Here is a 57671-nt window from a genome sequence, read left to right as displayed (position 1 = left end):
ACATCTTGGGATCGTAGCCGAAGGGCTTCAGGAAGCGCGCGCCGTCGACATCGGTGAACCAGGCGTCGGCCCCCTCGATCTCGAAGGCATCGGCGATCGCAGCGTTGACCCTTGGATCGACGAGGATCGTGCCGCTGTCCTTCTCGACGAAGACGGTGATCGGCACGCCCCAGGCGCGCTGGCGCGAGACAACCCAGTCGGGGCGGTTGGCGATCATGCCGGTGATGCGGTTCTCGCCGGCCGCGGGAACCCATTCGGTTTCCTTGATCGCCCTGAGCGCGCGGGTGCGCAGCGTATCGACGTTGCCGCCGGGCGTGGACGGCACATCGGGGCCGCCCGACGCGTCGCCGAGCGGCTTGTCCATGGCGATGAACCATTGCGGCGTGTTGCGGAAGATGACCGGCTTTTTCGAGCGCCAGCTATGCGGATACTGATGCTTCAACCGGCCGCGCGCGATGATGTTGCCGCTTGCCGCCAGCGCCTTGATCACAGCGTCGTTGGCGTCGCCCTTCTCGCCCTTGTCGGTGATGACCTGCCGGCCCTCGAAGCCCGGCGCGTCCTTGGTAAAGCGACCGTCGGCATCCACGGTGTAGGGGATAAGCGTATCGATTCCGCGCTCAGTGAGCTTGCGGCCACTCGCCATCCAGATATCGAAATCCTCGCGACCATGGCCGGGAGCGGTGTGGACGAAGCCCGTACCGGCATCGTCGGTGACATGGTCGCCGTCGAGCAACGGCACATCGAAGTCGTAGCCATGGCCGCGCAGCGGATGGGCGGCGGTCAGGCCATTCAGCTCGGAGGCATCGACATCGCGAACCAGTTCGAAGGCGTCGACCTTCGCCGCCTTGAACACGCTCTCGGCCAGGGCCTTCGCCAGCACATAGGTCGCGCCGACCTTCGCCCAGTTGCCCTCGGCCGCCGCGGTCACCCGATAGAGCCCATAGGCGATCTTGTGGTGGAAGGAGATCGCCCTGTTGCCGGGGATCGTCCAGGGTGTCGTCGTCCAGATCACGACCGAGGCGCCGGCCAGAGCCTCGGCCCCGGAGACGACGGGAAAGGCCACGAATACCGTATCGCTCGTGTGCTCCTCGTACTCGACCTCCGCCTCGGCCAGCGCGGTCTTCTCGACCACCGACCACATCACCGGCTTGGAGCCGCGATAGAGCTGGCCCGTTTCGGCGAACTTCATGATCTCGCGGGCGATCTGCGCCTCGGCCGGGAACGCCATGGTCAGGTAGGGATCGGCCCAGTCGCCCTCGACACCGAGGCGCTTGAACTCCTCGCGCTGAACATTGACCCAGTGCTCGGCAAAGGCACGGCATTCCTTGCGGAATTCAACGACCGGCACATCGTCCTTGTTCAGGCCCTTGGCCCGATATTGCTCCTCGATCTTCCACTCGATCGGCAGGCCATGGCAATCCCAGCCCGGGACATAGTTGGCGTCATGGCCGAGCATCTGCTGCGAGCGGACGACAAGGTCCTTCAGCACCTTGTTGAGCGCATGACCGATATGGAGATGGCCGTTCGCATAGGGCGGGCCATCGTGCAGGATGAAACGGTCGCGGCCCTTCGCGCTCTCGCGCAGCTTGCGATAGAGCTCGATCTTCTGCCAGCGGGCGAGCAGTTCCGGCTCGCGTTGCGGCAAGCCGGCGCGCATCGGAAATTCGGTCTGGGGCAGGAACAGCGTCTGCGAATAATCAACGCTTTTCGACGGGGCGGAATTGGACTGTTCGTTCATGATCCGGCTCGGGCAGCTGGACTGGCGGGCCATGCATGGCTGGCGCGTCACCGGTCCTTAAGGACAAGGGAAAGCGGCGGTCATCCCGGCTTGCGCGGACGCCTGCGATCAGCGCAGGGCAGCGTCAGCCGGGCCCGTAATTCGCCGGAGCAACTCTATGATCTGGGCGCAATGAGCGAGCATGAACGGCTTCTAACAGGGGCAGGTTAAGGAAGGAAGGGCGGTGTTTGCGCCAGAATGGCGCGGGCCCGGGCGCTGTCCTTGTCCATCTGCACGATCAGGGCTTCGAGCGAGTCGAATTTTTCCTCGCCCCGCAGCCAGGCGATCAGGGCGACATCCACAACCTTGCCATAAAGATCGCCTGCGAAATCGAAGAGGAAGGTCTCAAGCCGCGGCGCACCGTCATCGAAGGTCGGGCGACGGCCGAAACTCGCCACGCCGTCGCGCCAGACGCCGTCGACCTTCATCCTGACGGCATAGATGCCGAATTTCAGGCGGCAGTCATGGGCGAGATGCATGTTGGCGGTGGGGTAGCCGAGATCGCGCCCACGCTTGTCGCCATGGACGATCTCGCCGCGCACGAACCAGGGCCGCCCCAGGAACTCTGCTGCGCGGCCGACCTCTCCGGCTTCCAGCGCGGTGCGGATCAGGGTCGAGGAGACCGGCTCCCCCGCCCAGGAATAGGGCGGAACCACCGCGACCGGGACACCGCGTGCGCCCGCCCTCGCCTGCAGCATCTCGGGCGAGCCGGCGCGGCCCTTGCCGAAGTGGAAGTCGTAGCCGCAGACGAGCCCGCCGACGCCCAGCCGCTCGAGCAGCAGGTCGTCGACGAAACTCTCGGCGCTCACGGCCGCAATGGCGCGATCGAAGGGCAGCACGAAGCTTCGCTTCAGCCCGGCCTGGGCCAGCAGCTCCCCCTTGACGTCAGGTGGCGTCAGGCGAAAGACCGGGCGCTCGGGGCTGAAGACCGATCGCGGGTGCGGCTCGAAGGTGAAGGCGGCGGCCTCGCAGCCCTGCTTGGCCGCCATGGCGACCGCGACATGCGCGAGTTCGGCATGGCCGCGATGGACACCGTCGAAATTGCCCAGCGCCAGCACCGCCCCGCGCAAGCTGTCCGGAACCGGGCTGTCGCCATCGAGGACGAAAACATGAGGCCGGCCGGAAGACGGCGCGGCGGCAGGACGGGTCATGGCACGAAGGGTTCCGCCTCGGCGGGGCATGCCCGCGCGCGGCAGTCAATGGCGGTTCAGGCCAGCAGCGTCAAGGACACCGGATGCAAGCGCCCTGGTTCAGGCCTTTGGCTTTGCCGGCGGCAAGGCGACCCAGGCCTCTCCCTCGAGCACGGCCTTGCCGTCGACGACACAGTCACAGAACAGGCGCGCGCGCCGACGCTCGGCAACGAGTTCGACCACTTCGACCCGCGCCGTGACGACATCGCCGATCTTGACCGGCGCAAGGAAGGTGAGCGTTTGCGACAGGTAGACGGCGCCCGGCCCTGGCAATTTCGTGCCGAGCAGCGCGGATACGAGGCTCGCAGTCAGCATTCCGTGTGCGATGCGCTGGCCGAACTTCGTGCCCGCCGCATAACGCTCGCAAAGATGGATTGGATTGGCGTCCCCTGAGAGATCCGCGAAGAGCGAGACATCCCGCTCCATCACCGTGCGCATCAGACTTTCGCTTTGACCGATGGCGAGGTCTTCGAAAGCATGAACCTGATAGGAGACTGCGTTCATTGGTCCGGCTGCCGATGCAATTTTGATGCGCCGCCCTTGTTGCGGCGCAACATAGAATGACACAGCCCCGCCGCCTCGGCCATGCGACTTTGGTGCCGCGGCCGGAGAGATGCTTCCCCTGCGTCAGTTTTCATTCAAATTAACCGCTTCGAAACGCCGGTGCCCTATCACTCCCGGCATGGTCGCCACTCACTGAAGGCGGTCCGCGCGCGGGTATTGCCCCGCGCTGCCGTCGTTACGCTTGGAGCACCAGAATGGCTCTCGATCCGTCCATGCCCATCCTCGTGGTCGACGACTACCAGACGATGGTCCGGATCATTCGGAACCTGCTCAAGCAGCTCGGATTCGAGAATGTCGACGATGCGTCGGACGGCTCGACCGCCATCGCCAAGATGCGCGACAAGAAATACGGCCTCGTCATCTCCGACTGGAACATGGAGCCGATGACCGGCTTCGAGCTGCTCCAGCGCGTGCGCGAGGAAGATGCCCTCGCGACGACGCCGTTCATCATGGTCACGGCCGAATCGAAGACCGAGAACGTCATCGCCGCCAAGAAGGCCGGCGTGAACAACTATATCGTCAAGCCGTTCAACGCCCAGACCCTGAAGGTCAAGATGGAAGCGGTCTGCCACGCCTGAGCGTGGCGGGACGTCACCAGACGAGTTGCGGAATCGCGTAATCCGGGCGCTGATGCTGCACTGCGAACCAGCCGTGGCGCTCTTCCCACGATTTCTCGACAAGATCCTGGGCGTGGATGCCCGCCAGCACCATGACGCTCGCCGCGCCGAAGGCGTTCGCGCCGGCGATGTCGGTCCGAATCGCATCACCGATTGCGCAAATCCGGTCCGGCGGAACGGGCTTGCCGCGTCGCGCTTCGGCGATGCGCAGTGCCATTTCATAAATCGGGCGATGCGGCTTGCCGGCATAGATCACCGTGCCGCCGATCTCCTCATAGGCCAGCGCGAGCGAGCCGGCGCAAGGCACGATCTTGCCACCGCGATCGACCACCAGATCGGGATTGGCGCAGATCATCACGAGATCGCGGGCGACGAGATCGGCGAAGAGTCCGGCATAGGTCTCGGCCGTCTCGGTCTCGTCGTCGAATAATCCCGTGCAGAGCACGTAGCGCGCCTCCGCGGGTGAGACGCGCCGCGCATCCAGGCCGGCGATCAGGGGCAGGTCGCGGTCGGGGCCGAGCATGAAGACCGGCTCGCCGGACCGTTCCTCGATCAGCGCCCGGCAGACATCGCCCGAGGTCACGATCGCATCATAGGCAGCCTCCGGCACGGCAAAGCGTGCGAGCTGGACCTCGATTTCACGGCGGGGACGGGGAGCGTTGGTCACCAGCACGACGGAAACACCGCGTTCCCGCATCGCAACCAGCGCATCGCAGGCGTCCTGATGAGCCACCACACCGTTATGGACGACCCCCCAGATATCGCACAGGCAGAGATCGAACCGGTCGGTGATTTCGGAGAATCCGGTCAATGCGACGGTGGGCGCGGTCTTGGCAGGCTGCAAAGCGGTCAACTCCACTGAAACCAATTGGGCTATGCGGCGCGACGGCAGCGCAGCACGGTGCCGGTTTAGGCTGTCGGAACGGACAACGATAGGGTTTTGTCAGGCGCTGGCGCGGCGCAGCACGGCGCGGAACGGCAGGCGCTCGGGTGCCGGGCCCTTCTGCGCAGGCCCGCTCGGCGGTGCTGGCAGCGCTGCCGCGGGCGATGTGCCGGCAGTGGGATAGCCCAGAATCTCGGCCGAGATCCGTGCGGCGGACCGCTCCGGCTCGGGCGCCTGAGCGACGGGCTTCGCCGGCTCGGGATCGGCAAAGACCTCCGGCTTGACCGGTCGCGGCGGCGAAATCACCAGCCCCTGGGCATAGGTCACGCCAAGCTCGATCATGTCCGCGACAGTCGGATCATCCTCGATCTTCTCGGCGACGAGGATGATCGAAGCCCGCGCGAGCTGAGCCGCGAGATCGGCGGCCGCGATGTCGATCGACGAGCGTTCGGCTTCGGCCTGCAGCAGGGCGGCCGGCACTTTCACGAAGCGAATGCCACGATCATGCAGCGATGCCGGGTCGAAGCGAAGATCGCCGACATGGTCGAGCGCGAAGCGCACGCCATTGGCGGACATCGCCCCGAGCAGGCCAAGGCTGGTCGGTTCCAGGGCGCGGAAGACGCGCTGCGGCATCTCGATCACCAGATGGCCGGCGTGCTCGCGATACTTGTCGAGGATGCGGGAGAGGGTCACCAGAGCCTGCGACGAGGCCCAGGTCGCAGCGCTGAAATTGCAGGCCACGAACAGGCCGCCGTCCTTGGATCCCAGATGGCGCGCGATCGCCAGCGTGCGCGTTAGCACCAGTGCATCAAGCGTCGGACCGAAACCCCGCTCCTCGACGATCGCCAGGAATTCGGCGGGAAGCAGCAAGGTGCTCTCGTCGAGACGCAGACGGACGAGCGCCTCGTAGCCACGCGTCCGGCGCTGCGGCAACTGCACAATCGGCTGGAGATGGACCTCGACCTTGCCCTCGGCCAGCGCCGTGCTGATGATCGCGGCCCGTTCATCTGCAGCGCGCAACTGCTCGGCCTGAATGGCCTCAGCGCGCGCTGCAGCAAGCGCCTCTCGATGCGCAACGCGGGCAAGCTCGGGAGCAGGCGCCGGCGGCGGGGGAGCGGTTTCGGCGGTGCGCCGGGCCTGCGCCGCCGAGAGTTGCGTGTCGTGATCGGCCAGCGTCGTCGCGACTTGCTGCAGCAGGTCGCCGAGCAGTCCGACCTCGGCCGTCAGTTCATTGATCGCGGCGCGTGCCGGCGCGGCATCGGCCTCGCTCATCGGCAGTTGCTCGACACGCTGCGCCAAACCGTCAAGCCTGATCGCGTTGGTTGCCAGGCGAACCTTGACCTCGCCGATCGCCGCGAAGATCTGCTCGCGCTGCGCAAGGACACGTCGCTCGTAGAAGATGGCCGATGCCGCCAACCCTGCCCCGGCCAGCAGGAGGCCAGTGGCGTTGGCCAGCGCTCCTGGCAAGGCGAGAACCGCGATTGCGCCAGCCGCCACGCCGGTCACGGCACTGGCGAGAGGATGCAAGGCGGTAAGGCGGACAGGGGCCAAGGCGACGACCGCGCAAAAGAGGTTGCTGGGGAATGAAAGCGACGAATCACTCTGCCACCCGACATTAACCGTCTGTTCACGCGCATGCGAGGGCCATGGACGAAAAGCGGCGACGGCCGGGACTTCGCTTAGTGAGCGCCGCTGGCTTCGAGCCGACGTGGCCCGAGATCCGCCATGATCCGGTCGATGACGGCTTCGCTGAACCCCATCCGCGACAGGTAAAGCCTGGCATCGATCGCAAAGAGCGGAGCCGCCTGCGACAACCGTCGCAGGGCCGCTGAAACGCCCGGCTCATCATGCTTTCCGGCGAGGTGGAGAGCTCTGCCGAGCAAGCTGAGCGGACTGTCATCGGCCACGAAAATGGCGGCATGCGCATCCGCCAGCTTGTCATTGCCCATTAGATGCTCGGCCAGGAAGGCGTAGAAATCGTACCAAGCGGGACGGCCACTGCTGGATGCCACAGCCCGCTGCAGCAGCGGCAGGCCTTCTGAGGGCTGACCGATCTGAACATAGCGCGCACCGAGATCGGCCATAATATCGGGATCGTAGGGATTGCGGACAAGCGCGGCCCGGCCCGCCCTGAAGGCATCTTCATAGGCGCCACGCGCGAAGTACACGTCCATCATGGCCTGCTGCGCGCGTGCGCTGGACGGCGCCAGCCTGACCGCCGTCAACGCGGCGCTCAAGGCGCGATCGAGCGGCGAACCAGGCAGCGGATTGAGCCCGGCGGTGTATTCGTCGACCGTCAGCAAGGCGAGCTGCGACCAGGCGGGGTGAAAGGCCGGGTCGCGCTCCAGAACCCCCTCCAGGCAGTTGCGGGCGGCCAGGTGATCTTCGGCTCGCATGGTGCGGCGGATATTCAGCGCCTGGAAGACACAACGCATGGGCGACGCCGTCATCGTCTGGCGATAGTCGGCGTGAATGATGCCGAAGGGCTCGGCAAGCCTGACCGCGAGCCGCCGGGCGATCTCGCGCAATTCCGGAGCGTCCTCTCCCTTCGGCAGCGTCCGGATGGCGGACGTCGTCCAGACCACACGGCCGTCCTTGACGGAGCGCAGCCGGCCGAAGCCTTCCGTCGCCCCGCCTTGCCGCGTCGCATTCATCTCGAAGACGTAGTCAGCGCCGCTATAGAGGTCCGCACCGGCAGCCGGCGTACGGACGGTAACGAGATCGTCGAACCGAGCCAGGGCATCGACCAGGAGGCGGGTGAAGGCCTGCACTAGCCCGGCGAGCTCCGGGTCATCGGCCGCGCCGCTCAGCGATACGACGACCATCGGCAAATGAGCCGACGCGCTCGAGCCCGCGCGGCGCGCCGCCTCTTCGATCAGCTGGGCCTGGCGCACCAGCGGGTCGGGCTGCGGCGTCGTCTCGAGCGGCGGGAGGTAGTGCCAGGTGGCGAGAGGTACGATGAGGAGGACCAGCCCCAACACGGCGAGCCAGTGTCCGAGCCTGAAACCGTACCTGTTCGGCCGCTCCGGGATCGGCTGCTGGGCCGCCCTAGCGTCGCCGGGCGCCATGCGCTCCTGCGCCGGCTCGGCGAGCATACCGGCATCCCCAAGATGTTCAAAGACAGGGACGTAAGCGCCGACCGGCATGGAAATGCGGATCGTGTCGTCAGCGCCATCCCCCTGATAATACTGGCCTAACGCCCTGCGCAGACGGCCAGCCTCAACCCTGACGATGGGGTCGGACTGCGGGTCGAAATCCGCCGGCCGGCCGAAGGCCTCGACCGCAATGGTGTAACCCTTGAGCTCCGAGCTGCGCCCTTCGATGCGGCGCTCCACGATGAAGTTCAGAAATGCAGAGAGCTGCGGCGCACTGCGAAACGCATCCGATGTCAGGATGCGTTCAAGGGCCTCACGGACAGCGACAGCCTCCGGGTCTGCGAGCCGGTCGGTATCCTGACTGCTCTCGACCATTGGGGTTTGGTCCAGGTTGTTCCCCCCTTCGTTCAAACTACGCCAAAACCGACGTTACGTCATTCGCAACGTCGAAGCGACCGAGCGGCCGCGGCGCGCAGTGGTGCCCCGCCTCGCCCGCAATTTACAGCCCGCTTTATGCTGTTAGGTTGAGAGAAGCTTAATTGTACAGGATGCGGCTGAGAGCCTCCGTCCCGCAGCCGGGCGAAAACCCCGGTGATTTCGAAACATTCTGCCTGCCATTCGCCGTGTATCGGCCCTTCAAGCAGAGCCCGGGCGGGGTCCCGCGCCGAAGCATGCTTTACTAGAGGCGTGTAGGTAGACCGGCGCTGGGTGGCGCGGCCGGATGGCGGCGCTGCAATGCGAAGCCTGCAGGTTCCCCGATCATCTCGGCTATCAAGCCCCTCGCCGGCCAGCCTGACTACGCCCCTTCCGTTCCGTTCGCTCGCCTCAAGGTCTTTGCCGCAGAGCCCGACTCGCCGTACCGGCCCTGGGAGATCTCGACAATGTCTTCGTCGCTGACCAGCCTGCCGAAGCGGCAGACACCGTGATGAAGAGTGCGAGGGCCTGCCGGATCGTCTCCCGCGCGGGAGCTGAGACACGCCTGAGCAGCTGCAAGCACGGCGATCGCGGCACCGAATCTGGCGAGATTTCGGTCGACGGCATCGTCCGCAACCATCCATTTTTCGGTGGATTGCTCGCAGTTTCCGGCCCCCGCCGTCGCAGCCTCGATCGAGAAAAGCAGGCCTTCAGAAGGGCGAATCGGAATGCCGCGCACGTTTCGCGTGGTTGAGCGCATCGTCACGCGTCGGTCGCCGTGTGCGTTTCCGAGCCAATCGGGGGGCAGCCGACACCTCACCACCCGCAGGTTGCCTCAAGCGCCTGCGAAAGGCTGCGCCAGGCTTGGATCCTGCCATGGACCGGCGAGCGACAAGATCACGCCCGTCGCAGCTTGTTGTAGCGCGCGATCAACCTGTCGCGCTTCAGGCGTGACAGGCGATCGAGCCAGAAAATGCCGTTGAGCTGATCGATCTCGTGCTGGTGGCAAACGGAGAGCAAGCCGTCCGCCTCTTCGAACCGTTCCGCACCGTCCAGGTCCCGATAGCTGACATGGACTCGCGCGTGTCGCTCAACCTCGTCTGCGACGCCCGCCATCGAGACGCTGCCCTCGTTGTGGCGGATCATGTCAGGGGAAGCCCAGGCGATCGCCGGGTTTGCATAGGTCCGAACCTCACCCGGCGACAGCTCAAGCACGACCAGTCGCTGGAGGAGGCCGACATGCGGCGCGGTGATGCCGATGCCGGGCGCTGCCCGCATCGTTTCGAGCAAATCGGCCGCGAGCACGCGAAGCGCCGCATCGAAACGCGTCACCGGCTCGGCTGCCATGCGCAGCCGAGGATCGGGGAAGCCAATGATCGGCCGGATCGTCACGTCTTGGCCTCAGGGGCGGTTATGCGGCAGCCTTCTTCTCCGCACTGCCATAGTAGCTCTCGCCCGTCTTCGCCATGCGCTTGAGTTGCCGGTTCGGTTTGAAGCGCTCGCCATGTGTCCTGGCGAGCTTCTCGCAGAGTTTCACGAAGACGGCCGCGCCCATGTTGTCGATGTAGGACAGCGTGCCGCCCGAATAGGGAGCGAAACCGAAGCCGATGATCGAGCCGACATCCGCCTCGCGAGGATCGGTCACGACACCTTCCTCATAGGTGCGCGCAGCTTCCAGAGCCTGCGTGACGAGCAGGCGTTCCTTGAGCTCCTGCATGTCGATCAGCTCGGGATCGAGCCGGTTCTTCGTCAGCTCGGCAAGCCCCGGCCAGAGCCGCTTCGGGCCGGCTTCCGGATAGTCGTAGAAGCCCTTCTTGTTCTTGCGGCCAAGGCGGCCATGCGTCTCGACCATCTCGGTGAGCAGTCTTTCCTGCGCGGGGTCGACCGCGTTTTCGCCGAGCTGGGCCTTGGTTGCCTTCAGCACCTTGTAGGCGAGATCGACCGCCACCTCGTCATTGAGGGACAGCGGACCGACGGGCATGCCGGCCTGTTTGCCGGCAGCCTCGATCATCGCCGGGGGCACGCCCTCCATTAGCATCAGATGGCCTTCGCGGATGTAGTTGCCGACGCAGCGATTGGCATAGAAGCCGCGCGTGTCGTTGACGACGATCGGCGTCTTCCGGATGGCGCGGACGAAATCGAGCGCCATGGCGAGAGCCTTCTTGCCGGTCTTCTTGGCCATGATGATCTCGACCAGCAGCATCTTCTCGACCGGCGAGAAGAAATGCACGCCGATGAAATTCTTCGGGCGCTGCGAGTGCTCGGCGAGCCCGGTGATCGGAAGCGTCGATGTATTGGAGCCGAAGATCGTCCTTGGTCCGACCACGGCCTCGACCTTGGCGATGACCTCGGCCTTGACCTTCGGGTCCTCGAACACGGCTTCGATGACGAGATCGCAGCCCTTGAGATCGCCATAGTCGGCCGAGGCGGTGATCCGGCCGAGCAATGCGTCGCGATCGGCCGTCTTGGCGCGCCCCTTCATGATCTGGTCGGAAACCAGCTTATGCGAATAGGCCTTGCCCTTCTCGGCCGCCTCAATGTCGCGGTCGATCAGGATGACGTCCAGGCCTGCCTGGGCGGTGACATAGGCGATGCCCGCGCCCATGAAGCCTGCGCCGACAACACCGACCTTCTTCAGCCTGCTCGCCGGGACATCGGCCGGGCGGCGAGCCCCCTTGTTCAGCTCCTGCATCGAGACGAAGAGCGTGCGGATCATCGAGGCCGCCTCCTTCGTCCGGAGAATTTTTGCGAAATAGCGGCTCTCAACCCTCAGACCGAGATCGATCGGCAACTGCAGGCCCTCATAGACCGCGCTCAGGATGGCGCGTGCAGCCGGGTAGTTGTCATTGGTCTCACGGCGATAGATCGCGTTGGCCGGTGGCCAGATCTGCATGCCGGCGGGCGAATAGACCTTGTTGGAAGGCAGCTTGAACTTGGGATCGTCCCAGGGCGCCTTGGCCTGCGGATTGGCCTTCAGCCACTCCCGGGCGTTCTGAAGCATCTGATCACGCGGCACGGCGGCATGGACGAGGCCGCTGTTGCGGGCCGGCAGCGCCTTGATCTGCTCGCCCTTGAACATCATCTGCAGCGCGTCGCCGGTCTGCATCAGACGCGAGACACGCTGGGTGCCGCCGGCGCCGGGGAAGAGTCCGACCTTGATCTCGGGCAGACCGACGCGGGTCGAGGCATCGTCCGAGGCCACGCGGTACTGACAGGCGAGGGCAAGTTCGAAGGCGCCACCGAGGCAGACGCCATGGATGGCGGCTGCGAACGGCTTCCCGCAGGTTTCCAGCTTGCGATAGAGCAGCGAGAGCTTGCGGCTCTCGTCGAAGAAGGTCTGCATCGCAGCCGCTTCGCCCTTCTCCCTGGCAAGCCCGACATAGAGGTCGCGCAGCCCCTGGAGCATGGTCAGGTCGGCACCGCCCGAGAAGGCTTCCTTGCCCGAGGTAATGACGCAACCCTTGATCGCCTCGCTCGAGACGACATGGTCGATGACCTGGTTCAACTCGGCCATGACCTCGGGCGTGATGACGTTCATCGAACGGCCCGGCATGTCCCAGATCAGGGTCGCAATGCCGTCGGCGTCGGTCTCGAAGCGGAAATTAGTGAGGTTCATCGGTTCTCTCCCCTTCGTGCCGATCAGACGCGTTCGATGATGGTCGCGACGCCCATGCCGGCGGCGACGCATAGCGTGACGAGTGCGGTCTGTTTGTTCGTGCGCTCGAGTTCGTCGAGCACCGTGCCAAGGATCATCGCGCCCGTGGCGCCGAGCGGATGGCCCATCGCAATGGCGCCGCCATTGACGTTGAGGATGGCGTCGTCGATGTCGAAGGCCTGCTGATAGCGCAGCACCACCGAGGAAAAGGCCTCGTTCAGCTCGAAAAGGTCGATATCCCTGGTGGTCATGCCGGCCTTTTTCAGAACCAGCTCCGTGACGTCGACCGGCCCGGTCAGCATCAGCGCCAGATCGGAACCGACAGTGGCGAAGGCCCGGATGCGGGCGCGCGGCCTCAGGCCGGCCGCCTTGCCGCCCTTCTTCGAGCCGACGAGCACGGCAGCCGCACCATCGACGATGCCGGAGGAATTGCCGGCGTGATGCACGTGATTGACGAACTCCACATCGGGGTGAGCCGCCGTCGCGACGGCATCGAAACCACCCATCTCGCCCATCTGGACGAAGGATGCCTTGAGCGCGGCCAGGGCCTGCATGTCCGTATTCGGACGAATGGTCTCGTCGCGGTCGAGAAGGATCAGGCCGTTGACGTCGGTGACAGGGATGACCGAATTCCTGAAGCGGCCTTCGGCCCAGGCAGCGGCGGCCCTCTTGTGCGAGCGCACGGCGAAGGCGTCGACATCGTCACGCGAGAAGCCGTATTTCGTGGCGATCAGATCGGCCGAGACGCCTTGCGGCATGAAATAGGTGTCGATCGCGACGGATGGATCGACCGCGATGCCGAAGCCCGAGGCGCCCATGCCGACGCGGCTCATGCTCTCGACGCCGCCACCGATCACCATCTCCTTCTGACCGGCCATGACCTGCGCCGCAGCAAGGTTCACCGCGTCGAGGCCCGAGGCGCAGAAGCGGTTGATCTGCACGCCCGGGACTTCCTTGCCATACCCCGCCTTGAGCGCGACGGTCCGCGCGATATCAGCGCCAGCCTCGCCGACCGGATCGACGCAGCCAAAGACGACATCCTCGACCAGCTTGGGCTCGAGCTTGTTGCGGTCCTTGACCGCACGCAGCACCTGCGTGCCGAGTTCAATCGCCGTGACCTCGTGCAGGGAGCCGTCGGCCTTGCCCTTGCCGCGCGGTGTCCGAACGTGATCGTAGATGAATGCGTCAGCCATCAAGGCCTCCCGGGGCTCGCCGCAATGGCGGCTCGTTGTTGGGACTTCGCCATCATGGCCGGGCATGTCCCGGCCGTCGCGAAGCGAAGGCAATCTGCAAGCGATGCCCGGGTCAAGCCCGGGCATAACCTTTGGTCGGCTCAGAACTGCTCTGCCGAGAGCGCCATGGTGGAATCAGCGCCAGCCGTGATCCGTGCCAGATGCACGGCGGTCTCCGGCAGGGTGCGCTCCATGAAGAAGCGCGCGGTGACGAGCTTGGTATTCATCCGCTCGGTCGCGCCATTGGCGCCGGCCTTGAGCTTGTCCTGCGCAGCCTTGGCGATCCTCACCCACATATAGCCGAGCGAGACGAGGCCGAGCAGGTGCATGTAGTCGGTCGCGCCGGCGCCGGCATTGTCAGGCTTGGCGAGGGCATTGTTCATGAACCACATCGTCGCCTGCTGGAGATGACCGAGCGAAGCCAGCAGCGGAGCGAGCAACGGCTTCAGCCCCTCGTCCTCACCATGTTCCTTGATGAAGCCGCCGACCTCGTTGAAGAAGGCCATGATGGCGCGGCCGCCGTCTCGACCGAGCTTGCGGCCGATCAGGTCCATGGCCTGCACGCCATTGGCGCCCTCGTAGATCATGGCGATGCGCGCGTCGCGCACGAACTGCTCCATGCCCCATTCGGCGATGTAACCATGGCCGCCATACATCTGCTGGGCCTTCACCGCGTTGTCGAAACCGACATCGGTCAGGACACCCTTGAGCACGGGAGTCATCAGTCCGAGTTGATCGTCGGCGGCCTGGCGTTCGGCGGCATCGGCAGAACGATGGGCGACATCGGATTTCAGCGCGTTCCACAACACGAAAGCGCGCGCAGCCTCGTTGAAGGCCTTGATCGACATCAGCGTGCGGCGGACATCGGGATGGACGATGATCGGATCGGCAGCCTTGTCCGGGTACTTGGCACCGGTCAGCGCCCGCCCCTGGAGGCGGTCCTTGGCATAGGCAACGGCGTTCTGATAGGCGACCTCGGACTGGGCGAGCCCCTGGATCGCGACGCCGAGGCGGGCCTCGTTCATCATCACGAACATGGCGTTGAGGCCCTTGTTCTCGGTGCCGATGAGCCAGCCCCTGGCGCCATCATAGTTCATGACGCAGGTCGAATTGCCGTGGATGCCCATCTTGTGCTCGATCGAGCCGCAGGAGACGCCGTTGCGCTCGCCGACCACGCCATCGGCACCGACCACGTTGCGCGGCACCACGAAGAGCGAGATGCCCTTGACGCCCGCGGGAGCCCCCTCGATGCGGGCGAGCACGAGATGGATGATGTTCTCGGTGATGTCCTGCTCACCGGCCGAGATGAAGATCTTGGTGCCGGAGATCGCATAGGAACCATCGCCATTCGGCACCGCCTTGGTCTTGATCAGGCCGAGATCGGTGCCGCAATGCGGTTCGGTCAGGTTCATCGTGCCCGACCAGACGCCCTCGACCATCTTCGGGATATAGGTGCGCTTCTGGTCCTCGGTACCGTGTACATAGAGCGCAGCGATCGCGCCCATGGTCAGCCCGGGATACATCGAGAAAGCCATATTCGCCGCCGAGGCATATTCGTTCATCACGGCGCCGAGCGTATAGGGCAGGCCCTGGCCGCCATATTCGGGATCCATGGCAAGGCCGATCCAGCCGCCCTCGGCATAGGCCTTGTGCGCCTCCTTGAAGCCCTTTGGCGTCGTCACGGATCCGTCAGGGTTGCGCTTGCAGCCCTCCTGGTCGCCGGAATGATTCAAGGGCTGGAGCACTTCCTCGCAGAGCTTGGCGCCCTCGCCCAGCACCGCCTCGACCACATCCGGCGTCGCATCGGCGAAACCCGGCAGGTTGTTGTAGCGTTCGATGTTGAAGACGTCGTTGAGCAGGAACAGGGTGTCTTCGACGGGCGCCTTGTAGACCGGCATGGTGTCCTCCCTCTCGCGCAGCGCGACCGCCTGCCGAATGCGATCCGGGGCAGTCACTCATCAGATAGTTTATATATAAACAATCTATAGGCGACTTGTGAAGAGGGCTGGCCCATTTTGTTGCCGCGCCCTGTCGCGCTTCCCACGCACAGCGCATGACAAAACGGCCCCGGACGCAAGTCCGGAGCCGTCAATCCCGATCACATGATCGGTAATCCGTGCGGTGAGGCGCTCAGGCCTTGTCGAGGCCCGCAAGCGTCGCTTCGAGCTCGGCGATCGCGCCTTCGATCTCGACCTGCTGCGAGCGCAGCAATTCGAGCTGCTCGGCAATCTGGCCCCGCGTGAGCTGCAGCCCGCCGACCGAAGCCGACTTCTCTGCGCCGGCCTCGCCCTTCTTTTCCTCATTGGCGAGCATCGCGCGGATCTCGACCAGCGTGAAACCGAGCTGCTTGCCCTTGAGGATCAGCGCAAGCCGCGAGCGATCGCGGCCGGAATAGATGCGCGTCATGCCCGAACGGGCCGGAGCAAGGAGACCACGCGATTCATAGAAGCGAAGCGTGCGCAGGGTCACCGCGAAATCGCGGGCAAGGTCGCTGATGGTGAAACCACCAGCCGAGTCGGCTTCACTGGAAGTAGGCGTCGACGATGTGCGGCCGGTATCTGAAGAGCCGGCCGCCATAGCATTGCTGTGGCGCGACATGGAGTTCCTTAAAAAGTTTGGACGCAGGGAACCGCCGGCATCGGTGGCGACGAAGTTCCGTTGGGTAGGGGGAATAGCTCGCCCCATCTCCTAGCGTCAGGTAATATCGGCCAATTGGGGGTAAATTACGGTTACGAGGCCGCCATTCGTGCCGCCCCTTTCCGGGCGTTTGCAAAAAATTAACGGCCGGCCGCCGGATATTAACCGTCCGTTTACCGTGACGGCCAAAAGTCGGGGCTGCGAGCCAGGCCGTCCTCAGCGGCAACTGAATCTTCACGATCGCCTGTTTCGCGCGGGGAAGCTGCGGCGCCAGGGGGCTGCGCATCCCGACTGAAGACCGGTCCCCTTAGGCGAGCGAGATCATGGCCAATAGCTTGCCCTGGAGCGTCAAGGGCGTTGATCCGCGCACCCGCGATGCCGCAAAGGCGGCGGCGCGGCGCGCCGGAATGACCCTGGGTGAATGGCTGGACCACAAGATTCGCGTCGAGGCCGAGGAGAGCGGGCCGACAGCCGCCCCTCTGGAGCAGCTCGACATCGCAGCGCTGTCCGAGCGCCTCGCCAAGCTCTCCCAAGGGCAGATGGAAACCTCCTCGCAGGCCGCAGCAAGCGCTGCGGCGCCTCAGTCCACCCCCGAGATGTCGCGGGGCCAGATCGAGGCCGCGCTTTCGCAAGCCGCCCTCGCCGAGCGCATGACCCGGGAATCGAGCGTCAAGACGGCCGGCGCCCTGGATTCGATCGCGCGCTGGATCGAGAAGACCGAGAACCGTCTCGTCAGCGGCGAGCGCAGCAACGCCGAGCGTCAGGAACGCGCCACCACCGTCATAGCCGATGCGATCAAGACCATGGGCGAGCGCATCGCCGAGATCGAGCGCAAGGCGCTTGATGCCCAGAGCAAGGCTGCCGACGCCCGCCCGGCCCTGAATCGCGATGGCCTGGCCGCAGCGGTGACGGATATCCGCACGCGACAGCGCATGCTGGATACCGATCCCGAAGCCGCCGCCTCGGGCCGGACAGGCCTGAGCGAGAGCCGGGTCGCGGCCTTGCGGCAGGATCTCCGTTCCTTGGGCGAGAGGGTCGGTGCCAGGAGCGACCATCCCTCTCTCGCGTCCGAGCGCCTCTCTCCGGCTGCAACGCCACGCCATGTCGAAACGCCGGCACTGGAAAGGCTGATCGCCGATCTCGGCTCGAAGCTGGAGCGGCTGGACCGGAACGACCGTATCGAACCGATTCTGAGGCCGCTGGCACGGATCGAAACCGAAGTGGCGCGCCTCGCCCGCGAGAACTCCGGTGAGAGCTATGCCCGGTTCGAGCTGGAGATCGCGCATCTCGCCGCAAAGGTCGATGCCCTCGCGGCGCGCGGCAGCGACCGCGCTGCACTGACCCCGGTGCTTCGCGACATCGCGGAATTGCGCGAACTGCTCGCTACGACCACCGGCGACAATCGCCTCGGCGATCTTTCGCATCAGGTTTCGGCTCTGGCGGGCGAAGTCGCCCGGCTGCGCGACGGCCAGCCTGATGCACTCTCGATGCGCGGCCTGTCCCAGGCGATCGAGGACGTGCGCGACGCCCTGCTCACCGACCGCTTCGGCGATCCCGCGCCGCTGCTTTCACTGTCGCGGCAGGTCGAGGCGCTGGCTGACAAGGTCGATTCGCTGCCCGTGATGCGCCCCGAAGTGATCACGTCTCAGACCGAGCAACTCTTTGCACGGCTCAACGAGATCGGCGCTTCCGGCTCTCCGGCATCGAACGAGGTGTCGCGCCGGATCGAAGCCCTCATCATCAAGCTCGAGGATGTCTCCGATCGGCAGCCGAACCAGCTCGCGGACCGGATCGACAGCCTGCAGCAGCAGATCGAGACGCTGGCGGACCACGGTCCAGCAGCAGTCACGAAGCAGATCGAAGGCTTGGCTGCCCGGATCGAGAGTCTTGCAGCCTCCAGCAACCTGACCCAGATGGTCCATGACGGCGGCAACGTCCAGGTCGCGCGCGTCGACATGCGCCCGGTTGAGGACATGTTGCGCAGCCTCGCCGAGAAGATCGACGAGGCGGGACGCCCGGGCGCCGAATCCGATTCCTTCGATGCACTGGAACAGCAGATCGCCGGGCTCGCCAGCCGGCTCGACGAGGCCGTCGCGACGCGTTCGGCCGAGACCGGGATCGAGCGCACGCTGCAGGACCTTGTGCGTCACCTCCAGACCGTGCGCGAAGACACCGCAGCCGCGGCCGAGCGCGCCGCACGCACCGCCATGGCCGATATGGCGAGCAAGACCCCCGCTCAGACGGGAGGCTTTGCAGAGCTGAGCACCCTGGTTTCCGGACTGCGCGAGAGCAACGCCGCCTCCGGCCGAGAGACGCAGGACGCCATCGGCGCCGTCCATCAGACGCTCGAGACGATCATCTCGCGCCTCGCCAGCCTCGAAGCCGAGCTCGGCCTCGAGCGGAAGGAGGTCGCGCTCGCACCCGCCCCGGCGGCCGCGGCGCGCCCCTCGACCACGCCGTCGACGCGCGGCCTTGCGCTTCCTGCCAGCATGAGCGCTGCGATCGAGGATCGCTTTGGCGCCCGGCTGGAGACGACCCGGCCGGCCGAACGCGCAGCAGAAGCTCCTGCGGCCAGATCCCATGACCTACCGCTCGAACCGGGCTCGGGCCGGCCGCGCCAGGACACTCCGGCCCCGACGGCCCAGGATCCGCAATCGGTCCGCCAGAACCTGATCGCTGCGGCACGGCGTTCGGCAAAGGCTGCCTCTGAAGCCGCAGCCTCTGCTCCTGCGGCGGAAGCCGAGCGCGGCGGAGCCAGCGCCTCCAAGGGCGGCAAGCTCAAGGAGATCATGGAGAAGCGACGCCGTCCGCTCCTGCTCGGGCTGGCCGCCGTCGTTCTCGCCATGGGCACCGCCCATGTCGTCACCGGCGCACTGCAAAGCCCGAAGACGAAGGCCGCCGGCAACGAAACTGTTCAGGTTCCACCTTCCGCTCCCGCCCTCGCTGCGCCGGAACCTGCCGTCCCGGACGTTCCAGCTAAGCCCGCAAAGGACCAGAACTCGGTGCTTTCGCCGGTCGAGCTCGGCCCGGCAGCCGCCTTCGCGGGACCGGCTGCCCCGGCCCTGGCTTCGCCCGAAACCACCAGTTCGACCACCCAGCCGACGGCAACCGCCGCACTTCCGCCAGCCGCCGCCCCCGACCCGGTTCAAGCCGTCACCGGGCTCGGCGAGCTACCTGCCGGATTTGGAACACCGGGCCTTCGCAAGGCCGCTCAGGCGGGCGATGCCCGTGCCGTCTATGAGCTCGCCAGCCGCGCAGCCGATGGCAGCAACGCGACACGCGACCCGAAGCTGGCCCTGCGCCTGTTCGAACGCGCCGCGGTCGCCGGGCTGGCGCCAGCGCAGTTCCGACTGGCCAACATGTTCGAAAAGGGCGTGGGCACCCAGCGCGACATCGCACTCGCGCGCGTCTGGTACTCCCGTGCCGCCGAGCGCGGCAATGCCAAGGCCATGCACAATCTCGCCGTACTCTATGCCGAGGGCGTCGACGGCAAGGCGGACTATGCGACGGCGACGGAATGGTTCCGCCGCGCCGCGGACGCAGGCGTGCGCGACAGCCAGTACAATCTCGCCGTTCTGCTCGGCCGCGGCCTTGGCGTGCCGGCCGATCTCGGTCAGTCCTATCTCTGGTTCGCCATCGCCGCCAAGCAGGGCGACGACGATGCGGCCCGCAAGCGTGACGAGGTCGCCGGACGCCTCAACCCCAACGACCTGGCCGCGGCGAAGCTCGCTGTCGATTCCTGGAAGGCAAAGGTGCTCGAGCCTGGCGCCAATGAGGTTGCGGCACCGGCACAGGGTTGGGAAGACAACACTAGCGCAGCCGTCAGGAAGCCAGCCAAGCCGGCTCGCAGCTAATGCATGACAGGCAGGCCCTTGGCCTGCCTGTCATGGTTTCGACGCGTTACGCAGCCATCAGAGGTTGATCGCGACTTCAGCCGATCCGGCCGCAGCATCTTCTTCGTCCACGATAAGGATTTGCCTAACCGGATTGGTGCAATCTGGGACGAGCCGGCGCCGAATCTCATGCCGCGCCGGCACACGAGGGCAAAGGTGCAGATTTATCTTCCGATCGCGGAACTGCCGATCAGCATCCTGATGGTGCTGGGTCTGAGCGGTGCCGTCGGCTTCATCTCCGGCCTGTTTGGGGTCGGCGGCGGCTTCCTGCTGACCCCTCTTCTGATCTTCCTCGATATCCCTCCGGCAGTTGCCGTCGCGACCGTGGCCGCCCAGGTCGCCGGCTCGTCGATGACCGGCGTCCTGACCTACTGGCGCCGCAAGGCGCTCGACCTCAAGCTAGGCAGCGTCCTGGTCGGTGGTGGTATCATCGGCACCGTTTTCGGCGTTCTGTTCTTCAACTCGATGCGCCGGCTCGGCCAGCTCGATCTGGTCATCACCCTGTCCTATGTGACGCTGTTCACCATCATCGGCGGATTGATGCTCTATGACGCGCTGCGCTCGGCGCTGCGCGCCAAGGCGGGCAAGCCGGCACGCCGGCGCCGTCAGGCCGGCACACACCCGCAATGGATGAAGCTGCCCTGGCGCATGCGCTTCCACAGTTCGCAGCTCTACGCCAGCGTCATCCCGATCGCCGCGCTCGCCATCGTGATCGGTTTCATCGGCGCCGTGCTGGGCGTGGGCGGTGGCTTCATCCTGGTGCCGGCGCTGATTTATTTCTTCCGCATCCCGCCAGCGGTCGTCGTCGGCACCTCCTTGTTCCAGATCCTGGTGACAATGACGGGCGCAACCATGCTGCACGCCGTCACAAACCAGTCGGTCGACCTGATCCTGGCGGCACTGCTCCTGGTCGGCGGCGTGATCGGGGCCCAGTTCGGCGGCCGGGCGGCGCGCAATCTGAATGTCGACTCCTTCCGTCTGCTGCTTGCGCTGCTGATCCTGTCGGTGGGCCTGCGCTTCGCAATCGAGCTGTTCATCCCGCCAAGCGACCCCTTCTCGGTCGTCCTGCCGGAGAGCGCGCGATGAAGGGCTTCAGGTCCCTGGCCGCTGCGTTGCTGCTGACCTCCATCGCGGCCACTGCGTCGCGTGCGGAAACGCTGATCGCATCCGTGTCGAGCCATCAGATCCAGATCTCCTCGAACTATACCGGCGATCAACTGACTGTCTTTGGCCTGGTCGAACGCGGCGGGCGGACGGTGGCCCGCGGCGACCCCTACGACATCGTGGTCACGGTGCGCGGGCCGCAGCGCATGCTGATCGTCCGCGAGAAGGAACGGCTCGGGCCGATCTGGATCAACCGGACGCAGCGGCGCTTCGTCGATCGCCCGATATTCCTGATGGTGTCGAGCAACCGGCCCCTGAACGAGATCGTCAATGAGGATGCGGCCCGGCGCGACAGGATCGGGCTGGCCAACACCCAGCGCAACTTGCCCCCGGAGCTCTATTATGAGGAGAGCACCGTGCGCTTTCGTCAGGCGCTGATCCGCATCCTCGAAGACAAGGGTCTCTATGCGCAGGACGAGCGCGGCGTCACCTTCCTGTCGGAAACGCTGTTCAGCGCGCCGATCGATGTGCCCGCGACGGCACCGACCGGCTCCTACGAGATCGAGATCGCGCTCTATTCAGGCGGCGCCATGCTGGCGCGCCAGACCACCAATTTCGAGGTGATCAAGACAGGCATCGAGCAGCGGCTGGCGACCGGCGCACATGACCATCCGTTTCTTTACGGGCTGGCCACGGCGGCCATGGCGCTGCTCCTCGGCTGGCTTTCCAGCGTCATCTTCCGGCGCGACTGAGCACTTCGCTAGACCATCGGACCGGATATCGTATCCGGTCCGATGGTCTAGCCTTCTGTGTTCGCATCGGCCTTCCCGAAAACGGCAATCCACTTTTCGGGCCGACGCCTTAGGCGATCAGGAGATCATAGGCGAGGAACGGCACGAGGGTGCCGAACTCGAGATATGTCAGTTCCTCCGCGAGCTCCACCAGCCCGTGCGTGCGCGTCAGCGAGGTCACGCCCCCGGCTCCGTCCAGAGGATGCTTGGACGCGATCATGACACCGTCCGGTCCGGAAGCGAGTGAAACACCGACATATTCACGCCGCCCGGGCTTCTTCCGATAGGGGAAGCCGAGCCTTACGGGCAGCGGCACCGGAGCAACATGGGCCGAGCCAGCAAGCCGTGCCACGACCGGGCGTGCGACAAAGGCGAAAGTGACGAACACGGCAACCGGATTTCCCGGCAGGCCAATGAACGGCACGCCTTCGATGACGCCCATGGCCACCGGCCGGCCGGGCTTGATGCCGATGCGCCAGAAGACCAGCGCGCCAACCTGTTCGACCGCCGTCTTGACGTGATCCTCCTCACCGCTCGAGACGCCGCCGGAAGTCAGGATCAGGTCGCAACTCCGAGCCGCGGCGCTCAGCTGCGCAGCCAGGCTGCGCGGCTCGTCACGCAGGATGCCGAGATCGACCACATCCGCCCCCGCCCGCGCCACCAAGGCACGCAACGCAGCGCGGTTGGCGTCGTAGATCGCCGCCGGCGACAAGGGTGAGCCCGGCTCCGACAGCTCATCGCCCGTCGAAAAGATCGCGACGCGGGGCCGGCGACGAACGTCGACCGAGGCCTGGCCGAGCGCAGCCAGCAGCGCGAGATCCTGCGGCCGCAGGCGCCGGCCTGCCGACAGGGCGGTCTCTCCGCGCGCGATATCCTCGCCAGCCGGTCGGGCATTGGCACCGCGTTTGAGGCCCGCGGGCAGACGGACGATGCCTTCCTCCACCGTCACATCCTCCTGCATGAAGACGGTATCGGCTCCTTCCGGTATCGGCGCGCCCGTAAAGACCCGGACGGCCACGCCCGCCGTCGCGACGCCCGCCGCGTCAGTGCCGGCGGCGAGACGGCCTGAGAGCGCGAGGCGGGTCTCTCCTGCAGGGGCCAGATCGACGTAGCGCACCGCATAGCCATCCACGGCAGAATTGGCGAAAGGCGGGAGATCGAGACCGGCCACGACATCGCTGGCGAGAACCCGACCATCGGCGTCAGCCAAGGCGATCTGCTCCGTGCCATCCACCGGCCGAATCCGCTGGCCCACAAGTTCGGCTGCCTGCTCGATGCTCATCAAGGGGCCACCGAAGGCGAAACGATCCTCGCTGAGTTGCGCCATCCTGCCCTCAACCCTGTTGCTGCACGCGAGCCAGAATGGCGGTGAGCGGCTCAGCGCCGGCAAGCACAATCTCCGCGATTGCGGCGATGTCGTCGAGATCGACAACAGGGCGGCCCGCTTGCGGAAATGCGCTGTCGGAGGCAATCGCGACGATCATGGGGTCGCCCGGATGCAGCGGCGGCTTGGCGTTGGCTGCGCGATGCACCTCGATCTTGAGATGCGGCTCGCGCTTGAACCCCTCGATAATCACCAGATCGACCGGGGACAATCGCAGGAGCAGGTCCGGCAAATGCGCTTCCGGCGCGCCACGAAGTTCATGCATCAGCGCCCAGCGGCGCTCGGACGAGATCAGCACCTCATGAGCGCCCGCCTGGCGATGTTCGAAGGAATCCTTGCCTGGCCGATCGAGGTCAAAGCCGTGATGCGCGTGCTTGACCGTGGAGACCGAGACTCCGCGGCGTGCAAGCTCCGGGATCAAACGCGTCAGCAAGGTCGTTTTTCCGGCACCGCTCCACCCTGCCAGGCCGATCACACGCATCAAAGCAGAATCCCCCCAAAACACGACCGGGTACCAAGGGCACCCAGTTGTCATCTGGCATGCCCCCTTCCCGGTCAAGCCAAGCGGATTGGACCGCCACCGCTCATGTCCGCGATCATCTCCCATTTCGCAGCACCGGCAGAGCAGCAAGGCCCCCGCGCTCCGCTGCGAAGGGCCGGTGGTTGCTCCTTCGCAAGAAGCCATCATATGAAGCACTGCATATTCGACAGGTGCGGCCCATGACCTCGATCCCCCTCAACCTGCGTGGCCTGAAGTGCCCCTTGCCGACACTGCGCGTGCGCAAGGCGCTGAGAGGCGCCGACGCGGGAGCCTTGTTCGTGGTCGAATGCACCGATCCCATGGCGGCGATCGACATTCCCAACCTGATGCGCGAGACGGGCGACGCAATCGAGGTCAGCCATTCCGAGGGTGAACTTCTCGTCTTCCATATTCGCAAAGCTGCGGCCTGACGCCGCGCCAGCCGGAGTATGCCTTCGTGGCCCTGACCGAATCCGACATCCTGCGCGCGCTCGAGCTGGTGAAACTGCCCGCGAGCGGCCAATCGCTGCGGGCTTCCGGCCGTATCACGGAAATCCTGATCGACGGCGGGAAGGTGATCTTTGCGATCGGCATCGACCCGACCGAGGCTGAGGCGATGGAGCCCGTGCGAAGGGCCGCGGAAAGCGCGGTCGGCGGCATTCCGGGCGTCACCCAGGTTCTGGTCGGGCTCACAGCCGACAAGGCGCCGTCGCGACCGGCGCCATCTGCGGCCGCGCAGGCACGCCAGCAGGCGCATGGCCGGCCAGGTCCCGGCGGACCGGTGCCGAAGGCCGCGGGCGTGCCCGGCGTCAAGCAGATCATCGCGGTGGCAAGCGGTAAGGGCGGTGTCGGCAAATCGACGACCACGGCCAATCTCGCGGTCGCGCTTGCGATGCTCGGCCTCAAGGTCGGCGTACTCGATGCCGATATCTACGGCCCCTCCGTGCCCAAGATCTTCGGCATCACCGGTAAGCCCCGACTGGTCTCCGGCCGGACGCTGGCACCGATGGAGGCCTATGGGCTGAAGATCATGTCGATCGGCTTCCTGATCGACGAGGAGACGCCGATGATCTGGCGTGGGCCGATGGTGATCTCGGCCATCACCCAGATGTTGCGCGAGGTCGCCTGGGGCGAACTCGACGTGCTCGTCGTCGACATGCCGCCCGGCACGGGTGACGCGCAGCTCACCATGGCGCAGCAGACCCCACTCGCGGGTGCAGTGATCGTCTCGACCCCTCAGGATCTGGCTCTGCTCGATGCCCGTCGCGGCGTCGCCATGTTCAAGCGCGTCGAGGTGCCGATCCTCGGCATCGTCGAGAACATGAGCTATTTCGTCTGCCCGGAATGCGGCCACCGCTCGGACATCTTCGCCCATGGCGGCGCTCGGCACGAGGCAGAGCGGCTGGGTGTACCCTTCCTTGGCGAGATCCCGCTTGCCATGCCGATCCGCGAAACCTCGGATGCCGGCCGGCCGATCGTCGCGAGCGACCCCGACAGCCCCCATGCCAAGGCCTATCTGGCCATCGCGCGGCAGGTTCAGGCGGGCCTGAGCGGAAAGACCCGGGTCGCACCGCGCATCGTCATCGAATAGAGACGCCGCCCTCGGCCCGAAATCAGACGTCGACAGCGAGCGGATTCGCACCTCCGGCCTCGTGTCGCGCGCATCGAAGCGATGGACATCCCGAGCGCCCGGTTGACCCGGCCCCTGGGACCGCCCCGATAAGGGCAGCGGTCAGCCGGAAACGAGGTGATTCGTGAGCTCTTCCACCCCATTCCTGAACGCTGCCGAGGCGGCCAGGCGGCTCGGTGTGTCCGCCAAGGCGCTACGCCTCTACGAGCAGCGCGGGCTCGTCGCCCCGGTCCGCACCATGGCCGGATGGCGCGCCTATGGTCCGGCCGAGATGGCTCGTGCCGCCGAAATTGCTGCGCTGCGCGCGCTCGGGCTAAGCCTCGTCCAGGTCGCGCGCGTGCTTGGAGGCGATGCCCAGTCGCTGGAACCAGCCTTGGCTGCTCACCAGGCTTCGCTCGAAGAGCGTGCCCGCCAGCTCGTAGGAACGTTGGAGAAGGTCCGCAGCCTGCGGGCTGACCTTGCCAGAGGTCAGGCACCGGCGGCCGGAGAACTGGTGCGCCTGCTGGAGCCCGCAGTCGAACGCGGTGTCGCCTTCGAATTGCCCTGGCCCTGGGGCGGCGAGCGGTTTGAGCTGCGCGAAATCCTGCCGCTGAACTACATTGTCGGCCCGCTCGGCAGCGGCAAGACGCGGCTGGCCCGGCGCCTGGCGGATGCCTTGCCCGATGCGGCTTTCCTCGGACTCGATCGGGTCGCGGCCGAGGGCGCAATCGGCCGGGCAGGAACGGATCCCGACCCGGTCTTGAAGTCTCGGGTCGCCCAGACCCTGGCCCGGCTCATCGACGACGGCGCCCGGATGTCGGGTGCGCTGGTCGCCCTGCTCGCAGAACTGGAAGCGGAGCACCCCGCGGCTCTGGTCGTCGACATGATCGAGGACGGGTTGGATCAGGCCACCCAGCAAGCCCTGATCGCCCATCTGCGCCGCCGCGGGCCACATGGACGACCGCTCTTCATGCTCACGCGCTCCTGCGCGATTCTGGATCTGGCAGCCGTGGGGTCCGACGAGGCTATCATTCTCTGCCCTGCCAATCACAGCCCGCCGGTCCGTGTCGCCCCCTATCCCGGCGCTCCCGGCTACGAGGCCGTCGCCACCTGCCTGGCCTCACCCGAGGTGCGGGCCCGGGTCGCATGCCCACCCCGGCTGGCGTAATCAATCGACCTTCCGCACCGGCGCCCAGACGCCCAGACGCCCGGGGCGGATACCGGAACAGCTTCAGGCATTTGCCAACGTTCTTCTTTTGTTCTAGTTTGGTCGAGAGGAGGTCATTCCATGCCCGTTCAGCCCGCACGCCATATCAGCATCTCGATCGGCAGGCCGATCGAGCAGGTCTATGGCTTTCTGGCGGAGCCCAGGAACTTCCCGAAATGGGCCGAAGGGCTGGGCCATAGTTTCAGGCATATCGAAGGCATGACCTGGGCGGCCGAGACCCCGATGGGCCTGATGCGCATCCTGTTCAGCGAACCCAATCCTTACGGTGTGCTCGACCATGCCGTGATCCCCGATCACGGGGAGCCGATGCACAACCCAATGCGCGTCGTCGCCAATGGCAATGGCAGCGAGGTGATCTTCACTCTCTACAAGCGACCTGAGATGAGCGACGATGATTTCGCTCGCGATTCCGACTGGGTCGCGAGCGATCTGAGGCGTCTCAAAGCGCTACTGGAAGGCTGACGGCATCGATTGGTCGATGTCGACGCCATCGCAAGCGCGAGGAAGAAAACCCGAGATCGAAGCCTGAGCACGCCAGATTGACACTGCCCGATGGTTTCCGAAGCCCCTCGGCGCTTCCGTCGAGAAGCCAGCACGCGCCTTCAGCGCCGGATTCTGCTGCTCGCTGGGACAGTAAGCGCCCCAACCACCATCACGCATCGCTCAGCCGGGCATGAAGCTGTTCGGCCTCGACCAGGTCGTCAGGACGATTGGCATTGAAGAAGGGGTCAACCGGCTCGACCGGCCACTCCACCGCTGCAACACCATGGCGCGCCGTCCAGCGGCCGATCTTGCGCTCATCCTCGACGATGAGTGCCTGCCGCAAGTCGTCACGCAGCGCGACCGGCCACAGCCCGATCACCGGATGGTCCCAGCCGCCCGATGCAGCACAGGCCAGCGGAACATTGGCCGCTGCGCGCGCCGCATGGAGCCGTTGCACGAGATTTCGCGGGATGAAGGGCGTGTCCGCCGCAACGCTGACCATCCAGACATGGCCAGGGTGGTTCACGGCCATCCAGTCGAGCCCGGCCAGGATGCCGGCGAGCGGCCCTGCGAAACCGGGCACGCTGTCGGCGACCACCGGCAAGCCGAAATCAGCAAAGCGCTCCGGGTCGCCATTGGCGCTGATCAGAAGTCCGTCGCATTGCGGCCCCAGCCGATCGACGACATGGGCGAGGAGGCTGCGCCCGGCGATCAACCGAAGCGGCTTGTCGCCGCCGCCCATGCGACGGGCGTGCCCCCCGGCGAGGAGGAGACCAATTGTGGAGGGGCTGTTCATAACATGGCCTGCAAATGCCGCATCTCACGCTCACGGCCGGCGGCCTCCTGCCTCACGCCGGAACTCCGAGCCGAGCCGCAGCCCAGATCTCCACGGCTCGGATCTCAGGCGGCAATGGAGTCCAGTCATCGCCGGCAAATTCGCGCCAGGCCGCAACGAAATCCTCGCGGACGGCGATCAGCACCGGCAGGCCCGACAGCGCCGCGGCCGCGATCTCCTGGCGCAGGCCTTGACCAAGCAGCTCCTGCCGCCCGAATTTATTGACGATCACGAGATCGATGCTGTCCGTCAGGGCGGCCGCGACCGCTCCTCCCGCTGCTGCAAGGCCGGCAACGTCAAGCCGGCAGCCCGATGCGCCTGCGCCGCGGTCCTCGCTGATCGGAAAACGCCTGCCATTCGCGAGGTCCTCCAACGCCATGGAGTGACAGTCATCCCCGCAATCATCGCTATTGTGCTGGATGACACCGCCGAGCTTCAGCCCCTGCTGCTTCATCTGGCCGGCAACGCCCCCCAAGAACGCATCGATCTGGAAGCCGGAGGCGTAGACGATTGCGGCAAGCGTATTCATCATTCCTCCATCCCACGAAACATCATCCCCAGCCAGAACCCTGATCGCAAGGTGCTATCATGCCGTCATGGCCCTGCGTCAGATGCCGGCTCAGTGTTGCAGCGCACCTACAGTCGCGCGGGCTGCCACGGGCTAGGGTGCTGCGGGGCTGACGTCCGGCGTGTTCTCCGGTCAAAGCCGTTTGTTCGGTTGCCGTCCATGATCCGCCACAACGCCAGTGCCCCGATTGACCCTGCCGCAGACGCGGCCTTGCTGCTGCGTCGCATCGGCTTCGCCACGCTTGCGCTGGCACTGCCGATTGCGTCGCTGGTATCGCGCCGCGCTGCCGTCGTGCTTACGCCGATAGGGGTCGCGTTGCTCATCATTGCCTCGCTGATCGAGGAGCGGGGGCAGTTCGGCAGGAACCTGAAGGCTTCTCTGCTGAGCCGGCCGGGCATGATCCTGATGGGCCTCGTGGCATGGGCTGTGCTCTCGCTGGTCTGGAGCCCCTACACGCTTTCGGCGACCGAGAAAGCCACCAATCTGCTCCTTGCCGTGGCGCTCGGTTTCTGCGGTGCGGCGGCGCTGCCGGAGCGGATGCGTGCCTCGAACCTCAACCTCGTTCCGCTCGGCACCGGTATCGCCGCGCTGTTTGCGCTCGCGCTGCTGGTCGCCGGGAATATGAGCACTGCCGGCGTCTCCCCGGGCGTCGAGCGCGGCGTCAGCGTCGTGCTGATCATGTCGTGGCCCGCCTTCGCCTGGCTCCTCTCGCGTGCGCGCGGCCTGAGCGCGCTGGGCCTCGCACTCGCCGTCGGCCTGCTTGCCATGACCCGCTTCGAGGATGGCGAGGCGGTGGCGATGATCTGCGGCACGGTGGCCTTCGGAGCGATCAGCGCCAATCGTGTCGTCGCCGCTCGCGCCATTGCCATGATCGTTGCCGGGCTGATGTTGCTGGCGCCGCTCCTGCCCTTCCTGCTGATGCCGATCGCCTCGCGCTTGCCCGACGATCTCGCCCTCACCCTCGGCATCTGGGCCGACATCGTCAGCCGCGAACCGGTTCAGCTGATCACCGGGCACGGCCTCGACACCGTGCTGCGCGGCCGCCTGACGGGTGGCCTGCCTCAAGACACGCCGACGACCATTCTGTTCGAATTCTGGTACGAGCTCGGCCTTGTCGGAGCCGCTTCGGCCGCGATCTGCCTGTACTTTGCGATCAGGGCCGCGGGCCAGATGGCGGGAGCGCTCGCCGCCGGCGTCACTGCCGCCTATGTCACGGCCTTCGCGCTTGCCGTGCTGGGCTTTGCCACCTTCCAGACCTGGTGGCTGATGACGCTCGCCTCCGTCGCCCTGATGTTCACGGCGATTGCCCGCGGGCAATACCGGACCGAGCGACCGCTCGCACCATTGATGCCGCAGCCTGCCGCGAACAGCAGGCCAAAGGCCGGCGGGCCGGCTTCCTCCTGATCGACCTCTGAGCGGCGCGGCTCAGGCCGCTGCCGCCCGCTCGCCATTCACGGCATGACAGGCGACACCGTCGATCACCGCGGGGTTTTCGACCTTGCAGCGGCCGAACGCCAGCGGGCAGCGCGGATGGAAGGTGCAGCCGGAGGGCGGGTTGATCGGGTTCGGGATTTCGCCCTTCACGCCCTCGCGCGCCTTGCCGACCATGGCGAGATCCGGAACCGCATCGAGCAGCATCCGGGTATAGGGATGGCGCGGGGCCGAGAAGAGCTGCTTGCCCTCGGACACCTCCACAAGCCGGCCGAGATACATCACGCCGATGCGCGTGGCCATATGCCGGACCACGGCGAGGTTGTGCGAGATGAAGAGATAGGTCAGCCCGAATTTCTGCTGCAGATCGCGCATCAGGTTGAGGATCTGCGCCTGCACTGAGACATCGAGCGCCGATGTCGGCTCGTCGCAGACGATGAACTCGGCATTCGAGGCGAGCGCGCGCGCGATCGCGATGCGCTGGCGCTGGCCGCCGGAGAACTCGTGCGGGAACTTCTTGGCGTCATCGGGATGCAGGCCGACCAGCGTCAGCAATTCGCCGATGCGGGCAGTGATGTCGCTCTCGCCCTCGATGATGTCGAAGGCGCGGATCGGCTCGGCGATGATCCGGCCGACACGCCAGCGCGGGTTCAGGCTGGCATAGGGATCCTGGAAGATCATCTGGATGCGCCGGCGCATCCGCTGACGCTCCTGCGCGACCGCGACGTCGTTCATCGAGATGCCGGCGATGCTGACCGTACCGCCCGAGGGCGGCAGCAGGCCGACCACCATGCGCGCGACGGTGGACTTGCCCGAACCGGATTCACCGACGAGCGCGAAGGTCTCGCCCTTGCGGATATCGAATGAGACCCCGTCGACGGCCTTGAGATACTGCTTCGGCGCGTGTTCGAGCACGCGGTTGAGCCAGGGTTTCGACACGTCGAAGACGCGCTTCAGGTCGCGGACCTGGACGAACGGGGACACAGGCGGAGGGAACTGGCTCACGCTGCGATCTCCGCTTTGGGCTGGTCGTAGAGATGGCAGGCGACCTGCCGGTCGCCGACCCTGGTCAGCTCTGGCCGCTCGACATGGCAGCGGGCGAAGGCATGGGCGCAGCGCGGATTGAAGGCGCAGCCGCGCGGAATGGCCGAGAGACGCGGCATCGAGCCGGGAATCTGCACGAGGCGGTCGGCATCCCCCTCGATCGAGGGGATGGCGCCCATCAGCCCCTTCGCATAGGGGTGGAGCGGGTCCTTGACCACATCGCGCACCGGCCCGATCTCGGCGATCCGCCCGGCATACATCACCGCAACCCGGTCGGCCGTTTCGGCGATGACGCCCATATCATGGGTCACCAGCATCACCGAGGTGCCGCGCTCGCTGCAGAGGCGTTTGATCAGCGCGATGATCTGGGCCTGGACCGAGACATCGAGCGCGGTCGTCGGTTCGTCGGCAATGATGAACTCCGGCTCGGCGCAGAGCGCGAGCGCGATCACGACACGCTGGCGCATGCCACCGGAGAACTCGTGCGGATAGCCGTCGATCCGGCGATCCGGCGCCGGGATCCCGACCTCGTCGAGCAGGGCGATGGCGCGCTTGCGAGCCTCCGCCGCATTGAGGCTGGTATGAGTCCGGATCGTCTCGATCAACTGCTCGCCGACCCGGTAGAGCGGGTTCAGGCTGGTCAGCGGATCCTGGAAGATCATGCCGATCCGCTTGCCGCGGATCCTGCGCATGGCCTCGGGCGGCAGGTTGTCGACGCGTTCACCCGACAGCACGACCTCGCCGCCGGCGATGCGCCCCGGCGGGTCGATCAGACCGATGATGGCGGACCCGGTGACGGACTTGCCGGCGCCGGATTCGCCGACGACACCGAGCACTTCGCCGCGTGCGATATCGAAGGAGATCTTGTCGAGCGCGCGCAAGGTGCCGCGCCGCGTCACGAATTCGACGGTCAGGTCACGGACGGAAAGAACGGGGACGGTCATCGGGTCACCTCAGCCGCGGATTGAGCGCATCGCGCAGCCAGTCGCCGAGCAGGTTCACCGCCAGCACCAGGATCGCCAGGGTCACACCGGGAAAGGCGACGATCCACCAGTCGCCGGAGAACAGATAGCGATTGCCGATGCTGATCAGAGTGCCGAGCGAGGGCTGCGTCGGCGGCAGGCCGACGCCCAGGAAGGATAGCGTCGCCTCGGTGATGACGGCGAGCGCCAGATTGATCGTCAGGATGACGAGAACCGGGCCGATGACGTTGGGCAGAACATGGCGCAGCATGATCAGCGGCGCCGGCAAGCCGACGAGGCGTGCCGCCTGGACATAGTCCTTGTTGCGCTCGACCAGCGTCGAGCCACGCACGGTGCGGGCATATTGCACCCAGAAGGACAGGCCGATCGAGATCACGAGAACATAGATCGCCGTGTCCTCGCGCGAGGCGCTCTTGAAGATGCCGCGGACGACGCCATCGATCAGGAGCGCGATCAGGATCGCCGGGAAGGTGAGCTGGACATCGGCGATCCGCATGATCAGCGAATCGACACGCCCGCCGAGATAGCCTGCAAGCAGGCCGAGCGTGATGCCGATCGAGGCGGCCAGGATCACGCCGAGGCCGCCAACCACCAGCGACACACGCAGGCCATAGAGAATGGCCGAATAGAGATCCCGGCCCTGGTCGTCGGTGCCGAAGATGAAGCGGGCCTCCCCGCCCTGCTGCCAGGCCGGCGGGATGTTGGCATCGGCGAGGAAGACCGAAGCCGGGTCGAAGGGATTGGTCGGTGCGATCCAGGGCGAGAAGGCCGCACCGATGAACAGCAGCAGCACGACGAAGGCAGCGACCATCGTCACCTTGGAACGCAGGAAGCTGGCGAGAATGTCGCTGTCGAGGAAGCGTTCCCAGCGGGTCGGGATCTTCTCGGGCGAAGCGGGCGGCTGAGTGTTCATGCTCATGGTTTCAACTCTCCGCCAGCTCAGTGCGCACCGATCGTCGCGCGCAGGCGCGGATCGACGGCGGCATAAAGCAGGTCGACGACCAGGTTGATGCTGACGAACAGGAAGGAGATCAGCATCAGATAGGCAGCCATGATCGGGATATCGACGTTCTGGACGGCCCGCAGGAAGAGCAGGCCCATGCCCGGCCACTGGAACACCGTCTCGGTGATGATGGCGAAGGCGATGATCGAGCCGAGCTGCAGTCCGGCGATGGTGATGACCGGAACCAGCGTGTTCTTGAGCGCATGGCCGAAATTGACCGTCCGGGTGCGCAACCCGCGCGCCCGGGCGAACTTGATGTAATCGGCACGCAGCACTTCGAGCATCTCGGCCCGGACGAGGCGCATGATCAGCGTCATCTGGAACAGGCCGAGCGTGATCGAGGGCAGGATCAACGCCTTGAGGCCGGACACGGTCAGCAGGCCGGTCGTCCACCAGTTGCCGATCTTCACGACCTCGCCGCGCCCGAAGGAGGGCAGCAGGCCGAGCGTGACCGAGAACAGGTAGATCAGCAGGATGCCGATCAGGAAGGTCGGCAGGCTGATACCGATCAGCGACACCGCCTGGAAGATCTTGGCGAGCCAGCTGTCGCGCTTCAGCGCGGTGTAGACGCCCATCGGAATGCCGACGAGGAGCGAGAACAGGGCCGACATGAAGGCGAGTTCAAGCGTCGCCGGCGCCCGGTCACCCAGCAGCGAAATCACCGGAAGCCGGAACTGGTAGGACACGCCGAATTCGAGCCGGGCGGCGTTGTAGATGTAGCGGAAGAACTGGACAATGACGGGGTCGTCGAGCCCGAGCGAGCGCCGGATCTGCTCGACCTGCGCCTGCGGCGTGTCGAGGCTGACGAGCTGGTTCACCGGATCACCGACGAAACGGAACATCGCGAAGGCGATCAGCGCCACGCTCAGCATGACGAGAAGCGACTGAAACAGCCGACGCAGAATGAAAGCTAACATGGCCGCCTTGAATCCCCGGTCTGCCGAGGTCGGAAAACGCGCGGCCATCCCGGACGCGAGGACGCGGGGATCCGGAATCCGGCAGGAGCGCCATGCGCTGCAACGGATCCTGGTTCAGCGCGGCTGCACCGTCTGTCCGGGATGACGATGAGAATGAAAGAAGGCGCGCGGATCGCTCCGCGCGCCTCTCATGTCACTCCTTGGTGGCGTAGTAGAGCAGGACCGAGTTGTCGGCGCGCTGGGTCAGCTTGACCTTCTTCGAAACGCCCCAGGCGAGAGCCTGCTGGTGCAGAGGGATATAGGAGAACTCGTCCACCGTGATCTTGAAGGCTTCCTTGATCATGGCGTCGCGCTTGGCGGTATCGGGCTCGACCAGGATCTTGTCGGTCAGCGCGTCGACCTTCTTGTTGCAGTAACCGCCGAGATTCGACTCCCCGCGCGACGAGCCGGCGACATCGCGGCAACCCAGGATGTCGTTGAGCACGTTGTGGCTGTCGAAGGTCCCAGGGGTCCAGCCGAGCAGATAGAACGAGGTCTTGTAGCCGCCCGACTTCAGCACCTTGGCGAAGTACTGGCCCTTCGGCTGGGCGTTCAGGTTCACCTTGATGCCGGCGCGAGCCAGCATGCCGACCACGGCCTGGCAGATCTGGCCGTCATTGACATAGCGGTCGTTCGGGCAATCCATGCCGACCTCGAAGCCGTTGGGATAGCCAGCCTCGGCCAAGAGCTTCTTGGAGGCCTCGGTGTCGAACTTGGCGCGCGTGAACCCGGCATGCGGGAAGAGTTCCGGCGCGATCATCAGCGGCGACGGAGTCGACAGGCCGCGCATGACGCGGCTCTTGATCGTTTCGATGTCGATCGCCTGGTAGAAAGCCTGACGAACCTTCGGGTCCTTGAAGGGGTTCTTGCCCTTGACGTTGGATTCGAGCAGTTCGTCGCGGGTCTGGTCCATGCCGAGGAAGATCGTGCGCAGTTCCGGACCGGTCATGACCTGGACATTGCCGGCACTGTTGACGCGCTGGATGTCCTGGATCGGAACCGGCTCGATCACGTCGACCTCGCCCGAGAGCAGGGCCGCGACCCGGGTCGCATCCGATGCGATCGGCGTGAACACGATCTCCTTGAGATTGTGCTCGACCTTCTTGTTCCACCAGTTCTCGTTGACCTTGAACACGGTCTTCACGCCGGGCTGATGGCTCTCGATCTTGAACGGGCCGGTGCCATTGGCATTGAGCGAGGCGTGGCTCGGTGTTGTCGCCGCCGCCGGGGTCGGAGCGACGGCGTTATTCGCCTCCGCCCACTTCTTCGACATGATGTACCAGGTGTCCCACTGGGCATTCAGGATCGGGTTCGGCGAGCTCAGCGTCACGTCGATGGTGTAATCATCGACCTTGGTGAACTTGGCGTCGGTCGGAATACGCGTGGTGAAATTCGAGCCGGGCGCGCGGACGCGCTCGGCCGAGAAGATCACGTCATCGGCGGTGAAGTCCTCGCCATTGTGGAACTTCACGCCCTTGCGCAGGAAAAAGCGCCATTTCAGGCCATCATCGGAGACTTCCCACTTCTCGGCGAGGGCCGGCTCGATCTTGAGGTCCTTGCCGCGCGCCGTCAGGCCCTCATAGGGGTGGCCGAGATGGGCGTTGGTGGTGGTCTCGTTGACGGTATAGGGATCAAGCGACTTGAGCTCGCCTTGGTTGGCATAGCGCAGCGTCTGTGCCTGCGCGGCGCCGCACATCAGCGCCAGAGCCGCAACCGCGGCGAGGCAGTTCGTCTTGAATGACATAATTCGATCGCTCCCAATCGGTTTTGCTACCCACTCCTCCCGGGAGCGGCTCTCGCCCGGCGCCTCCCAAGCGCCCGGCGAAAGAAGATGTCAGCTTAATGACGCTTCTTGAGCGGCGTCCAGTACGGCCGATGAGAAACACTCCAGATTGCACTTTCTTGCGCGTTTCGCCAAAATTTTGCACGCAATCAGAGAAATCGGCACCATGAACCAAAATTCATAGCGCCGAACATCTCTCAGCGCGCCAATTCGGCGATCACGCCACGGATGAACCGCGCACCGGCATCGAGCTGGGCTACCGTGATGAACTCGTCGGGCTGGTGAGCCTGGGCGATATCGCCAGGGCCGCAGACCACCGTCGACCAGCCGGCCGCCTGGAACAGTCCGCCCTCGGTCCCATAGGCGACGACATGGCTGCCATTGTCGCCGGTCAGCCGGCGCGACAGGGCCTCCGCCTCGCCATGCTGCTCCGGTCCGAGCGCAGGCGTGAAGGAGGTGACTTCCATCTCGATGCCCGTCTCGGGCGCGATCGCCTTCATCCCGGCCTCGAGTTCGGCGATGCAGGCGCGGTAGCGCTCGACGTAATTCTGGTCGCGCTCGCCGGGAATGACGCGCACCTCATGGGTGAAGCTGCAATGTTCGGCCGTGATGTTGACGGCCGTACCGCCCTGGACCACGCCGACATGCAAAGTCGTGTAGGGCGGTTCGAAGCCGTTATCATTCGGGGTCCGGGTCTTGTTCTCCGCCATGACCTCGTCGTGCCAGGCAATCAGCTTGCCGGCGATCATGACGGCCGGCACGCCGATGTCGACGCGGCTCGAATGCACCGCGTGGCCGCGCACCGTCGTCCTCATCCGCGTGCCACCCTTGTGGCCGGTGACGACCTGCATCATCGACGGCTCGCCGACGATCACCGCCGACGGGGTGAGGCCTGCGGCGACCATGGCATCGATCATGATCCGCGCGCCGAGACAGCCGACCTCCTCGTCATAGGAGAGCGCGATATGGATCGGGCGCTTCAACCCGGCCGCGATCATCTCGGGCACAAGCGCCAGCGCGGTCGCGTCGAAGCCCTTCATATCGCAGGCTCCGCGGCCGTAAAGCTTGCCGTCGCGCTCGGTCAGCGTCCAGGGATCGGAGGTCCAGTCCTGCCCCGCGACGGGAACGACGTCGGTATGCCCGGAGAGCACGACGCCGCCGGCAACCGCCGGCCCGACCGTCGCATAGAGATTGGCCTTCTGGCCGTCAGGGCTCGGAACGATCGTGCTCTCGACGCCGAGACTGGCGAGGTAATCTCGACAGAAATGGATGAGCTCGAGATTGCTGCGCTGCGATTCCGTATTGAACGAAACCAGCTTCGCCAGCATTTCCTTGGGGGTGTATTTCACAGGGTCGAATCTCCAAAGGCAGACGGGAAGGCAGGTTTCGTGCCGACACGCTAGGCAGCCTGACAGCCAGGTCAATCGTCAGCCGTGGCTTGACCGGCCTGCGCCGGACGCGTTGATGTGCGCGCCGAGACGCCGGCGCCGCCGGACCATGAGAGAAGTCCAGTCCGATGAATTTCGACGTCACGCTCGCCGATATCCAGGCTGCCGCCACCCGCATCTCCGGCAAGGTGCGCCGCACCCCGACCTTCCAAAGCGCCGGTCTCTCGGCGCGACTGGGCGTCGAGACCGTGGTGAAGGTCGAGAGCCTGCAGCTCGGCGGTTCGTTCAAGGTGCGTGGCTGCTTCAACAAGCTGATGTCGCTCAGCGAGGACGAGCTCAAGCGCGGCATCGTCACCGTTTCCGGCGGCAACCACGCGATCGCGGTTTCGATGGTCGCCAAGTCGATGGGCGCCCGCGCGCTCGTGCTGATGGCGAAGAATGTCGCGCCCTTCAATGTCGAGCTCACCCGGCAGGCCGGCGGCGAGGTCGAACTTTGCGAGGACGCCATCGAGGCCTTTGCCAAGGCCGACGAGTACGCGGCGAAGGGCATGACCAATGTCCACTCTTATGACGATCCGGCGATCATCGCCGGCCATGGCTCGCTCGGCCTGGAACTGGCGAATGACGCCAGCGGGCGTCTCGACCATGTCTTCATCTCGATCGGCGGCGGCGGCTTCGTGGCCGGCGTCGGCACGGCTCTCAAGGGGCTCGACCCGGCGGTGCGCATTCATGGCGTCGAGACGGAGGGCGCAACGACGATGACCCAGGCGCTGGAGGCCGGCAAGCCGGTGCCGATCCGGCCGACCTCGATCGCCCGCGCGCTCGGCGCCCCCTTTGCGACCGAACGCACCATGGCGGCCGCGCGCCAGTATCTGGAGGAGATCGTCACCGTGCCCGATGCCGAGGCCGTGCGCGAAATGGCCTGGGTGCTGCAGAACGGGAGAGTGCTGATCGAGCCAGCGGCAGGCTGCGTGGTTGCCGCAGCCGTGGCGCGCAAGGAGATGTTCAAGCCCGGGGAGCGCGTCGGCCTGATCCTCTGCGGCTCCAACGTCTCGCTCGACGATTTCGCGACGTGGCGCAAGGAGTACGGGGTTTAAGGCAACCTCGCTGCGGCCGGGTTTGATGCTTGACCTTACCCGAAGGAGCCGACCGGTTAGCGATGAGTTGACCTGCGCGATGAGCTAGCGTTGTCTTGGGCGGCGATCCTGCCGTTCGAGGGAAGACCATGGCCGTCTTGCTCGCAACGCTCATCGGGATCGTGGCCGGGCTGCGCACCATGATGGCGCCGGCCGCCGTCAGTTGGGCCGCCCATCTCGGCTGGATCAACCTCGACGCCAGCCCTCTGGCCTTCCTCGGCTATGCCTGGACGCCCTGGATCCTGACCGCGCTGGCCATCGGCGAGCTGATCACCGACAAATTGCCTTCGACGGCAAGCCGCAAAGTCCCGACGCAGTTCGGCGGCCGCATCGTGACAGGAGCCCTGTCGGGCGCGGCCATCGGCGCGGCTGCCGGATCGCTGGCGCTTGGCGCGATCGCGGGTGCGGTCGGCGCCGTCGCCGGTACGCTTGGCGGGGCCGCGGCCCGGGCCAGCCTCGCGGAAGCGTTTGGTCGCGACAGGCCCGCCGCGCTGGTCGAAGACGTGGTGGCGATCGTCGCCGCCTTGCTGATCGTGGTGGCCGCACGATGAACCGGAATTTCGACGCCATCATCGTCGGGGCCGGCCAGGCCGGACCTTCACTGGCAGGCCGAATGACCGATGCCGGCATGTCTGTGGCGATCGTCGAACGCCACCTCTTTGGCGGCACCTGCGTCAACACCGGTTGCATGCCGACCAAGACGCTGGTCGCCAGCGCCTATGCCGCGCATCTGGCGCGCCGCGGTGCCGAATATGGCGTCATGCTGGACGAGCCGCCACGCATCGACATGCCGAAGGTCAAGGAGCGAGCCGCCCTCGTCTCCGCCACTTCACGCCGCAATATCGAGAGCTGGCTGCGCGGGATGAAGGGCTGCACGGTCCTCACCGGGCATGCGCGCTTCGGGAGTGCCGACCGGATGCGGATAGGCGACGACGTGATCAGCGCGCCCCGCATTTTCCTGAATGTCGGCGGGCGCGCCGTCGTGCCGGATATGCCGGGCATCGGCGACATTTCATACTTGACCAACACCTCGATCCTTGGGCTCGACACAGTGCCAAAGCATCTTGTCATCATCGGCGGCAGCTATATCGGCCTCGAATTCGCTCAGATGCACCGCCGCTTCGGCGCAGCCGTCACGGTCGTCGAGAAGGGGCCACATCTCGTATCCCGGGAGGACGAGGAGGTCTCGGAGGCGATCCGCGATATCCTTGTTGCTGAAGGGATCGAGATCCGGACAGGCGCGGAGTGCATTCGCTTCGCACCCCACCCCGAGGGCATCGCGGTCGGCGTGGACTGCACTGCAGGCGCACCCGAGATCATCGGGTCGCATGTCCTGCTTGCCGTCGGGCGCCGCCCGAACACGGACGATCTCGGTCTCGACAAGGCCGGGGTCGCAACGGATGCGCGAGGCTATATCGAGGTCGATGACAGCCTGGCGACCAATGTCCCCGGTATCTGGGCGATCGGCGACTGCAATGGCCGCGGCGCCTTCACGCACACCTCCTATAACGACTTCGAAATCGTCGCCGCCAACCTGCTCGACGGAGAAGCGCGCAAGGTCAGTGACCGCATCCCCGCCTACGCGCTCTTCATTGACCCGCCTCTCGGACGTGTCGGCATGACGCTTGCCCAGGCCCGCGCCAGCGGCCGGCCGTTGCTGGTTGGCCGCCGGCCGATGACGCGCGTCGGCCGCGCCGTCGAGAGGGGTGAGACGCTCGGCTTCATGAGCGTCGTTGCCGATGCCGAGACGCGCCGCATCCTCGGCGCCGCGATCCTCGGGACGAGCGGCGACGAGGCGATCCATGGGATCCTCGACATGATGAATGCGGGCGCGCCCTATGACAGGCTGCTGCGCGCTGTTCCCATTCATCCGACCGTATCGGAGCTCATCCCGACGATGCTTGGAGAAATGCGCGCCCCAAACTGACCTCAGAAATAGCGCGCCAGGTTCCGGCGGATCCTGTCGACCGGGGGCTCGTCGCCCGCAGGGGCCTCGAAGGCCTGGCCGGTGATGGTCTCGAAGGCGCGGATATAGACCTGCGAGGTCTGCGCGATGAGCTCGTCCGGGATCTCGGGGATCGGCTCCTTGTAGGGGTCGCAGCGTGCGGCGACCCAGTTGCGCACGAAATCCTTGTCAAAGCTCTCCGGCCGCTCTCCCGCCGCAAAGCGCGCCGGGTAGCTCTCGGCGAACCAGTAGCGGCTGCTGTCGGGGGTATGGATCTCATCGGCCAGCATGATCCGGCCCTGCCGATCGGTACCGAACTCGTATTTGGTATCGGCAAGGATGAGCCCACGTCCGCGCGCGATATCCTGCCCCCGGGCGAACAGGGCCAGCGCATAGCCGGATACCGTATCCCACTGTTCCTGGGTCAGGAGCTTGCTGCCGACGATCTCGTCCGGGGAAAGCGGCTCGTCATGGCCGCCGTCGAAGGCCTTGCTGGTCGGCGTGATGACGGCATGAGGAAGCGCCTCGTTGTCGCGCAGGCCATCCGGGAAGCGGATGCCGTAGAGATCCCGCCTGCCCTGCTTGTACATGGTCAGCACCGACGTGCTGGTCGTGCCCGCGAGATAGCCGCGCACCACGATCTCGACGGGAAGGATATCGAGTTTCTGGCCGACGACGACGTTGGGGTCTGGATATTCCAGCACGTGGTTCGGGCAGATATCCGCAGTCCTCTCGAACCAGAACCGGGCTGTCTGGGTCAGCACCTGCCCCTTGAACGGAATGCAGGCGATGGCGCGATCGAAGGCGCTGAGCCGGTCCGTGGCGATGAGAATGCGGCGCCCGTCCGGCAGATCGTAATTCTCGCGGACCTTGCCCCGATAATAGTTCGGCAGCTCCGGGATGACCGCTTCGCGAATGGGCTGGATCTCGGACATGGTGGACATCACTTCATCAAGGTGCGGAATCACGCAGGGAGAGCCCCCCGGCGCTGCGTTCCTTTGTAGCCAAGTGGACCGACACGCACCATTGCGCTCTCGCTGTCGCCCCTGTGCGATGCTAGGGAGCCCCATGACGAAGGGCGAGCGCCGGAGGTGAGCAGCCATGTTTCAGGCACAAGCAATCGCGAGCAGCGACAAGTGCGGGTTCTACTGCGAACTGACCTCGCAGCTTGAGGGCCTGCTGGCAGGAGAAAGCGACCCGGTCGCCAACGCCGCCAATACCTCGGCACTGCTGTTCCAGATGATGCCGGATCTGAACTGGGCCGGCTTCTACATCATGCGGGACGGCGAGCTCGTCCTTGGGCCCTTTCAAGGCAAGCCGGCCTGTGTCCGCATTCCCGTCGGGCGCGGCGTCTGCGGCGCGGCCGTCGCCCGCCGGCAATCCATGCTGGTGGACGATGTTCATGCGTTTCCCGGCCATATCGCCTGCGATGCAGCCTCGCGCTCGGAGCTGGTCGTGCCGCTGATCCGCGACGGTGAGGTAATCGGCGTGATCGATCTCGACAGCCCATCCCCCTCCCGCTTCGACAGCGCCGACCAGGCCGGCATCGAGCGGATCGCCGAAATCTATCTCGCTGCGAGCGCCAGCTAGGTTGAGCCACCCCGACTGCCTTGCAGGGCCGGCTGCAAGAACGACTGATCAGCAGGCAGCGGCGGAGAGATTCTCGTTGCCGTCCGCCACCGGAGGCGCGGCTTCGTGCTGCCCGGGCGTGAGTAGGACCGGAGCCGGCGCCACCCATCTCGCCAGAGCCGTGCGGCCGGCTTCGGTCAAGGCGTAGACGCCGCGATCGGCTCGTTCGAACCAACCATAGACGTTGCGGTGCAGAATCTTCTGTGCGTCCGGGCATGATGGCTTGAGATCGCGCGGCCGCTGCGGGCCTGCCGTCATGGCTGCAGCGCAGGCGAGCGCCTGCTGTCGATAGGCCGTCATGATCGGCGCGCGCGAACCGCCACCAGCGACAGGGTCTCCCTGACGCCGTTTGTGCTCCTCCACGAGCTTCGAACGCCGTTTGGCATCCTTGCGTGGCGTCGGCGCGGCCGGCGAAACGAGAATATCGACGCGACCGGACACGGCGACCCCGAGAAGCCCGAAACCGAGATGCCGGCATAGGTTACGATAGCGGGAATCGCTCTCGCGTCCCTTCCCCCGTGCCGACAGCCGGGCTGCAAGCCAGATCTCGTCACCGAGCTTCATCCGATCCACGCCCTGCAGGATGAGCTCGAGATTGAAGGTCAGCTTCAGTTCTCCGACCACGACGACGGCCGGATCATCGCCCTTGATACCAACAAGGTCGCAGCGCCCGACCTCACCCTTCACGGAATAGCCCAGTCCTTCGAGGAAGTGTTTGACCGGCAGATAGAGGGATGTTTCCACGCGAAATCTCCGGTGCATTCCGATGCCGGACCGTTCCGACGAATCCGTAGCGCTGACCGCTGCACAAAGGTGCAGCGGCGGTCGTTTCGGAATGGCAAACGGGAGGCAAGCCGGAAGAGATCTGTGGGGGGCGTTCCGGCCGCGGCCACCTCCGAGGGCGATGGCAACGCCAGGGGCGGCCTCCTTGCAAGCGAGCCGCCCTCGGCATTGCACGACCCCGTCGCCCCCGCGACGGGACCGACCTGCCATGAGAGCTGAATCAACGCGCCAGTCGCAAGGCGCCGCGGATTTCGGACTTCGCCCCTTCGAGGTCCCTCTGGAAATCGGGATTCCGGTAGGCGAGAACCGCGATCATCGCGGCCATCTCCCGGCCCGCCTGGATGTCGCTTGGGTAATGCACCCCGCCGATCACCCGGTTCTCGCCGAATTCGACGGCGCGCGCGAAGATCGCCTCACCCTTCTCCGGCACGATATCGGCCAGCACGATCGCGGTGAGGTAGGAGAAGGCGGCGTGACCGCTCGGATAGGAGCCGCTGTTCGAATATTTGGCGACCGGCTTGAGACGAGCATCCACCACCGGGGGACGCTGGCGCTCCCATTTTTCCTTGCCCTGTTTGTTGAAGGCGCTCTCCGTCTTGTAGACTTTCTTGAAGAATACCGCCGCTTTCGGCAGTTTCTCGGCCGTGAATTCGGGTCCCATCACGTCGGCGAAGCGAAAGACGCTCTGCTCGAGATCCGCGACCGACCTCTCGGCCTGTTCGGCCGTCCGCTTCTCCTGCAGGCTCAGCATGATCTCGAGCTCCCGCCGGGTCGTATCCGCGGATGGCGGCGGCGCCATGAACCGGGTCGTGTCGAGCTGCTCCGGCGACACGTAGTATTTGCTGCTCTGGACGTCCGCGCCGGCTGAGCCAATCGCAAGAAGCGTCAGTCCGAGTGTCAGGCCCGCGAGTCTTTTCATCTTGTCGTCTCCCGATAAGCGTTTCTTCCCTGCTGTCGGAGGCAAGTCCGCCCAGCGCTCGATGCTGATCAAGAAACACGCCAGCAGCGCCCGCACCGCGTGACGGCAATGGAATCAGAGGGTTGTCACGGGTTCGGCGCCGAGCGGCGCAGGCGGCGTCAGTGAGGGATGAGTAAAGCCTGTAACATCGGCCGCGAGCATGGGTCATCGAAGATACCTCCTTGCCACGCGGCCACCCGCATGAGGCACCGACGTTACTGGCAGAAGGAAAGCAATCCGGTCCCATCTCATTCGTCGCCTCGCCCCTCGAGCGAAGACATCGACGGAAGCGACGACGACAAAGCGCGAGATCGACCACTCGCACGCAATGGAGGCGAGCTGCCTACCGGCTCATGGCCTCGAACACATTGCGCATCGATATGCTTGGGATGCCGAACAGGCCGCCATAGGGCGAGTTCAGGTCAACGATCACGAACATCACGCTCGATATCGAAACCACCCCGATCGCCAGGACGATGGCGGCCAGCAGCTTGCGGGGGACCTGCAGGCCAAAGCTCACGAAGACCAGCATCAGCCAGAACGTCACGATGTTCGTGAACAGCCGCGACGCCGGGTCGCGCGCATCTTCGATCACTGCCCAGCGACGCTGTTGCAGGTTCATGAAATTTGCGCGGCATTCCGCGGCCAGATTCGCATGCAGCCCCCCGGCCGGGGCGAGGGCGTTGATCTCGAGCCCGATCTGATTGACCAGCACACTGAGTGCCGGGCTTTCCCCGTGGCGTCCCATGGTACTGGGATCGGGATAGGCAATGCCTGTCGGCCTTTCCTCGTCGGGCCAGGTGCTCGCGATCACCGCAGCGGTGTAGCTGCGGAGATCCGCGCGGGCCTTCTCGGCCCCTGGGCCGTAATTGCGGAGGCACGGATCGAGCTGAGCCAGTTGCCCGGCATCCGCGTTCCGGTCGCGGTACGCCATATCGAACGCGCTCTTCACGCTCGACAACTGCAGGCTGAGGATGAGCGCCGCGAAGGTGACGAGGAGACTCGTGACCAGCCGCAGCGCGTCCATGTTCCGCTCGGTCAGATGCTCTTCGGGCAACCAGTTCCTCAGCTGGAGGCCGAATACGGCCGCCGCGCTGAGCAGGCCGCAGAACATGAAGGCTGAAAGCCACTGCACCATGACAGAACCTGCTCTTGCTGAAGCCCCGGGCACAGAACCCTGCAGCCGTCGCGACCGCGAGAACGATCTGGCGTCGACATGCAGCCATCGATCCAGAATGACGCGAGGATTGCAACTGTAGGCGGTCGCGACGCCATTCCTCCGCTTCTGCCCCCTCATGCCGCAATCGGCTTGGACAGACCCGGTCGGACCGCGCTAGCTTGCATGACTTGGCAACCCGATTTCTGCCAACCTTCCCTCTCTGCCCGAGGACATGATGCCGAAGTCCGAACTCATCGCGGCGCTGACGCCCGAGCTCACCGCGATCCGTCGCGATTTTCACCGCCATCCCGAACTGCTCTTCGACGTGCATCGCACAGCGGGCATCGTTGCCGACAAGCTCAAGGCCTGGGGCGTCGACGAGGTGGTAACCGGCATTGGCCAGACCGGCGTCGTCGGCGTGATCAAGGGCAAGCGCCAGGGTTCCGGCAAGGTCATCGGCCTGCGTGCCGACATGGATGCCTTGCCGATCCACGAGGAAACCAATCTCGAGCATCGCTCGACCGTGCCCGGGAAGATGCATGCCTGCGGTCATGACGGCCACACCACCATGCTGCTCGGTGCCGCGAAATATCTCGCCGAGACCCGGGATTTCGACGGCACAGCGGTCGTGATCTTCCAGCCGGCAGAAGAAGGCGGCGGCGGTGCGAAGGTGATGTGCGATGAAGGCCTGATGGAGCGCTTCGGCGTGCAGGAGGTCTATGGGCTGCACAACAAGCCTGGCATGGCGATCGGTCAATTCTGCATCCGCAAGGGCCCGCTGATGGCCGCAGCCGATCGCTTCCTGATCAAGATCGAGGGCAAGGGCGGCCATGCCGCCGCGCCGCACGACACCAAGGATCCGGTGGTTGCCGCCTGCCAGCTCGTGACCGCACTGCAGACCGTCGCCTCGCGCAATGCCGACCCGCTCGATTCGGTCGTCGTCTCGGCGACAGCGATCAATGCCGGCGAAGCGTTCAACGTCATTCCGCAGACCGTCGAGATCAAGGGCTCGGTCCGGACGCTGACACCTGCCATGCGCGACCTCGCCCAGAAGCGCATCCTCGAGATCGCCGACGGGCTGGCGAAGGCGTTCGATCTCAAGTGCGAAGTCGACTACGACCGCGGCTATCCGGTGACCTTCAATCACGCCGGGCAGACGGATTTCGTGACCAGCGCCACCCGGAACGTTTTCGGGAAGGACGCGATCGATACCGAGATCCCGCCTGTCATGGGGTCGGAGGATTTCTCCTTCATGCTCGAAGAGCGCCCTGGCGCCTATATCTTCATGGGCAATGGTGACTCGGCTGGCCTGCACCACCCGGCCTATGAGTTCAACGATGCGGCGATCCCGGTCGGCGTGACCTATTGGGCAAGCCTCGTCGAGATCGCCATGCCGCAGCGCGCAGCCTGATCGCAGGATCCCGATGGCCGATATCGATTGCCTCGTCATCGGGGCCGGCGTTGTCGGCCTCGCAACGGCGCGCGCACTTGCGCTCGCCGGACGCGAGGTCGTGATCGCCGAAGCCGCCGACGGCATCGGCACTCAGACCTCCGCCCGCAATAGCGAGGTCATCCATGCCGGGATCTACTACCCACCTGGCTCGCTCAAGGCGCAGGTCTGTGTCGCGGGCCGCAAGCAGCTCTATCGCTATCTCGGCGAGCGCGGCTTGCCGCACAAAGCCTGCGGCAAGCTGATCGTCGCGACATCGGCGAGCCAGCGCCCGGCACTGGAAACGATCGCGGCGCGGGCGAAGGCCTCAGGGGTCGACTCGCTGCGCTATCTCGACACAGCCGAGGCGCGGGCACACGAGCCCGAGGTCGCCTGCGAGATCGCGCTGTTCTCGCCCGAGACCGGCGTGGTCGACAGCCACGCCTTCATGCTCTCGCTGCTTGGAGAATGTGAGGCCGCTGGCGGCTCGCTGGCTTTGAACACGCCCATCAGCGGCTGGCGCCGCGAGGGCGAGGCGTTCAGCGTCGATTTCGGCGGCGACGATCCCGCGACCTATTCGGTCCGCAGCATCGTCAATTCGGCCGGCCACGGCGCGCCGCGCCTGCTCGGCAGGCTCGACGGCTTTCCTGCCGCCTATGTGCCAAAGCAATCTTTCGCCAAGGGCAATTACTTTGCGCTGCTGGGGAAGCAGCCCTTCTCGCATCTGGTCTACCCAATCCCGGAAGCAGCCGGGCTCGGCATCCATGCCACGATCGACATGGCCGGGCGAGTCAAGTTCGGCCCGGATGTCGAATGGGTGGATGACGACCAGAATCTGGTCGTCGACGCGACCCGGGCCGAAAAGTTTTACGCAGCGATCAGGACATACTGGCCCGGTCTGCAGGACGGCGCGCTGGTCGCGGATTATGCCGGTATCCGGCCGAAGCTGCATGGACCGACGGAGCCGATGCCGGATTTCCGCGTCGACGGACCGGCCGTCCATGGCGTGCCGAAGCTGGTCAACCTGCTCGGGATCGAAAGCCCCGGGCTGACCTCCTCGCTCGCGATCGCTGAACTCGTGGTGGAAAGGCTGCAGGCCTGACGGCGGACGCTTCGCGCTCCGTCAGGCAGATCATGGCAACTGGCTGAACTCGGAAGCCGGCATAGCCCGGTCTGTTCCACAGCGTTACATGCCGGAAAGCTCAGGTTGGCGGCAGCGAGAACCGCCCGCTGTGAAGCATTCCATCTAACCGCGGATCGCCTTCACCGCGTCCCTCGCTTGCCTGGCAAGCTCAGTCACACGCGCCCAGTCGCGTTTCGCAACCGCATCGGCCGGCACGAGCCAGGATCCCCCGACGCAGATCACCTGCGGCAGGGCAAGGTAGTCGGCGAGATTGGCGAGGCTGACGCCGCCGGTCGGGCAGAATTTCAGCTGCGGGAACGGCCCGGACAACGCTTTCAGCGCCGGCGTGCCGCCCGCCTGCTCGGCCGGGAAGAACTTGCAGGTGAGCCGCCCGGCCAAGACTGCGCGCATGCAGTCCGACGCCGTCGCCACGCCAGGCAACCAGGGCAGGCCGGACGCGCGCATCGCCTCGTCCACCGCCTCACTGAAACCGGGACTGACCACGGCCTGCGCGCCCACCCTCTTGACCTCTGCGACCTGCAAAGGTGTCACGACCGTGCCGGCAACCGAGAGGATTTCCGGCACCTCGCGGGCGATCCTCTCGAGCGCGGCCAGTGCAGCAGGGCGACGCAGCGTGACTTCGATCACGTCGATGCCACCCGCAAGCAGCGCGCGGGCCAGCGGCACCGCGACCTCGGCCTCGTCGATCACGACGACCGGGACTACGCCACAGGACTTGAGGCGTGCAATTTCGGGTTCGCCTGACATCGGCTCGATCTCCTCGCTGAGCGCCTTCGCTTAAGCCCTGGCCCAGTAAACGTCGAGCCCCTGCGGCCGTCGCAGCAGGATGCCGACCGGATAGGCGGCCGGAAGGGCCTGCGCCGTCGCCAGCGTCGTTTCCTTCTCCTTTCCGGCAATGAGCAGGGTTGCCCAGCCAGCCTTCGCGATCCGCGCGGCCGACAGTGAGATGCGAGGCGGCAGGCCGGGCGGACGGGCCGCGACAGCGTGGATCGCATCGTCGCTCCGCGTAGCCCCTTCGTCGCCGGGAAAGAGCGAGGCGATGTGCCCATCGGCGCCCATGCCACTGACCAGGATATCGATCGCAGGCAGCCGCGAGAGCACGGCATCAAGGCTGCGCGCTGCCGCAGCGAGATCGTCGCCGGCATTGTGGAAGGACACGAAGCGGGCCCGTTCGTCGCGCAAGGGGGAGAAGGCGTCCCGGATCATGCGCTCGTTCGAGGCGGCATCGTCGGGCGCAACGAAGCGCTCGTCGGTCGGCATCAGGGTAACCCTGTCCCAGGCGAGGTCGTGCGCGCCGAGTGCCGCGAGAAAACGCGCCGGCGTCGTGCCGCCGGGGACCGCGAGCAATGCCTCTCCGCGAGCGGCTATCGCGGCGCGCAGCCGCACCGCGACAGATTCGGCGAGCGCTTCCGAAGCGCCGGCCAGCGTCTCGAAACGGTGCCAGGCGAGCGGTCCCGCCGCGCTCATTCCATCAACTCCGGGTCGGCCCAGGACCGCCCTTCGCGCTCAATCAGACCGATCGCCTGAGACGGTCCCCAGGAGCCGGCGGCATAGCGATGCGGCTGCGGATAGTACTCCTGCCAGCCGGCAATGATCGGATCGATCCAGGCCCAGGCCTGCTCAACCTCGTCACGGCGCATGAACAGGGTCTGGTCGCCGCGGATCACATCCGTCAGCAGCCGCTCATAGGCGTCGGGTGAGCGGACGCCGAAAGCGGTATCGTAGCGCAGATCGAGCTGGCGCGGGACGATCTTGAGCTTGCCGGACCCTGGCACCTTCATCATCAGCTGCATCTGCACGCCGTCATTGGGCTGCAGGCGGATGATCAGGCGATTGGCGTCGAGCCGCCCACAATCGGCAGCGCTTCCGAAGATCGAGTGCGGCACCGGCTTGAAGGTGACGGCGATCTCGGAATAACGCTGCGCCATGCGCTTGCCCGTGCGCAGATAGATCGGGACGCCGGCCCAGCGCCAGGTTTCGAGCTCGCAGCGGATCGCGACGAAGGTTTCGGTGTTGCTGGCATGGCCGAGTTCCTCGGCATAGCCATGGACGCGTGCGCCGCCGCTGACGCCCTGACCATACTGCCCGCGCACGGTCGCCCGCAGGACGTCGGGACCGACGATCGGCTTGAGAGCCTTCAGCACCCTCACCTTCTCGTCGCGGACGGCATCGGCTTCCAGTAGGTTCGGCGGCTCGATCGCAAACAAGCAGAGCAGCTGCAGCACGTGGTTCTGCACCATGTCACGCAGGTGCCCGGCCTTGTCGTAATAGCCGGCGCGCGACTCGAGGCCGACCGTCTCGGCAACCGTGATCTGGACATTGTCGATGTCGCGACTCGACCAGGAGCGCTCGAACAGAGTGTTGGCAAAACGCAGTACCAGAAGGTTCTGGACCGTCTCCTTGCCGAGATAATGATCGATCCGGTAGGTGCGGCTTTCCGGAAGGATCCTTGCCACTGCGTCGTTGATCTCGCGGGCGGAGGCGAGATCCCGCCCCAGCGGCTTTTCAAGGATGACGCGCGAGGTCGGCGTCAGGATGCCGGCGCTGGCGAGGTTCTCGCAGATCGGGATGAAAAGATCGGGCGGTGTCGAGAGGTAGAAGGAGCGGACGCGCTCCGAATCGCCGAGTTCCTGCCGCAGACCGGCATAGGTTTCCGGTTTCAGTGCATCGACCTGCACCACGGAGAGCCTGCGCAGGAATGCCTCGATCCTGGCCGGGGAAAGCCCCTCCTCGGCGAGCTTGCGGCTGATCTCGCCGGGCAGTCCGGCGACATCCTCGCTCTTGCGCACCATCGCCAGGATGCGGCTTTCCTCCGGCAGCACGCCCTCCTGATTGCGCTGGGCCAGCGCCGGAAAGAGCTTGCGCAGGGCCAGATCGCCGCTGGCGCCGAAGATCACGAGATCGAAGGGCGGGACCGGAGTGCGCTCCGGCGCAGCTTCGAGCTTCACGACATGATCGGCGACGGCATCCATGGGCATACACACTCCGCAGCAGCGAATACGGCCAAGCTAGCCGATCGCTGCGACGAGAGTTAGACGGTTTTGGCGCGCCGCCCAAGCAGGCAGGACGCGCAACCGACCTGCCGCTCAGGCGGTCTGGCGGCGGAAGCCTTCGCTCGCGATCAGCAATTGCTGGGCATAGGTCGTTTGCGGCGAACGCGCGGCCAGCGTCTCGGCCGTCATCTCCTCGACTCCACGGCCGAACTGCATGACGAGCAGCCGCTCGCACATATGGGCAACGACCGCGAGATCGTGACTGACTAGGATATAGGTCAGATTGCGCTCCTTGCGCAGCGCCTGGAGCAGGTTCAGCACTTCGGCCTGAATCGAGACGTCGAGCGCCGACGTCGGCTCGTCGAGCAGCAGGATCCTCGGTTCGAGCACAAGCGCCCGCGCGATCGCCACGCGCTGGCGCTGGCCACCAGAGAGCTGGTGCGGGAAGCGGAAGCGGAACGAATTCGGCAGCCCCACATCCTTCATGGCGCGTTCGATGCGCGCCTCGGCGTCCTCGATGCCGTGAATGGCCAGGGGCTCGGCCAGCGTATCGTCGACCGTCTTCTTCGGGTGGAGGCTGCCATAAGGGTCCTGGAAGACCATCTGCACGGCGCGATAGAAGGCCTTGTCGCGGACCTTGGGCTGCTTGCTGCCCAGAATCGTGACATCGCCGCTCCATTCGCGGTTCAGACCGGCGAGGACGCGCAGCACGGTCGACTTGCCCGAGCCGGATTCACCGACGATGCCGTAGCTCTCGCCGGATGCAACCGAGAAGGAGAGGTCCTTCACGACATGAGAGTCGCCGAAGGAGACGTTCAGCTTCTCGACAATGATGGCGGGGTTCGTGTTCATGCCAGCCATGCCGGGTCACGTTTCAGGGTGGCGAGCTTGTCTTTGCGATGGTCGAGATCCGGCAGGCAGTCGAGCAGGCCGAGCGTATAGGGGTGGCGATGAGCGCGTGCGCTCTCGTCGGCGAGTTCGGCGGCCGGCAGCGTCTCCATCGCCTTGCCGCCATACATGACGATGACGCGGTCGCAGAAGGACTGCACGAGATGCAGGTCGTGGCTGATGAAGATCAGCCCCATGCCGCGGCTGGTGACGAGGTCGTCGAGGATCTTCAGCACCTGCAATTGCACGGTGACGTCGAGGGCCGAAGTGGGCTCGTCGGCGATCAGGATGTCGGGCTCGGCGATCAGCATCATCGCAATCATCACGCGCTGTCCCATTCCGCCCGAGACTTCGTGCGGGTAGAGATCGTAGACGCGTGCCGGCTCACGGATCTGCACCGCTTCCAGCATGGTGAGGCTGCGCTCCTTGGCCTCACGCGAACTCGCCTTGTGATGGACGCGATAGGCTTCGGCGATCTGTTCGCCCACGGTCTTCACCGGATTGAGCGAGAATTTCGGATCCTGCATCACCATCGAGATATGGCGGCCGCGCAGCTTGCGGCGCGAACCCTTGTCCATCGTCAGCAGGTTCTGCCCGCGATAGACGAGCTTGTCGGCCTGAACCTCGCCGGGATGGGGGATGAGGTCGAGAATGGCGCGGCCGGTCATCGACTTGCCGGAGCCGGACTCGCCGACGATGCCGAGCCGTTCGCGACCGAGCGTGAAGGACAGCCCGCGCACGGCGCGGACAATGCCGGTCGCGGTATGGAAATTGACCCGCAGATTGTCGAGTTCGAGCAGCGGCTGTTCGATCGGGCTATCGGGTGCGCGCATCATCTCACCTCGCATCCATGACGTCGCGCAGGCCGTCGCCCAGCAGATTAAAGCCGAGCGCCACAACGCAGATGGCAAGGCCGGGGAAGGTGGCGACCCACCACTGGTCAAAGATCTGCTCGCGGCCAGCCGAGATCATCGCGCCCCATTCCGGGATCGGCGGCTGCGCGCCGAGGCCCAGGAAGCCGAGCCCGGCAGCCGTCAGGATGATGCCGGCCATGTCGAGAGTGGACCGCACGATCAGGGACGGCAGGCACATCGGCACGACATGCCTGAGCACGATCCGCCATTGCGAAGCCCCCTGCAGCCGGACCGCGGAGATGTAGTCCTGGTTGCGGATGATCAGTGTCTCGGCCCGGGCGACTCGCGCATAGGGCGGCCAGGCCGTGAACGCGATGGCGATGACCGCATTTTCAAGTCCGGGGCCGAGGGCAGCGACGAAAGCGAGCGCGAGCACCAGGCGCGGGAAAGCCAGGAAGACGTCGGTGATGCGCATCAGGACTCGATCGACCCAGCCGCCGAGATAGCCCGCGGCGGCGCCGATCAGGAGGCCGATCGGCCCCACGGTGATGACGACGAGCAGCACGATGACAAGCGTGACGCGCGAGCCGTAGACGACCCGGCTGAAGATATCCCGGCCGAGCGAATCCGTGCCAAACCAGTTCGTTGCCGATGGCGGCAGCAGGCGCTTGTCGAGGGCCTGCGCCAGCGGATCATAGGGCGCGAGCATCGGCGCAAAGGCAGCGGCGAGCAGCAGCAGCACGACGATGGTGAGCCCGATGACGGCTGCGGGGTTGCGCCGGAAAGCGAGCCATTGCCGGTAATACTGGCCGAGCCGTGCCTGACGGCGCGACGCGGGGGAATCGGTGATGAGCCAGGCGGCCCAGCCGGACGAGGTCTGTTCGGTCATGGCCATGTCCTCAGCGCGCCCGCGGATCGGCCAGGCGGCCAATGATGTCGGAGAACAGATTGACCCCGATGAAGACCGCACCAACCACCAGCGTGCCGCCGAGCACGGCGTTCATGTCGGCATTGAGAAGCGAATTGGTGATGTAACGGCCAAGGCCGGGCCAGGCGAAGATGGTCTCGGTCAGCACCGAACCTTCGAGCAGATGCATGTAGGAGAGCGCGATCACCGTCACGAGCGGCACGACGGCGTTGCGCAGAGCATGGCCCCAGATGACCTGCCACTCCGACACGCCCTTGACCCGGGCGGCAATGACATATTGCTGCTGCAGCTCGTTGATCATGAAGCTGCGCGTCATGCGGCTGATATAGGCGACGCTGAGCAGGCCCAGGACGGAGGCCGGCAGGATAAGGTGGGAGAAGGCATCCCAGAACGCATCCCACTCACCTTGCATGGCCGCATCGAGCATGATCACGCCGGTGATCGGCGTCACGAAATCCTGATACGCCACCGAAATGCGCCCGGGTCCGCTGACCCATCCGAGCTTGGCGTAGAACAACAGAAGACCCATGAGGCCAAGCCAGAAGACCGGGATCGAATAGCCGATCAAGCCGATGACGCGGGCGATCTGGTCGGGCCAGCGCCCCTGGTGGACGGCAGCGACGATGCCAAGCGGCACGCCGAGCATGATGCCGATCAGCGTGCCCAGCGTCGCCAGTTCAAGCGTGGCCGGGAAGACGGTCTTGATGTCGTCGACCACGGTGTTCGAGGTCAGTACGGAGCGCCCGAGATCGCCGGTGAAGACCTTGCCGATGTAAATGGCGAATTGCTGCCAGAGCGGCTTGTCGAGGCCGAGGTCGAGCCGCGCCTTGTCGTAGACATCGGCGGGAGCGCGATCACCGACCACGGCAAGCACCGGGTCGATCGGCATCACGCGCGCGATCAGGAAGGTGACGAGCAGAAGCCCGAACATCGTGATGGCGACCGTGCTGAGCTCGCGCCCGGCAATCTTGCCCCAGCGGCCCGATTTACCCGCCCATGTCTCTCGCGATGACGCCATGCAACCAACCACTGTGCAAAAGCCCGAAGAAGGGCGCTTCCGGAAGCCACGGCGCGCGGGAATGCAATCCCCTCGCCCGTGGTGCTCAACAGAAAAGAATAGAAATAAGCCCGCCGCAGCCATAAGCCGCGGCGGGTTCCGTCAGAAGACGTGTCTCAGTTCTTGGAGATCGGCCAGTAGAAGTTGGTGTCGGAGCTCGGTCCGATCACCCAACCCTTGACGTTCTTGCGCTCGGCCGTGACCTCGACCTGCTGGTACATGATCACGAAAGGCGAAACCTTCTGGTGCTCGCGCTGCAGGCCCTCATAGGTCGCCTTGCGCTTGGCCGCATCTGTCTCGAGCACGGCGGCCTGGGCGACCTTCGTCATGTCCGGGATATCCCAGGCATTGCGCCAGGCCAGCGTCTTCGACTTCGCATCTTCGCCGTTGTTCTCGTTGATGGCGAAGGTTTCGGCATTGGTGTGCGGATCGAGATAATCCGGACCCCACTGGCCGATATAGATGTCGTGGGTGCGGGCGCGATACTTGGTCAGCGTCTGCTTGCCGTCGCCCGGGATCAGCTCGAGCTTGATGCCGGCCTGGCCCCAGCTCGACTGGATCGCCTGCGCGATATCGGTGATCGGAGCGACCGAGCGAACGTCCATGGTGACGGTGAAGCCGTTCGGCAGCCCGGCTTTGGCGAGCAGCTCCTTGGCCTTGGCGGGATCGAACTTGTAGGGCTTCTCGTCAATGGCTCCCAGGAAGCCCTTCGGCAGGAAGGATTCGTGGTGCTTGTAGGTGCCCTCGACGATGTTGCGCTCGATCGACTGGTAGTCGACCAGCCACTTCAGCGCTTCGCGTACCTCAGGCTTGTTCAGGTTTGCGTTCTTCTGATTCAGGCCGAGATAGAGAATATAGCCCTTGTCGCCCTGGACGATCTGGATGTCGGATTTCTCCTTCACAGCGGCGAGCTGGTCCTTGGAGAGGTTGCGGGCCATGTCGATGTCGCCCTTCTCAAGCAGCAGGCGCTGCGAGGCCGGCTCGGCGACATGGCGTACGATCACGCGCTTGTTCTTCGGCGCGCCCTTGTACCAGGTCTCGTTGGCATCGAGCGCATATTGCTCGTTGGGACGATAGGCGCGGACCTTGTAGGCACCGGAGCCGGCCGAGTTCAGCTTGAGCCAGGCATTGCCGAAATCGCCGTCCTTCTCGTTCGCCTTGACCAGCTTGGAATCGACGACCGAAGCCACGCCGGAGGTCAGGCAGTTCAGGAAGAAGGTCGGAGCGAAGGGCTTGGAAACGGTGACGACGACGGTGTTGTCATCGGTGGCCTTCACCTTCTCGAGGACATTCTCCTTGGTGAGGCCGAACTGGGTGAGGATGAATCCCGGCGACTTGTTGAGCGTGACGGCGCGCTGGAAAGAATAGACCACGTCGGCCGCGGTCAGCGCATTGCCCGAATGGAACTTGACGCCCGGGCGCAGCTTGAAGGTGTAGGTGAGATTGTCCTCGCTGACAGTCCATTTCTCGGCAAGCTCGCCAACGAGTTCGTTGTTCTTGGCAAGATCGACGCCGATCAGCTTGTCATAGACATTGGCACCGACTTCGACGCCCGAGAACTCGAAGGCTTCGGCCGGATCGAGCGTAATGATGTCGTCGATCTGCTTGGCCATGACCACCGTATCCTTCGGCGTCTGAGCCATGGCTGTCGTCGCCATCAACGCCGTAAAGGCGGAGGCAACCATCAATTTCGCAACGTGACGCATGGACTATCCCCATTGGTTCTAAGGGCGGCCGTTTCGCCGCCGCTTGGGCGCTATGTGTGGCCAGATCGGGTTCGATGTCCAGCGGCTAGCAAGTTGCGCAGCGCACTGCTCACAGGCCTGCACTCTTCTTGCGCAACGGATTGATAGACCGACGCATTCTTGCGCAGCGACAGCTTTGCGAGCAATCGAAGCTAGGGCTATCCTCAGGCAGAGCCGTGCCGTGGGCACGCCCGACCGAGCAGGTGTCGCCCTTGGCCATCATCGCCGCGCTGAACCACGTCACCCATTACCGCTACGATCGCCCCGTCGTGCTCGGCCCCCAGATCATCCGGCTGAGGCCCGCGCCGCATTGCCGCGCAGCAATCAAGAGCTATGCGCTCAAGGTCTCGCCAGCGCAGCATTTCGTGAACTGGCAGCAGGATCCGAGCGGCAACTGGCTCGCCCGCTATGTCTTTCCCGAACCGGTGAACGAATTCCGCATCGAAGTCGATCTCGTCACCGAGCTTTCGGTGATCAACCCCTTCGACTTCTTCGTCGAGACCAATGCGGAGACCTTCCCCTTCGTCTATCCCGAGGAGCTCCAGGCCGAGCTCGCTCCCTATCTCGTCACGGAGCCGGCCGGGCCGCTGCTGATCGATCTCCTCGCCAGGATTCCGCGCGAGCCGGTCAACACCGTGAACTTCGTCGTCGATCTCAACGCCCGGCTGCAGGGCATGATCGCCTATGGCATCCGCATGGAGCCCGGCGTGCAGGAGCCGGAGCACACGCTCCAGATCAAGTCAGGCTCGTGCCGCGACACGAGCTGGCTGCTGGTCCAGATCCTGCGTCAGCTCGGGCTCGCCGCCCGCTTTGTCTCCGGCTACCTGATCCAGATGAAGGCGGATATCGATCCGCTCGAGGGGCCGCGCGGCACCGACAAGGATTTTACCGATCTCCACGCCTGGGCCGAGGTCTATATTCCCGGCGCGGGCTGGATCGGGCTCGATCCGACCTCGGGGCTGCTGACCGGAGAAGGCCACCTGCCCCTCGCAGCGACACCGCATTTCCGCTCGGCCGCGCCCGTGAGCGGCGTTGCCAGCTATGCCGAGACGACCTTCGACTTCGCGATGAGCGTCGAGCGCGTGCATGAAGTGCCGCGCATCACCCTGCCCTTCTCCGACCAGTCGTGGCAGCGCCTCGATGCGCTGGGCGAAAGGGTCGATGCCGATCTCGCAGCGCAGGATGTGCGCCTGACGATGGGCGGCGAGCCGACCTTCGTCGCGACCGATGATCAGGAGGGTGCGGAGTGGAACACCGCCGCAGTCGGCCCGACCAAGCGCCGGCGCGCCGATGAACTGATCCGTCGGCTGCGCAGCCGCTTTGCGCCGGGCGGCATGCTGCATTACGGCCAGGGCAAATGGTATCCGGGCGAAAGCCTGCCGCGCTGGGCCTTCGCGCTCTATTGGCGCGAGGACGGCGAGCCGATCTGGCGCAATGCCGCCTTGATCGCGCGCGAACCCGGCGCCGTAACCGGCGGCGACCGTGAACTGGAAGCGGCGACCTCGACACGCGATGCCGAGGCACTCGCATCGGGCCTTGCGGAGAAACTGGGCGTCGGGGCCGACCATGTGCTGCCCGCCTATGAGGATACCGGCCATTGGCTGCTCAAGGAGGCCCAGCTTCCGGATAATGTCGACCCGCTCGACCCACGCCTCGCCGACCCGGAGGAACGCGCCCGCATGGCCCGTGTCTTCCAGCTCGGCCTCGGCAATCCGCGCGGCTATGTCATCCCGGTGCAGCGCTGGCAGAGCCAGGCAGGCGACCGGCGCTGGCGCTCGGAAAAATGGACGCTGAGACGCGGCAAGCTCTTCCTGGTGCCGGGCGATTCACCGGTCGGCTATCGCCTGCCGCTCGGCTCTCTGCCAGCCGTGCCGGAGGCGGAGTATCCGCATATCCATCCGCAGGATCCGATGGAGGCGCGCGGCCCCCTGCCCGCGTCCGGCAGCGCGCCTGCGG

General features: G+C 65.4%; 49 protein-coding genes (2 of these 49 cut by a window edge). 16 read left to right on the top strand and 33 right to left on the bottom strand.

Features of this window, described 5'->3' with window-relative positions:
• The 3 genes from ileS to AB4099_RS22950 form a co-directional block, all read right to left on the bottom strand.
• Positions 1–1738 carry the 5' portion of an isoleucine--tRNA ligase gene (ileS, locus tag AB4099_RS22960; protein WP_441479744.1) on the bottom strand. It extends 1262 nt beyond the left edge of the window, so 1738 of the gene's 3000 nt are visible here — the first part of the coding sequence; it begins with the start codon at positions 1736–1738; its stop codon lies beyond the left edge, outside the window.
• Between the two features lie 206 nt (positions 1739–1944).
• Positions 1945–2928 (bottom strand): bifunctional riboflavin kinase/FAD synthetase, encoded by a 984-nt coding sequence (locus AB4099_RS22955; protein WP_441479743.1) that lies wholly within the window; start codon positions 2926–2928, stop codon positions 1945–1947.
• 99 nt (positions 2929–3027) lie between these two features.
• The gene (locus tag AB4099_RS22950) at positions 3028–3471 is read right to left on the bottom strand and encodes a MaoC family dehydratase (protein ID WP_113515314.1); all 444 of its coding nucleotides are present in this window, start codon (positions 3469–3471) and stop codon (positions 3028–3030) included.
• A gap of 254 nt (positions 3472–3725) precedes the next feature.
• Here AB4099_RS22950 and AB4099_RS22945 point away from each other — a divergent pair, with 254 nt between their 5' ends.
• A complete protein-coding gene (locus tag AB4099_RS22945) occupies positions 3726–4109 on the top strand; it encodes a response regulator (RefSeq protein WP_043231142.1) in 384 nt (127 codons plus the stop codon).
• A 13-nt stretch (positions 4110–4122) separates the two neighbouring features.
• Here AB4099_RS22945 and AB4099_RS22940 read toward each other — a convergent pair whose 3' ends face one another.
• The 8 genes from AB4099_RS22940 to AB4099_RS22905 all read right to left on the bottom strand — a co-directional run bounded on the left by AB4099_RS22940 (position 4123) and on the right by AB4099_RS22905 (position 16112).
• Positions 4123–5007, bottom strand: a complete 885-nt coding sequence (locus AB4099_RS22940) for a TIGR01459 family HAD-type hydrolase (RefSeq protein ID WP_441479742.1) — start codon at positions 5005–5007, stop codon at positions 4123–4125.
• A gap of 84 nt (positions 5008–5091) precedes the next feature.
• Entirely contained in the window at positions 5092–6582 is a 1491-nt protein-coding gene (locus tag AB4099_RS22935; protein WP_441479741.1) for an EAL domain-containing protein, read from the bottom strand.
• Between the two features lie 128 nt (positions 6583–6710).
• On the bottom strand, positions 6711–8501 hold the full coding sequence (locus AB4099_RS22930; RefSeq protein WP_441479740.1) for a hypothetical protein: 1791 nt from the start codon (positions 8499–8501) through the stop codon (positions 6711–6713).
• Positions 8502–9437: 936 nt separating this feature from the next.
• Entirely contained in the window at positions 9438–9932 is a 495-nt protein-coding gene (locus AB4099_RS22925; protein WP_441479739.1) for a peptide deformylase, read from the bottom strand.
• 19 nt (positions 9933–9951) lie between these two features.
• Positions 9952–12156 (bottom strand): 3-hydroxyacyl-CoA dehydrogenase NAD-binding domain-containing protein, encoded by a 2205-nt coding sequence (locus AB4099_RS22920; protein WP_441479738.1) that lies wholly within the window; start codon positions 12154–12156, stop codon positions 9952–9954.
• A gap of 23 nt (positions 12157–12179) precedes the next feature.
• Positions 12180–13388, bottom strand: coding sequence for an acetyl-CoA C-acetyltransferase (locus tag AB4099_RS22915; RefSeq protein WP_441479737.1), 1209 nt, complete (start codon positions 13386–13388; stop codon positions 12180–12182).
• Positions 13389–13528: 140 nt separating this feature from the next.
• Positions 13529–15325 (bottom strand): acyl-CoA dehydrogenase C-terminal domain-containing protein, encoded by a 1797-nt coding sequence (locus AB4099_RS22910; protein ID WP_441479736.1) that lies wholly within the window; start codon positions 15323–15325, stop codon positions 13529–13531.
• 232 nt (positions 15326–15557) lie between these two features.
• On the bottom strand, positions 15558–16112 hold the full coding sequence (locus AB4099_RS22905; protein WP_441479735.1) for a MerR family transcriptional regulator: 555 nt from the start codon (positions 16110–16112) through the stop codon (positions 15558–15560).
• Between the two features lie 275 nt (positions 16113–16387).
• Between AB4099_RS22905 and AB4099_RS22900 the strand changes: the two genes are divergently transcribed.
• The 3 genes from AB4099_RS22900 (at position 16388) to AB4099_RS22890 (ending at position 21813) form a co-directional block, all read left to right on the top strand.
• Complete coding sequence (locus AB4099_RS22900; RefSeq protein WP_441479734.1) at positions 16388–19918, top strand: hypothetical protein; 3531 nt, start codon at positions 16388–16390, stop codon at positions 19916–19918.
• Between the two features lie 195 nt (positions 19919–20113).
• Complete coding sequence (locus AB4099_RS22895; protein ID WP_113515413.1) at positions 20114–21043, top strand: sulfite exporter TauE/SafE family protein; 930 nt, start codon at positions 20114–20116, stop codon at positions 21041–21043.
• Positions 21040–21813 carry a TIGR02186 family protein gene (locus AB4099_RS22890; protein ID WP_441479733.1) on the top strand — a complete coding sequence of 258 codons (774 nt, stop codon included), beginning with the start codon at positions 21040–21042 and terminating at the stop codon, positions 21811–21813. Before AB4099_RS22895 ends, AB4099_RS22890 begins: the two co-directional genes overlap by 4 nt.
• A 109-nt stretch (positions 21814–21922) precedes the next feature.
• On the opposite strand, the gene AB4099_RS22885 is transcribed toward AB4099_RS22890, so the two are convergent.
• Positions 21923–23179, bottom strand: coding sequence for a molybdopterin molybdotransferase MoeA (locus AB4099_RS22885; protein ID WP_441479732.1), 1257 nt, complete (start codon positions 23177–23179; stop codon positions 21923–21925).
• A gap of 7 nt (positions 23180–23186) precedes the next feature.
• A complete protein-coding gene (gene mobB / locus AB4099_RS22880; RefSeq protein ID WP_113515301.1) occupies positions 23187–23717 on the bottom strand; it encodes a molybdopterin-guanine dinucleotide biosynthesis protein B in 531 nt (176 codons plus the stop codon).
• Between the two features lie 239 nt (positions 23718–23956).
• On the opposite strand from mobB, the gene AB4099_RS22875 reads away from it, so the two are divergent.
• The 4 genes from AB4099_RS22875 to AB4099_RS22860 all read left to right on the top strand — a co-directional run bounded on the left by AB4099_RS22875 (position 23957) and on the right by AB4099_RS22860 (position 27055).
• A complete protein-coding gene (locus tag AB4099_RS22875; RefSeq protein WP_113515300.1) occupies positions 23957–24187 on the top strand; it encodes a sulfurtransferase TusA family protein in 231 nt (76 codons plus the stop codon).
• Positions 24188–24213: 26 nt separating this feature from the next.
• Positions 24214–25347 carry an Mrp/NBP35 family ATP-binding protein gene (locus AB4099_RS22870; protein WP_441479731.1) on the top strand — a complete coding sequence of 378 codons (1134 nt, stop codon included), beginning with the start codon at positions 24214–24216 and terminating at the stop codon, positions 25345–25347.
• Positions 25348–25510: 163 nt separating this feature from the next.
• Positions 25511–26533 carry a MerR family transcriptional regulator gene (locus tag AB4099_RS22865; RefSeq protein WP_441479730.1) on the top strand — a complete coding sequence of 341 codons (1023 nt, stop codon included), beginning with the start codon at positions 25511–25513 and terminating at the stop codon, positions 26531–26533.
• Positions 26534–26653: 120 nt separating this feature from the next.
• Positions 26654–27055, top strand: a complete 402-nt coding sequence (locus AB4099_RS22860) for an SRPBCC family protein (RefSeq protein ID WP_441479729.1) — start codon at positions 26654–26656, stop codon at positions 27053–27055.
• Between the two features lie 190 nt (positions 27056–27245).
• Here the strand turns inward: AB4099_RS22860 and mobA are convergent, their stop codons facing one another.
• Together mobA and AB4099_RS22850 are read right to left on the bottom strand one after the other, a co-directional pair.
• The gene (gene mobA / locus AB4099_RS22855; RefSeq protein WP_441479728.1) at positions 27246–27872 is read right to left on the bottom strand and encodes a molybdenum cofactor guanylyltransferase MobA; all 627 of its coding nucleotides are present in this window, start codon (positions 27870–27872) and stop codon (positions 27246–27248) included.
• 52 nt (positions 27873–27924) lie between these two features.
• Positions 27925–28443 (bottom strand): DUF2478 domain-containing protein, encoded by a 519-nt coding sequence (locus AB4099_RS22850; RefSeq protein WP_441479727.1) that lies wholly within the window; start codon positions 28441–28443, stop codon positions 27925–27927.
• A 195-nt stretch (positions 28444–28638) separates the two neighbouring features.
• On the opposite strand from AB4099_RS22850, the gene AB4099_RS22845 reads away from it, so the two are divergent.
• Entirely contained in the window at positions 28639–29883 is a 1245-nt protein-coding gene (locus tag AB4099_RS22845) for a peptide ABC transporter permease (protein ID WP_441479726.1), read from the top strand.
• Positions 29884–29904: 21 nt separating this feature from the next.
• On the opposite strand, the gene AB4099_RS22840 is transcribed toward AB4099_RS22845, so the two are convergent.
• From AB4099_RS22840 to argE, 6 genes are all read right to left on the bottom strand, one after another.
• The gene (locus AB4099_RS22840) at positions 29905–30894 is read right to left on the bottom strand and encodes an ABC transporter ATP-binding protein (protein ID WP_441479773.1); all 990 of its coding nucleotides are present in this window, start codon (positions 30892–30894) and stop codon (positions 29905–29907) included.
• A gap of 17 nt (positions 30895–30911) precedes the next feature.
• Complete coding sequence (locus AB4099_RS22835) at positions 30912–31898, bottom strand: ABC transporter ATP-binding protein (RefSeq protein ID WP_441479725.1); 987 nt, start codon at positions 31896–31898, stop codon at positions 30912–30914.
• 4 nt (positions 31899–31902) lie between these two features.
• Positions 31903–32856 carry an ABC transporter permease gene (locus tag AB4099_RS22830; protein ID WP_441479724.1) on the bottom strand — a complete coding sequence of 318 codons (954 nt, stop codon included), beginning with the start codon at positions 32854–32856 and terminating at the stop codon, positions 31903–31905.
• A gap of 20 nt (positions 32857–32876) precedes the next feature.
• The gene (locus tag AB4099_RS22825) at positions 32877–33857 is read right to left on the bottom strand and encodes an ABC transporter permease (protein ID WP_441479723.1); all 981 of its coding nucleotides are present in this window, start codon (positions 33855–33857) and stop codon (positions 32877–32879) included.
• Positions 33858–34050: 193 nt separating this feature from the next.
• Positions 34051–35640, bottom strand: coding sequence for an ABC transporter substrate-binding protein (locus AB4099_RS22820; RefSeq protein WP_113515290.1), 1590 nt, complete (start codon positions 35638–35640; stop codon positions 34051–34053).
• A gap of 236 nt (positions 35641–35876) precedes the next feature.
• Complete coding sequence (gene argE / locus AB4099_RS22815; RefSeq protein WP_441479722.1) at positions 35877–37028, bottom strand: acetylornithine deacetylase; 1152 nt, start codon at positions 37026–37028, stop codon at positions 35877–35879.
• A gap of 167 nt (positions 37029–37195) precedes the next feature.
• Here argE and AB4099_RS22810 point away from each other — a divergent pair, with 167 nt between their 5' ends.
• From AB4099_RS22810 to AB4099_RS22800, 3 genes are all read left to right on the top strand, one after another.
• Positions 37196–38164: a threonine ammonia-lyase gene (locus AB4099_RS22810; RefSeq protein ID WP_113515288.1), complete on the top strand. Its 969-nt coding sequence runs from the start codon at positions 37196–37198 to the stop codon at positions 38162–38164.
• Between the two features lie 128 nt (positions 38165–38292).
• On the top strand, positions 38293–38754 hold the full coding sequence (locus AB4099_RS22805; protein WP_441479721.1) for a DUF4126 domain-containing protein: 462 nt from the start codon (positions 38293–38295) through the stop codon (positions 38752–38754).
• Positions 38751–40130, top strand: coding sequence for an FAD-containing oxidoreductase (locus tag AB4099_RS22800; RefSeq protein WP_441479720.1), 1380 nt, complete (start codon positions 38751–38753; stop codon positions 40128–40130). The genes AB4099_RS22805 and AB4099_RS22800 overlap by 4 nt, the downstream gene beginning before the upstream one ends.
• Before the next feature lie 2 nt (positions 40131–40132).
• On the opposite strand, the gene AB4099_RS22795 is transcribed toward AB4099_RS22800, so the two are convergent.
• Positions 40133–41083: a phosphoribosylaminoimidazolesuccinocarboxamide synthase gene (locus AB4099_RS22795; protein ID WP_441479772.1), complete on the bottom strand. Its 951-nt coding sequence runs from the start codon at positions 41081–41083 to the stop codon at positions 40133–40135.
• 166 nt (positions 41084–41249) lie between these two features.
• Here AB4099_RS22795 and AB4099_RS22790 point away from each other — a divergent pair, with 166 nt between their 5' ends.
• The gene (locus tag AB4099_RS22790) at positions 41250–41738 is read left to right on the top strand and encodes a GAF domain-containing protein (RefSeq protein WP_441479719.1); all 489 of its coding nucleotides are present in this window, start codon (positions 41250–41252) and stop codon (positions 41736–41738) included.
• A 48-nt stretch (positions 41739–41786) separates the two neighbouring features.
• Here AB4099_RS22790 and AB4099_RS22785 read toward each other — a convergent pair whose 3' ends face one another.
• From AB4099_RS22785 to AB4099_RS22775, 3 genes are all read right to left on the bottom strand, one after another.
• Positions 41787–42521 (bottom strand): DUF2161 domain-containing phosphodiesterase, encoded by a 735-nt coding sequence (locus tag AB4099_RS22785; RefSeq protein ID WP_441479718.1) that lies wholly within the window; start codon positions 42519–42521, stop codon positions 41787–41789.
• A gap of 259 nt (positions 42522–42780) precedes the next feature.
• Positions 42781–43479 carry an acid phosphatase gene (locus tag AB4099_RS22780; RefSeq protein ID WP_113515283.1) on the bottom strand — a complete coding sequence of 233 codons (699 nt, stop codon included), beginning with the start codon at positions 43477–43479 and terminating at the stop codon, positions 42781–42783.
• A 382-nt stretch (positions 43480–43861) separates the two neighbouring features.
• Positions 43862–44656, bottom strand: coding sequence for a bestrophin-like domain (locus tag AB4099_RS22775; protein ID WP_441479717.1), 795 nt, complete (start codon positions 44654–44656; stop codon positions 43862–43864).
• Positions 44657–44912: 256 nt separating this feature from the next.
• Between AB4099_RS22775 and AB4099_RS22770 the strand changes: the two genes are divergently transcribed.
• Positions 44913–46088, top strand: coding sequence for a M20 aminoacylase family protein (locus tag AB4099_RS22770; RefSeq protein WP_441479716.1), 1176 nt, complete (start codon positions 44913–44915; stop codon positions 46086–46088).
• Positions 46089–46101: 13 nt separating this feature from the next.
• On the top strand, positions 46102–47208 hold the full coding sequence (locus AB4099_RS22765; protein WP_441479715.1) for an NAD(P)/FAD-dependent oxidoreductase: 1107 nt from the start codon (positions 46102–46104) through the stop codon (positions 47206–47208).
• A 144-nt stretch (positions 47209–47352) separates the two neighbouring features.
• Here the strand turns inward: AB4099_RS22765 and eda are convergent, their stop codons facing one another.
• The 8 genes from eda to AB4099_RS22725 all read right to left on the bottom strand — a co-directional run bounded on the left by eda (position 47353) and on the right by AB4099_RS22725 (position 55676).
• Positions 47353–47997, bottom strand: a complete 645-nt coding sequence (gene eda, locus AB4099_RS22760) for a bifunctional 4-hydroxy-2-oxoglutarate aldolase/2-dehydro-3-deoxy-phosphogluconate aldolase (protein ID WP_441479714.1) — start codon at positions 47995–47997, stop codon at positions 47353–47355.
• 30 nt (positions 47998–48027) lie between these two features.
• Positions 48028–48717, bottom strand: coding sequence for a 6-phosphogluconolactonase (pgl, locus tag AB4099_RS22755; protein WP_441479713.1), 690 nt, complete (start codon positions 48715–48717; stop codon positions 48028–48030).
• The gene (zwf, locus tag AB4099_RS22750) at positions 48714–50222 is read right to left on the bottom strand and encodes a glucose-6-phosphate dehydrogenase (RefSeq protein ID WP_113515273.1); all 1509 of its coding nucleotides are present in this window, start codon (positions 50220–50222) and stop codon (positions 48714–48716) included. The genes pgl and zwf overlap by 4 nt, the downstream gene beginning before the upstream one ends.
• A gap of 114 nt (positions 50223–50336) precedes the next feature.
• The gene (locus AB4099_RS22745) at positions 50337–51095 is read right to left on the bottom strand and encodes an ABC transporter ATP-binding protein (protein ID WP_441479712.1); all 759 of its coding nucleotides are present in this window, start codon (positions 51093–51095) and stop codon (positions 50337–50339) included.
• Positions 51092–51967, bottom strand: a complete 876-nt coding sequence (locus AB4099_RS22740; protein WP_441479711.1) for an ABC transporter ATP-binding protein — start codon at positions 51965–51967, stop codon at positions 51092–51094. Before AB4099_RS22740 ends, AB4099_RS22745 begins: the two co-directional genes overlap by 4 nt.
• Position 51968: 1 nt before the next feature.
• Positions 51969–52874, bottom strand: a complete 906-nt coding sequence (gene nikC, locus AB4099_RS22735) for a nickel transporter permease (protein WP_441479710.1) — start codon at positions 52872–52874, stop codon at positions 51969–51971.
• 10 nt (positions 52875–52884) lie between these two features.
• Positions 52885–53931, bottom strand: a complete 1047-nt coding sequence (locus AB4099_RS22730) for an ABC transporter permease (RefSeq protein WP_441479709.1) — start codon at positions 53929–53931, stop codon at positions 52885–52887.
• A gap of 155 nt (positions 53932–54086) precedes the next feature.
• Entirely contained in the window at positions 54087–55676 is a 1590-nt protein-coding gene (locus tag AB4099_RS22725) for an ABC transporter substrate-binding protein (RefSeq protein ID WP_441479708.1), read from the bottom strand.
• Positions 55677–55927: 251 nt separating this feature from the next.
• Here AB4099_RS22725 and AB4099_RS22720 point away from each other — a divergent pair, with 251 nt between their 5' ends.
• On the top strand, positions 55928–57671 hold the 5' portion of the coding sequence (locus AB4099_RS22720) for a transglutaminase family protein (protein WP_441479707.1). It continues 1634 nt past the right edge of the window; only the first 1744 of its 3378 coding nucleotides appear in the window; its start codon is at positions 55928–55930; its stop codon lies beyond the right edge, outside the window.

It is taken from the genome of Allobosea sp. 2KB_26 (genome assembly GCF_052115715.1).
GTDB lineage: Bacteria > Pseudomonadota > Alphaproteobacteria > Rhizobiales > Beijerinckiaceae > Allobosea.
Note: the sequence above shows the minus strand (reverse complement) of the source record. Positions and strands in the feature narration are given on the sequence as shown.

Bases quoted from the DNA above. Each gene is read 5' to 3' on its own strand.
- AB4099_RS22910 (WP_441479736.1), bottom strand. From the start codon at position 15,325: ATGCCGGTCTACAAGGCGCCCGTCGAAGACACCCTGTTCCTGCTCAAC.
- AB4099_RS22805 (WP_441479721.1), top strand. From the start codon at position 38,293: ATGGCCGTCTTGCTCGCAACGCTCATCGGGATCGTGGCCGGGCTGCGC.
- AB4099_RS22945 (WP_043231142.1), top strand. From the start codon at position 3,726: ATGGCTCTCGATCCGTCCATGCCCATCCTCGTGGTCGACGACTACCAG.
- AB4099_RS22930 (WP_441479740.1), bottom strand. From the start codon at position 8,501: ATGGTCGAGAGCAGTCAGGATACCGACCGGCTCGCAGACCCGGAGGCT.
- zwf (WP_113515273.1), bottom strand. From the start codon at position 50,222: ATGGATGCCGTCGCCGATCATGTCGTGAAGCTCGAAGCTGCGCCGGAG.
- AB4099_RS22850 (WP_441479727.1), bottom strand. From the start codon at position 28,443: ATGATGAATACGCTTGCCGCAATCGTCTACGCCTCCGGCTTCCAGATC.
- AB4099_RS22900 (WP_441479734.1), top strand. From the start codon at position 16,388: ATGGCCAATAGCTTGCCCTGGAGCGTCAAGGGCGTTGATCCGCGCACC.
- AB4099_RS22795 (WP_441479772.1), bottom strand. From the start codon at position 41,083: ATGTCCGAGATCCAGCCCATTCGCGAAGCGGTCATCCCGGAGCTGCCG.
- mobB (WP_113515301.1), bottom strand. From the start codon at position 23,717: ATGCGTGTGATCGGCCTGGCAGGGTGGAGCGGTGCCGGAAAAACGACC.
- AB4099_RS22915 (WP_441479737.1), bottom strand. From the start codon at position 13,388: ATGGCTGACGCATTCATCTACGATCACGTTCGGACACCGCGCGGCAAG.
- AB4099_RS22810 (WP_113515288.1), top strand. From the start codon at position 37,196: ATGAATTTCGACGTCACGCTCGCCGATATCCAGGCTGCCGCCACCCGC.
- mobA (WP_441479728.1), bottom strand. From the start codon at position 27,872: ATGAACAGCCCCTCCACAATTGGTCTCCTCCTCGCCGGGGGGCACGCC.
- AB4099_RS22890 (WP_441479733.1), top strand. From the start codon at position 21,040: ATGAAGGGCTTCAGGTCCCTGGCCGCTGCGTTGCTGCTGACCTCCATC.
- AB4099_RS22875 (WP_113515300.1), top strand. From the start codon at position 23,957: ATGACCTCGATCCCCCTCAACCTGCGTGGCCTGAAGTGCCCCTTGCCG.
- AB4099_RS22725 (WP_441479708.1), bottom strand. From the start codon at position 55,676: ATGCGTCACGTTGCGAAATTGATGGTTGCCTCCGCCTTTACGGCGTTG.
- pgl (WP_441479713.1), bottom strand. From the start codon at position 48,717: ATGAGCGCGGCGGGACCGCTCGCCTGGCACCGTTTCGAGACGCTGGCC.
- AB4099_RS22920 (WP_441479738.1), bottom strand. From the start codon at position 12,156: ATGAACCTCACTAATTTCCGCTTCGAGACCGACGCCGACGGCATTGCG.
- AB4099_RS22800 (WP_441479720.1), top strand. From the start codon at position 38,751: ATGAACCGGAATTTCGACGCCATCATCGTCGGGGCCGGCCAGGCCGGA.
- AB4099_RS22770 (WP_441479716.1), top strand. From the start codon at position 44,913: ATGCCGAAGTCCGAACTCATCGCGGCGCTGACGCCCGAGCTCACCGCG.
- AB4099_RS22905 (WP_441479735.1), bottom strand. From the start codon at position 16,112: ATGGGGCGAGCTATTCCCCCTACCCAACGGAACTTCGTCGCCACCGAT.
- AB4099_RS22860 (WP_441479729.1), top strand. From the start codon at position 26,654: ATGCCCGTTCAGCCCGCACGCCATATCAGCATCTCGATCGGCAGGCCG.
- AB4099_RS22835 (WP_441479725.1), bottom strand. From the start codon at position 31,898: ATGACCGTCCCCGTTCTTTCCGTCCGTGACCTGACCGTCGAATTCGTG.
- AB4099_RS22780 (WP_113515283.1), bottom strand. From the start codon at position 43,479: ATGAAAAGACTCGCGGGCCTGACACTCGGACTGACGCTTCTTGCGATT.
- AB4099_RS22820 (WP_113515290.1), bottom strand. From the start codon at position 35,640: ATGTCATTCAAGACGAACTGCCTCGCCGCGGTTGCGGCTCTGGCGCTG.
- AB4099_RS22775 (WP_441479717.1), bottom strand. From the start codon at position 44,656: ATGGTGCAGTGGCTTTCAGCCTTCATGTTCTGCGGCCTGCTCAGCGCG.
- eda (WP_441479714.1), bottom strand. From the start codon at position 47,997: ATGTCAGGCGAACCCGAAATTGCACGCCTCAAGTCCTGTGGCGTAGTC.
- AB4099_RS22730 (WP_441479709.1), bottom strand. From the start codon at position 53,931: ATGGCGTCATCGCGAGAGACATGGGCGGGTAAATCGGGCCGCTGGGGC.
- AB4099_RS22955 (WP_441479743.1), bottom strand. From the start codon at position 2,928: ATGACCCGTCCTGCCGCCGCGCCGTCTTCCGGCCGGCCTCATGTTTTC.
- AB4099_RS22845 (WP_441479726.1), top strand. From the start codon at position 28,639: ATGATCCGCCACAACGCCAGTGCCCCGATTGACCCTGCCGCAGACGCG.
- AB4099_RS22745 (WP_441479712.1), bottom strand. From the start codon at position 51,095: ATGAACACGAACCCCGCCATCATTGTCGAGAAGCTGAACGTCTCCTTC.
- AB4099_RS22740 (WP_441479711.1), bottom strand. From the start codon at position 51,967: ATGATGCGCGCACCCGATAGCCCGATCGAACAGCCGCTGCTCGAACTC.
- AB4099_RS22790 (WP_441479719.1), top strand. From the start codon at position 41,250: ATGTTTCAGGCACAAGCAATCGCGAGCAGCGACAAGTGCGGGTTCTAC.
- AB4099_RS22950 (WP_113515314.1), bottom strand. From the start codon at position 3,471: ATGAACGCAGTCTCCTATCAGGTTCATGCTTTCGAAGACCTCGCCATC.
- AB4099_RS22765 (WP_441479715.1), top strand. From the start codon at position 46,102: ATGGCCGATATCGATTGCCTCGTCATCGGGGCCGGCGTTGTCGGCCTC.
- AB4099_RS22825 (WP_441479723.1), bottom strand. From the start codon at position 33,857: ATGTTAGCTTTCATTCTGCGTCGGCTGTTTCAGTCGCTTCTCGTCATG.
- AB4099_RS22830 (WP_441479724.1), bottom strand. From the start codon at position 32,856: ATGAGCATGAACACTCAGCCGCCCGCTTCGCCCGAGAAGATCCCGACC.
- nikC (WP_441479710.1), bottom strand. From the start codon at position 52,874: ATGACCGAACAGACCTCGTCCGGCTGGGCCGCCTGGCTCATCACCGAT.
- AB4099_RS22885 (WP_441479732.1), bottom strand. From the start codon at position 23,179: ATGGCGCAACTCAGCGAGGATCGTTTCGCCTTCGGTGGCCCCTTGATG.